This is a genomic window from Psychroserpens citreus (genome assembly GCF_055686305.1).
Genome location: NZ_CM145999.1, coordinates 32,501 through 90,171, shown reverse-complemented (window position 1 = coordinate 90,171; position 57,671 = coordinate 32,501). Strand labels below are relative to the sequence as shown.

Here is a 57,671-nt window from a genome sequence, read left to right as displayed (position 1 = left end):
AGCAATAAGCGATGTTAAACTCTTGTCTCCAGCAATAACAGTGGGTGTAGCAAAAGTTAAACGCGGATTTTCCATACCGCCAAAAGGGAAACTTGGAGGCAAAACAATAACATCAAATTGATCCCAATCATAAGCGCCATATAAGTTTTCTGCAGCAACAACCATTTTTTCCATGTCGATAAATTCAGCTTGTGCTTTGTCTATCATCGACTTTTCTGCATAAACTCCAGTACGATTACTAATAGCTTTATATTCAAGATCCCCAACAGCAAGTGCCATCAAATAAGGAGAAATAGGTTGCTTCATCTTAAAATGATATACACCATCATCGGTTTTAGATTTCGGGTTCTCTGCGCTCATAACAGCCAATAACTCAGAAGGTACTTTTACCTTAGCATCGTAGGTAATTCTAATTTGTGGGCTATCTTGAATAGGAATCCAACTTCGTGTCAAAATTGCCTGGCCTTGCGTAAATAAAAACGGATGTGTTTTGTCTGCCGTTTGTTGTGGGTTTAACCATTGCAAAGCTTCAGTTTTGTCTGTAGTCTTATAAAATATAGTTATGGTTTTAGTGTCTTCGGAAATATCAACTGTTAGCGATTGCCCTAAAGCCTCATCAAAAGCACCGAGTGTAAACGTTGTTGGCTTGCCATCAGCTTCTGCGCGTTCAATTTCTAAAAATTTAGAATCTAAAATGATTTTTGAAGCTTTATTGTTGTTGTTAATGGTATAGTTGGCAGATCCACTGATGATTTTTTGATTAAAATCAACATTTATATTTAAGTCTAAATGATTGATTGAAGCATCGTTAGGTTGAGCATATGAATGTGTTTCTTCAACATAAGGTGTAGGCGAGGGTTGGTCTAGAGAGCTCGTTTTTTTGTCGTCTTTGCAAGCAAAAGTTAAGACCAATAAAGCGCATAATAAACTTAGTTTTTTCATAGTGTTTTTTTATTCTGTATAAAGTTGTCCGCGATGTGGTTTTAATGCATCACGTATGGGTTTCATTTCGTCATCGGTTACCACCATATAAGCAATGCTATGCATAGCATTAAGCTGCTCAAATCCTGTAATGTTGAGATTAGTATGTTGAATAGCAATGTATTCTTTGAGATGTTTGTCATGGTGTTCAGCAATTTTCAAAGCATCAGGACCACGAAAATCCCAAATCAATTTCAGTTTACGCATTGGCGACAGATGTTCCGTTTTCGGCGAAATTTTTAAAATCCTTCATATATTTTAAGGATTGCTTTTTAAATGCACTAGGCATCAAAAAGAGCATAATTCGCATCACCAAATTTAATGGTAAAAATTCACTTTCGGAAGTCCATTTAGTAAATCCTTCATTTGTTTTTTCAAAATAGTTATGCTGTACATTGTGCATGCTTTTGGTGGTGTAGTTAGCATGAAACTCATCAGGGAAATTACGTTTGGTTATGGTTTCAATTAATTCCATCTTGCGTTTACCAAACAGATAACATAATTTCATCTTGGCTCCTAATTCGCCTGGATCACCAGAAATGTGCTCTGCAGATACCAATCCTCGTTGCCAATGTTTTAAGTTTTCAACGTTGTCCATTTTTTTAATGAACTCATCTAAAGGCACATTTACCTTTATTTCTGTAGTATATTTCATTTTGAATATAGAGGGATAATTCTTGTTAAAGATATACAGTTTTAAGCAATAACAATAGATTTTGAGGTTAAGCGCAATAATTTTAGATGAGTGGTAGTTTTCCTAAGATTATTAATTGTGTAATATGGAAGTATTAATACTAAATTTTGCTTGCAAAACGTTTAGAGAAAAGCAACTTGTTTTATAGGTGAATTGTGTTATTTTTGCTGAAATTTGTGACCATAATTCAACGTAGAATTGTTATAAAATCTTACGATGCGTTTTGGCATAAAGAATGTAATACAAGCATTAAAATGAATATAAAAAGTTATATGAAACTATTAACAACAGCACTTTGTCTTTGTATTGCCTTAATAACTCAGGCACAAGTAAAAGATACTGATGTGCTATTTACAGTAGATGGAGAACCTGTTAAGGCTACAGAGTTTATAAGGGTATACAATAAAAACCTCGAATTGGTTAAAGACGAATCTCAAAAAGATATTGATGCTTATCTCGACCTTTTTGTGAATTATCAACTTAAAGTGAAAGAGGCACGTCGTTTAGAACTCGATAAAGATGAAAAATATTTAAGAGAGTTTAATAACTATAAAAACCAACTTACCAAAAATTATATGTCTGATAATAAAGTAACAGACGCCTTGGTAAAAGAAGCTTACGAACGTACAACAAACGATGTAAAGGCGTCGCATATATTGGTGAGAATAGATCAAACTGAAACAGATACACTTGCGGTTTATAATCAGTTATTAGGTTTGCGCGAGCGTATTTTGAATGAAGGGTTTGAGACGGTACAAAAAGAGGTTCATAATGGACAAACTATATTTGCTGAAGACTTAGGTTATTTTGGAGGCTTTAAAATGGTATATCCATTTGAAACAGCTGCCTTTAATACTCCTGTTGGAGAAGTGTCAATGCCGTTTAGAACGCGTTTTGGCTATCATGTGGTTAAAGTACAAGACAAGCGTAAAGCACTTGGCGAAGTTACAGTAGCACATATTATGGTGTCTAATAAACAAAAAGATAGTACTGTTGTACCAGAAGATCGTATCAAACAAATTTATAAAAAGATACAAGAAGGTGAAAAGTTTGAGTCTCTAGCAAAGCAATTTTCAGATGATAAAAGCTCGTCTAATAAAGGTGGTGTGTTGTCTCCGTTTAAAGGTGGACAATTAAGTTCAAAAGCATTTGAAGATGTGGCATTTTCTTTAGAACATCCAAATGATATTTCCGAGCCGTTTAAAACCGATTTTGGTTGGCACATCGTAAAATTGATTCGCAAGAAAGGTATCCAACCATTTGAAGAGGTTAAAGTAGCACTTCAAAATAAAGTAAAGCGTGATACAAGGTCTAAGTTGATTAATTCGGCTATGGTTAAAAAATTGATGACTCAATATAATGTTAAGGAAAATGCAGAAAGTTTAACATATTTTGAGAGTATTTTAAATGATGATTATTTTAACCAAGCCTGGAAGGCTCCCGAGAATTTTCAAGCAGAAAATATACTGATTACAATTGATGGTAATACAACTTATTCCAACAAAGACTTTTTAGATTACCTTATGGCTAATCAGCGTAAATATTACAGAAGAAAAGCAAGTGCTAAAGCTGTAGTTAATACTGAGTATCAAAACTTTTTAGAAACAAAAGTGTTGAAGTATCGTGAAGATAATTTGGAGTTTGAAAATGAAGATTTTGCTTTTGTATTAAAGGAATATAGAGACGGATTATTATTATTCGATCTTATGGAAAAAGAAGTTTGGAATGCAGCATCTAAAGATTCTGTTGGATTAGAAAACTACTATAACAATCATCAATCAAGCTATGTGTGGAATGATCGTATCGATGCTGTTATATTGTCATCGGCATCAAAATCGGCCATCGAAAAAGCAAAGCAAGAATTGATTAATGGCACTTCTGAAGAGAATATCCTAAAAAGCTTAAATGCAACAGATGGACTTAATGTGATTACTACTCCTGATATTTTTGAAAAAGGAGATCCTTCTTTACCTGAAGGCTTAGAATTTAAAACAGGGATTTCTAAAATATATCAGTACAATGACGCATATCACGTTATAAAAGTAAACAATGTATTACCAGCGGCTAACAAAACGCTAGACGAAGCAAGGGGTAAAGTGGTGAGTGACTATCAAAATTATATTGAAGAGAATTGGGTTAAAGATCTTAATGAACGGTTTGAGGTTAAGGTTGATAATAAGGTCTTGAAGCGCGTGAAGAAACAAATTTTAAAATAGGATTGAAAAAGCTTTCGGTAATCATATTAGGGCTGTGTTGCATGTGTTCTTGCGATGTCTTTAAAGAGACAGACGATAGAGTTCCTGTGGCTAGAGTTGGAGACGTATATTTGTACGAAGAAGACATTAAAGAACTAGTTATTGAAGGGACTCCTAAAGAAGACAGCACACAAATCGTAACGAGTTATATCAATCGTTGGGCAACGCAACAACTCTTGTTAGATGGTGCCGAACGTAATTTGCCACAAGGCAAGCAAGCCGATTTCAATAAGCTGGTTAATCAGTATAAAAATGATTTATATACCAAAGCTTACTTAGAGGCTTTAGTAAACAAAAGTATTGATACTGTTGTAAATCTCGAAGACGCTCAAAGTGTATATGAAGCCAATCAAGAAACCTTCAAGCTTAATGAAGAACTGGTTAAATTTAGATACATAACTATCCCTCAAAATGCTATAAATGAAGATGAAATTAAAGAACGTTTCAGGCGTTTCGATAATCAGGATAAGCGATATTTAGATTCAATCTCTGTACAATTTAAAACCTATTCGCTTAATGATTCTATGTGGGTTAAGGCGTCGCAAATTACAGAGAAGATTAGTGTGCTTAATTCAGAAAACAAAAAAGAACTGTTAAAAAAATCTAATTTTGTACAACTCAAAGATTCATTAGACCTATATTTGATGCAAATTAAAGACGTATTGAATCAGAATGATTTAGCGCCTTTAGAATACGTAAAACCTACGATTAAACAGATTGTAATTAATAAAAGAAAATTGGAGTTGATTAAACAACTTGAAAAAGATATTACCAAAGATGCAATTAAAAACAAACAATTTGAAATCTACAATTAAAACACTAATCGCAACTATTGTGTTGTGTGTATTTACTGTGCAAATGTCTGCTGGACAAGAGATTATCGATGATGTCGTTGATACTACAAAAAAAACAATGGATTCTACCCAAAATTCTGCTCGTAAAAAAGTAGATGGTGTTGCCGCAGTAATTGGAGATTATGTAGTCTTAGATTCTGATATTGATAAAGAATATATTCAGCTTCAAGCAAGAGGTGTATCTATTGCAAATATCACGAGATGTGAATTATTTGGGAAGCTTTTAGAAGATAAATTGTACGCACATCATGCAATTCAAGATAGTATTACTGTGAATGAGCTTGAAATTCGATCTAATATAGAACAGCAGATGAGCAGATTCTTAGAGCAAAAGGGGTCTATGCAAGAATTATTAGAATTCTATAATAAAGATAGTGAGCAAAGTTTACGAGAAGAAATGTTCGAAATCAACAAGAACGCAAAGTTGGCTTCAGATATGCAACGTAAAATTATTGAAGATGTTGAGGTTACTCCAGAAGAAGTAAGAGAGTACTTTAATAGTATTCCTAAAGATTCTTTACCTGAGTTTGGTACCGAGCTTGAAGTCGCTCAGATTGTAGTTATTCCTGAAATCACTGAAGCCTCTAAGCAAGCTGTTATTGATAGATTAAAAGAATTTAAAGCCGATGTTATCGAAAACGGAGCAAGCTTTACGACTAAAGCTGTATTTTATTCTGATGATGTTGCTGCAAAGAAGAAAGGTGGAATGTATACCTTAAATAGAAAGCGTCCGCAAATGGTTAAAGAGTTTAGAGATGTCGCTTTTTCTTTGCAAGAAGGTGAAATTTCTGAACCGTTTGAGACCGATTTTGGATACCACATTATCTTACTGGAAAAAATTAGAGGTCAGGAATATGATGTTCGTCACATTTTATTGCGTCCTGAAATTACAGAAGAATCTATTACAGCAGCGCGTGAAGAGATTACTAAAGTGAGAGAGCAAATTATTGCTGGAGATTTAACTTTTGCTGATGCAGCGAGAGAGTTTAGTGACGAAGAAGAAACAAAATTTGAAGGCGGTAAGTTAATTAACCCTTACACGCAAGATTCTAAATTGGAATTAACTAAAATGGATCCTGAGCTATATGGTCAAATTCAGGACTTAAAAGATGATGAGATTAGTTTGGTATTAGAAGATCAGGACAGAATTAATCCAATCAAATTTAAGATTCTAACAGTTACTGATAGAATTGATGAGCATAAAGCTGATTTTGCTAGAGATTATTTAAAGATCAAAAATTTAGCCTTACAAGAAAAGCAATATAAGGAAATTAAGAAATGGCAGGAGGAAAAGATTTATGATACTTATGTGAAGATTAATGATGATTACAAAGGGTGTGATTTTAAAAGTAACTGGTTAAAAACTGAAAAAGAATAATATGTCTGACGTCGCTGCAATAGAACAGTTTGTAAAAAAATATCAAGCCCTAAAAACCGAAGTTGCCAAAGTAATTGTAGGGCAAGATGATGTGGTAAATCAAATTTTGATTTCTATTTTTTCAGGCGGTCACTCTTTATTAATAGGTGTTCCAGGTTTGGCAAAAACCTTAATGGTGAATACCATTGCTCAAGCTTTAGGTTTAGATTTTAAACGTATTCAATTTACTCCAGATTTAATGCCTAGCGATATTTTAGGTAGTGAAATATTAGACGAGAATAGACAGTTTAAATTTATTAAAGGGCCAATATTTGCTAATATCATATTAGCCGATGAAATCAATCGTACACCTCCAAAAACTCAGGCTGCACTATTAGAAGCCATGCAAGAACGTGCCGTGACAGTGTCTGGACATCATTATAAGTTAAGCTTGCCATATTTTGTTTTAGCAACACAAAACCCAATTGAACAGGAAGGAACCTATCCTTTGCCTGAAGCACAATTAGACCGTTTTATGTTTGCGATAAACTTAGAATACCCAACGTTTGAAGAAGAAGTTCAAGTGGTGAAAGCAACTACTACAGATGTACAAACACAAGTTAATGCTTTATTTACTGCTCAGGAAATCATAGACTTTCAGAATGTTATTCGCCGAATTCCAGTTGCTGACAATGTGATTGAGTATGCTGTTAGTATGGTAAGTAAAACAAGACCAAAGGCGTCTACAGCTTCAGAATTGGTGGCTGAGTTTGTAGATTGGGGAGCAGGGCCTAGGGCTTCTCAAAATTTAATTCTAGCGGCAAAAACACATGCGGCAATTCATGGTAAGTTTTCGCCAGATATTGAAAACATACAAGCGGTTGCTCCTGGAATTCTTCGACATAGAATTATTAAAAATTATAAAGCCGAAGCCGAAGGGATTTCAGATAAGCAAATTATTGAAAGCTTATTCTAAAAAACTATTAGTATTTTAGTCTTCTAAATCAACAACTTAAATATTTATGAAGATTAAATTATTTGCCCTAGCGTTTATTACACTTACAATTTTATCATGCAGTAGTGATGACAATTCCTCAGACGGAGGAGGTGAAGCATCATTTACAGTTATAAGAGATGGTGTTACTTATCAAGGTGAAAATATTAATAACACGCTCATTATTACATCACAAAATAATCAAGGAGTAAGACGTATGGATTTGCGCTGTGATTTTGATGGAGGAACATTTGTTCTTTCAATTTCTAATTGGGAATTTCAGAATCCGCCAGAAGATGGTGTTGTTGAAAAGTCATATAATACGAATACTGAAATGGGACCAGATACCGATTGTGAAACCATTGATGGTATTACATTTTGCGATGAGGCCTTAGTAACATATATACTTGGTCAAGAGTATTTTGTTTCTGAATTGAATGAAGAAGGTACAGATATTGGTCATATTACCATTAGCAATAACAATTCAGGAAACTTAACAGTGTCTGGGACGTTTGATGTATTGATGAGAAACTTTAATGACCCAAATGGAGAAAATATTGAATACACAGGAAGTTTCAATAACTTAAGTTATACTGTATTTCAATAAATTGATATATAATAAATTAATGAAAGCGATTACTAGTTTTTAGTAGTCGCTTTTTTATTGACTTAATAAATGCTCAATATCTTGTTTTAAAAGCGCAACTTCTTCCACTTTCAGAATATCATAAAATCCTCGTATAAATTGCTTTTTGTCAATTAAAGCCACATAGCTTGAATGGTAGAAGTCTGTACCATCTTCATTGGGCTTAAAATTGGTCTTTAAAAGTGTAGCCATTTCCTCCAATTCTGCTTCAGAAGAAGCACGAAGTAAGTGCCATTGCGCTGAGTTAATACCATGTAGTTTTGAATAATACTGTAACTGCTCTATACTATCTCTTTTAAAATCGATAGAAATAGAATACTGTTTAAAACTATCTTCGCCTGAAAATGTCTCCATGATATCTTGCTGTTTGAGACGCATTGGCGGACAAATAGAAGGACAGGTCGTAAAGAAAAAGTTTATGGTGTGTACTTTGCCTTTGGTAGATTCGCCAGTAATGGTGTCTCCATCCTGATTGATAAATTTAAAGGTGTCAATTGTATAAGGAACTTTTTTTCCATCTAAATAATTGTAACTTAAAACAGGAAGTTCGGTATTTTGCTTTTTACAAGCAGCTACTAACAGAAATAAAAGTATGAGAGATTTAAATTTCAATACACTAGAGTTTAAGAACCTTTATCTTATCATACATTTCTGGATCATAATAAAAGATAGCCATACTTGCCATCATTTCTTGATCTTTGTCTGTAACATTATCAATATCAAGAAGCATTTCATAGATGTGGTCTTCATACATCCAAATTCCTTTTTGACTAGAAAATGAAGGTGTGTTTTTTAATCCTATTTTGTTTTTAAAATTTTCACTCTTACAATCATAAATCACTTCACCAGTAGTTTTGTCTCTCAACTGAAAACGATTTGCAAAAGGATGTAAATGCGAGGTGATTTGGTGCAAACGAATGCTGTCTTTGATTTGTAATTGTTGAGAAGCATCATAGGCATAACTATGCGTTCCGGATGAAATAATCCAATGTCCTGACAAGGCATTGCCTTGGTTGTCTAAATAGGAGTGATTTTTAGTTTCTACAGGAATACAAGCATTTGGTAGTTGCTCTGTAGGGCCTTTAAAGGGATCATTAGGATCGTATGGAAACATCATAAATACCGTTTTCGGTTGTAACGGAATTAATGGTTTCTTACTATGCTTTTGGTATTCTATTTCAATTTTATGTTTAATATTAAACGTAGAATCGGTTATGTTATGATTAAGAGCTTGTGCGTTAATAAATAAACGTTCATTGGAAAAAACAGGAAAACCAAACCCATCTGGTAATTTAAACTGTTCAACACCATTGCTAATTGATGTAATTCTTGGGTATTGAGAATTGATGCGATTAGTCATATTCCATCTGTTGTAATGCTCGGCATCGCGATACTCAAAGTTGGTGTGACATACAAAGTCATTAGACATTTTTCGTGTCTCATCAGAAGACACAGCATTGGTTTTAAAACCTGTAAGATAGAGCAGCTCCTCCTTGCTATCATCAATGACAACATATTGGTCTGATTTTGGACCTTCCATCGATTTATAAATATTGCTAATCACAAATGTTGGAGACGTAAAAACGGCTTTATCGTCGCTTAGTTCTTTTTTCCATTCAGAATCTACCAGATTTAACGTATAGTAAATTTTTGATTTTATAAGTTCTTGGTGTCGTGTTTTTAAAGACTTATAATAAATAAAGCCTCCTACGAGAACTATTACCAGAAAAATTAGTATAAATTTAAACCTCTTGTGCATAATGTATTGTGTATAATCAAATGTAATGAAACACTCAGTATAAAAAAAATGCTGATCTTAGCATCGGCTTGATATTATAAATGAAAATAGATTACAACAAACGAATTTTTGGATTAGATCTCATGCGAGCAATGGCTATACTTTTGGTAGTTGCTTCGCATGCCGTTTGGATATTTCCTCGAACAAAAAATACACTTACTGATCTCTTAAGTATTGCTGGTGTATTGGGTGTCGAAATCTTTTTTGTACTTAGTGGTTTTTTAATTGGACGACTCATTTTTCAGTTGTTTACAGCTCCAGAATTTAGCTTTAAAAAGCTAGTATATTTTTGGGTGAGACGTTGGTTTAGAACACTGCCTAATTACTATCTTATTTTAATTTTTAATATTCTATTAGCCTTATATTTAGGAATAACTTTACCCGAACAATTATGGCAATATGCTTTTTTTATGCAAAATTTTGCTTGGGAAATGCCATTATTCTTTGGAGAATCTTGGAGTTTGCCTATTGAAGAGTTTGGCTATATCATTGGCCCATTGTTGTTGTATTTAGTACTATTTTTAAAACTAAAGATTAGCAAATCTCATTTATTCTTGGGGATTACTATTTTAATCATTTTATGTTTTGGAATAACCAAGATATGGTATAACTCAAACCAGCCAGATACTAATATGATGTTCTGGAATATAAATTTGAAAGCAGTCACCTTATATAGGATAGATGCAATCTATTATGGGGTTTTAGCTGCATATATTGCGATGACTAAAATGGTGTCATGGAAACGTTATCGATATCTATGTTTGTGTATTGGAGTGGTGCTTTTTTTGGGATTAAACATCGTTGTGCCTATCCAACGTATATTTATAGAAACACATCCTTTGTTTTGGAATGTCTTGTATTTACCAGTAAATAGTATTGCTATAGCATTATTTTTACCACTATTATCTGAGATGAAATCATCGCCTAAAGCCTTTTTGATTCCAATTACAATGATCAGCTTAATATCGTATTCGATGTATTTAATTCATTATTCGGTAGTCTTGCAGTTAATGAAGCATGTATTTCCAACAGAAGAGTTGTCAACAACAGCATTAATGATCTATTTAATAGCGTATGTTGCACTTACCTTTGTCTTGTCATATCTTTTATATCGTCTTTTCGAAAGACCTATGACAAATCTTCGAGACCACAATAAAATTAAGAATCATTTTAAATAAAGCGAAATTGTTAATTTAATAAATATCATATAATTTATTTGCTAATTTTCTATTTAAAGTCAGATATTGTTATGGTTTATTGATTTATATTCAATGTTTTTAGCATTTTATTACATATTTTTTAATGTGTATTAAAATTTGTAATTTTGCAAGACTTTTAATCGATAATTAACCTTTAAATAAGATATATGGCTTTTGATATAGACATGATAAAGAAGGTTTATGCAAACATGTCGGAACGCGTTGATGCAGCTCGTGACATTGTTGGTAAACCATTGACACTTTCAGAGAAAATTTTATATTCACATCTTTGGGATGGACAACCTACCAAAGCGTTTACTCGAGGTAAAGATTATGTAGATTTTGCACCAGATAGAGTCGCATGTCAAGATGCAACAGCTCAAATGGCTTTATTACAGTTTATGCAAGCAGGGAAGCACAAAGTGGCAGTTCCTACAACGGTACATTGTGATCATTTGATTCAAGCAAAAAATGGAGCATCTACAGATTTGCAACATGCAATTAATACGAGTAATGAAGTATTTAATTTCTTAGAATCTGTATCAAATAAATATGGAATTGGTTTTTGGAAACCAGGAGCAGGAATTATTCATCAAGTAGTACTTGAAAATTATGCTTTTCCAGGGGGAATGATGATTGGAACTGATTCTCATACAGTGAATGCTGGAGGTTTAGGAATGGTAGCCATTGGTGTTGGTGGAGCTGATGCTGTGGATGTCATGGCTGGTATGGCTTGGGAGTTGAAATTTCCGAAGTTAATAGGTGTAAGATTAACAGGTAAATTATCGGGTTGGACGGCACCTAAAGACGTTATTTTAAAAGTAGCAGATATCTTAACTGTAAAAGGAGGAACAGGTGCTATTGTAGAATATTTCGGGCCAGGAGCAACAGGAATGTCGTGCACAGGAAAAGGAACCATTTGTAATATGGGAGCCGAAATAGGAGCAACCACATCTACATTTGGATATGACGAGGCTATGGAGCGTTACTTACGTGCTACTGATAGACCAGATGTAGCAGATGCTGCTAATGCTGTTAAAGAGTATCTAACAGGTGATGCAGAGGTGTACGCAAATCCTGAGCAATACTTTGATCAAGTTATTGATATCAACTTATCTGAATTAAATCCGTTATTAAATGGGCCTTTTACGCCAGATTTATCAACAGCTGTTGGGTCAACAATGACTGAAAAAGCGAAAGCTAATGATTGGCCGTTGAAAGTAGAATGGGGATTAATTGGATCATGTACCAACTCTTCTTATGAAGATTTGTCGCGTGCCTCATCTGTAGCTCAGCAAGCCTTAGATAAAGGATTAAAAACTAAAGCAGAGTTTGGTATTAATCCAGGTTCTGAAATGGTAAGATATACAACTGAAAGAGATGGTATTTTAGAAATCTTTGAAAAATTAGATGCTAAAATCTTTACTAATGCTTGTGGACCATGTATTGGTCAGTGGGCACGTTATGAAGATCCTAAGAACGCACCTAAAAACAGTATCGTACACTCGTTCAATAGAAACTTTGCAAAGCGTGCTGACGGAAACCCTAATACACATGCCTTTGTAGCTTCTCCAGAATTAACTGCTGCCATTGCTATTGCTGGTCGTTTAGATTTTAATCCAATGACAGATAAATTAATCAATGAGAATGGAGAAGAAGTGATGCTTGATGAGCCAACAGGATGGGAATTACCTCCTAAAGGGTTTGATGTTGATGATAATGGATATTTAGCACCTATGGCAGATGGTAGTGGTGTTGAAGTAAATGTGGCTTCAAATTCAGAAAGATTACAATTATTAACACCTTTTGTGCCATTAGGTGATTCTATAACAGGAGCTAAATTGTTAATTAAAGCTTTTGGAAAATGTACAACCGACCATATTTCAATGGCAGGACCTTGGTTGCGTTTCCGTGGGCATTTAGATAATATTGCCAATAACACTTTAATTGGTGCGGTGAATGCCTTTGGTAAGAAAACTAACTTTGTTAAAAACCAATTAACTGGGGAGTATGGTGGTGTTCCAGATACGGCTAGAGCTTATAAAGCTGCAGGAGTTAAATCTGTGGTGATTGGAGATCATAACTATGGAGAAGGTTCATCACGTGAGCATGCAGCGATGCAACCACGTCATTTAGGTGTTGCAGCTGTGATTGTAAAATCGTTTGCACGTATCCACGAAACAAACCTTAAAAAGCAAGGAATGTTGGGCTTAACTTTTGCAAATGAAAATGATTACGATTTAATTCAAGAGGATGATACCTTTAACTTTGTGGATTTAAATGAGTTTGCACCAGACAAGCAATTAACAATCGAAGTTGTGCATGCAGATGGAAGCACAGATACAATTAAAGTAAATCATACCTATAACCAGTCTCAAATTGATTGGTATAATGAAGGTTCTGCTTTAAACTTAATCAAGAAAGAAAACGCCGCTTAAGTCGTTTTTGAATATAAAACGAAAAGCTCTTGACATGTCAAGGGCTTTTTTTTTGCTTTGGTGTAAGTATTAAGATCTTATAACGACCACAGCTATATCTAACAAAAAAATACTCCAAATGCAGTCAATGTGGTTCTTTGACGATGTTAACCTATTCAAGGTACTTTGTCCTCATAAATTTAAGGCATACAAAAGCGACCATGATTTTGATGCCTACAAGAAAAAAGACTATATCTATTTTGAAGAAGATTCAGCTAACAAAGTGTATCTTATTGAAAAAGGAAAAGTAAAGATTGGTTATTATAATGAAAATGGAGACGAAATTGTAAAAGCAATTCTTTCTCGAGGTGAACTATTTGGTGAAAAAGCAATTCTTGGAGATAATAAGAGAGATGAGTTTGCACAATCAATTGATAACTCCACATCAATTTGTCCAATTGGAGTTACAACGATGCACGAATTAATGCGAGATAATCAAACCTTTAGTTTTAAGGTGTATAAGTTTATCGGATTTAAATTCAAAAAACTAGAGCGTCGTCTTCAATTGCTTTTATTTAAAGATACCAAAACAAGACTTGTAGAATTTTTAGATGAGCTTTGTACCGATTATGGTTATGATTGCCCTAAAACAGGAGATCATGTTATCAAACATCCTTATACACAAAAAGATATAGCATCTCTCATTGGTACTTCAAGACCTACACTCAATATTCTTCTTAATGAACTTAAAGAAGAAAACTATCTTAATTTCAACAGAAAGGAGATTAGAATCTTAAAACATTCGGCTTAAATATTTATTTTTTTCACTTGTGTTAGCTAGCTAACATTTTATGAGCATAACGAGTTATAATTTTGAAGTATGAATTTTAAAATTATAAAGTGATGATTAAAAAAATGTTTTTAGCAGTTTTGGCACTAGGTATTTTTGCCTCTTCCTGCAGTAGTGATGACGATAGTAGTGGTCCTACAAATTCTGATTTAGTACTTAATCTTAGTGGTTTAGAAGCGCTAGGAGATGATTTCGTCTATGAAGGTTGGATTATTGTTAATGGATCTCCAGTGTCTACTGGAACATTCTCAAGCGTGACATTTCCACAGACCTTCTCAATTAATACAGCACAGTTGAATAGTGCAACTGCTTTTGTGCTTTCAATTGAACCAGCTATTGATCCAGATCCAGCTCCAGCAGCAACAAAAATATTGCAAGGAGAATTTACGAATAATTCAGCAACAGTGAATACTGGTCTTATAGGTGATTTTAGTTCTGCTTCTGGAATGTTTTTTTTAAGAACACCAACGGATGAGACTGGAACAAATAACGGAAATGATGAGTATGGTGTTTGGTTTGGAACACCAGGAATGCCACCAACACCAAATTTTGATTTGCCTGTATTGCCAGAAGGTTGGGCTTATGAAGGATGGGTTGTAGGTGATTCAGGTCCTTTAACTACAGGAACTTTTACAGCATTTGATATGGCTGATGCATCAGCACCATTTAGCGAAACCTCTCAGCCAGGGCCTCCTGTACCAGGAGAAGATTTCTTTTTAAATGCTCCTACAGGTGAAACATTCCCGTTAGATGTAAGAGGACGTATGGTTGTTATTTCAGTAGAACCTGTGCCAGATAATTCACCAGCTCCTTTTACAATTAAGCCTTTAGTTGGAACAGCTGGGAGTGATACTGCTCCTGCAACACATAGTTTTGGACAGAATTTAGGGTCGTTACCTACAGGTACGGTAACAAGAAATTAATTAGTCTCGTATCATTATGATACAAACCAAACAACATTTAGAGTTTTTGTTGTTAGATTTGAAGCGCATTATCGACTACGATAGTGCGTTTCTTATTAATATGATGATGACAAAACCAAAAAGATCGAAAATCTATAACCTTATTTTTATCGCAATCATTGTATTGCTTTTAATACCGCAAACAAGAACACCTATTCAGGTTTTTGTAAATAAGGGCATCGCATTAATTGTAAAGCCTTCCGTTATTGATGTTTCAGAGCGTCAGTCTTTATTAAGCTACGATTGGAAATTGCAAGACACTAATGGAAACGATTTTGATTTTCATACTGCAGAAGGAAAAGTCATCGTCATTAATTTTTGGGCAACTTGGTGTCCACCATGTATTGCAGAAATGTCAAGTCTTGATGTATTATATAAGCGTTATAAATCTAACGATAATATTGTGTTTTTATTTGTGTCGAATGAGGACAAAGACGTGTTGAATAAATTTATGACTCGCAAGAATTACAGTTTTGAAGTATATCAATCTGTATCTGCGTATCCTTCAGAATTTAATGTAACTTCAATTCCAAGAACATTTATAATTGATACAAAAGGAGGCATCGTTATAGATAAATCTGGAGCTGCAGATTGGAATAGTGATACTGTGAAAAGAACTATTGATGAGCTATTAAAAAATAATTAATGTTGGTCACCTTGAGCACAGTTACAAGGTCTTAAAAAAAGCTTTTATAAACGACCAAGAAAACAAGGAAGACATTATTTTTAGTTCTTCTAAAAATGATGATTCTTCATCTAAAAACCGAAACATGGTTTGTGTAGAATTCTTTTTGTAAAACTGCTCAAATATCCATTCGCCTTTATGATTATCATCTTTTAAAACTTTTAAAAATACTTTATCGTAAAACTTGTATTTTCTTTTAAATAAACCGTGAGACGGCTGGCGATTCGATTTTAAATTGTCAATAATTTGTGCAACTTTCTTTTCAGTATGTTTGAATGAATACCCTGTAGATGCTTTTACCCAGCCACCACCTGTTCCAATTTTTGTTACTTTTTTTGAATTAAACTTTCCGAAGTTATAATTAGTCATCGGGATATGTCCCATTTCTGTTTCAATAATGGTATAATTATCAATCTTTAAATATGTTTTAATATAGGTCTTAATGAACGAATCATAGATGGCCTCATCAACAATGCTATTGGTGAAATACGTGAATTCTATCAAGGCTTCAGTTTCTGAGAAGGGGAGTACATAGGTGAAAGTTGTTTGCTCTCCATCTTTCATACGATAATCCATCATTGTGACCATTTTTGTGTCAAAGACTGGCGCATCTGTTCTAATTACCCAACCTTTAAAATGTTGAATTATTGAAATGTGATTATTGGATTCGGAAGAAAATGTTTCAGGAATCCTACTATCAAAGATATGAGATGCGGAATAGGATTTTTCTTTAGTAAATACTTTGATTTGATCGTCTTCAGATATTGAAGTTACTTGATCAAGAATAAAATGGATGTGATCGTGTTTAAGAAGTCTTTTTTTAGCCTCAGTATAAAAATCAATGGCACGTATGGTGTGATAGCGATAAGGCGCGAGGTTTAAATTAATAGTATTCTTAGAGGTTTTGATAGATGCTTTAGTCCAAGATTTATAAATAATATTATGCCATTTTGAATTTCCCGTTTCCCAAAAACTCCAAGTTTTATCATTAGTATTTTTTTCTGAAGGATCTATCAGTGCAATTTGTTTGTTATTAAAATGCGTGTCATCTGCTAACTTCAAAGCTAGTTGTAATCCAGCTAATCCATTTCCTATGATGATATAATCGAAATGGGGTGAGGTAGTCATAAACGTGTTGAAATACTATTTTTTAAAGTATTTGAAAGGTACAAAAAGCATTCCGAAGCATTCTCCTTTATCTTTGCCTAAATGCTTATGGTGAATTTTGTGAGCTCGACGTACACCTTTTGCATACCAATTATTGGCGTTACGAAATAATTTAAATCGTTGATGTATAAAAATATCATGAACTAAGAAGTAGGCAGCTCCATAAGCCATAATTCCTAAACCTATAGGAAGACAATACCACACATCTTCATAACTCCATAAGTAGAAGCAAGTCATGCTTATTACTGCATAGAAAATAAAAAATGCGTCATTACGTTCAAACCAACTATCGTGATCTTTGTGGTGATGGTCTTTGTGTAAACTCCATAAAAAGCCATGCATAACATATTTATGGGTAAACCACGCCATAAATTCCATAGTACAGAATACACCTAAAAATATAAGAAACCAAAAAACCGTTTGCATATGATTACATTAAATTAAGTTGATATTTTACATAACTTCTAGTAAGGAGCTCAAGCTTTTTATAATTTGGTACTCTTATTCTGGTCGATTTGATCTCTAAAGCAGGTGTTTTTTTTAGTTTTTTTAATAATTGACTATAATACCTATAAGCCATGAATACACCAAATTTGGCTTCTATAGGCAATTTCTTAATGCCTTTAAGACCTTTAGCGAAATCACTTTGAATATCGGTAATAATGGCTTGTTTGGAGGCCTCATCTAAATGATTTAAATCTGTATTTGGGAAATAAGTCCGACTTAAATCTTCAAAATCTGCTTTTAGATCTCTTAAAAAATTCACTTTTTGAAATGCCGAACCTAAACTCATTGCCGAGCCTTTTAAGGCATCGTATTTTTCTTGATTACCTTTAACAAATACCTTTAAACACATGAGTCCAACAACATCAGCAGATCCATAAATATATGCTTTGTATTCTTCATTGGTTAGGTAGTCTTGTTTATGCAAGTCTAATCGCATACTACTCATAAACGCATCAACCAAATGTTTGTCAATATTGTATTTATGGAAAGTTTCTTGAAAAGAATTTAAAATAGGATTCAAGCTAATTTTATGTTCAAGAGCCAATTCTAAATCTGTAGTGAAATTATTAAATAATAATTCCTTGTCATAATCATGAAAGGAGTCTACAATCTCATCGGCAAAGCGAACAAAGCCATAAATATTATAGATATCTTGACGAATGGCATTAGATAGCATTTTAGTAGCTAATGAAAACGATGTGCTGTAAGATGTTGTAACGGCCTTACTACATTGGTTTGAAACGGTATCAAAAATAGCTTTCATAATTAATTAGAATGGTGTTTTTTAATGAGTTCTGCCACTAATTTTCCTGAAATTAATGATGGAGGAACTCCTGGTCCTGGAACCGTTAATTGTCCTGTGAAATATAAATTAGTTACTTTTTTACTTTTCAATTTGGGCCTCAAAAATGCAGTTTGTAAGAGCGTATTGGCCATTCCGTAGGCATTACCTTTATAAGAATTGTAATCATTTATAAAATCATTGACACAAAAAGACTCTTTAAATATAATATTTTTTTTGACGCTCTGGGAGGTTAAATCTTCAAAGCGGGAGATAATTTTTTCGAAATATTCATTTCTAAGAGCTTCAGTATCTTCTAATCCTGGAGCCAAAGGAATTAAAAAAATACCAGCCTCCTGTCCTTGGGGAGCAGAATTACTATCTGTAATTGATGGGAAGCTAGCATAAAACAAAGGATGATCTGGCCATTTTGGTGTATCATAAATTGCTTTAGCATGAACATCAAAATCAACATCAAAAAATAAGGTGTGATGGTTTACATTTTTAAGCTTCTTATCAAAGCCTACATAGAATAGAAGGGATGAAGGAGCAAAGGTTTTTTTCTCCCAATAGCCTTGAGAATATTGAACATATTTTGAATCTAAAAGAGTTTCAGTATGATGATAGTCGGCTCCGCTCAATACAATGTCACTTTTATGTGTTTCACCATTGGCCACAATAGAAATAGCTTTGCCATTGTCAACAATGATTTTATCTATTGCGTGATTTGTTTTTATGTTTACGCCTAAGCTTTTTGCCAATGATTCCATAGCTAATATAACTTGGTACATACCGCCTTTTGGATGAAATGTGCCAATTCCGAAATCGGCATAATTCATAAAGCTGTAAAATGAAGGTGTATTATCGGGCTTCGCACCAAGGAAAAGAACAGGAAACTCTAGTATCATTGCTAGCCTATCATTTTTGAACTCTTTTCTAACGTCTTTTTTTATGGTACTAAAAAACTGTCCGATTTTTTTCATTGTAACTGGAGTTACTAATTCAAAAGGAGAAACGCCTGGCCTGTACACTAAATCTTTTATAGCTACTTCATAATTATTTTGGGCATTCTTAATAAATTGTAACAGTTTTGCTGAGCTTCCTTGTTCTTCCATTTCAAAAGCTTTGCATATTTTGTCAAGAGTATCTTCAATTGTAATAAAATCATCTTTCCCAAAGTAGACGCTATAGGCTGGATTTAGTTTGTCTAAAGTGTAAAAGGATTCGGGAGTTGCATTGAAGTCAGCAAAAAAGCGTTCAAATACGTCTGGCATCCAATACCACGTTGGACCAATATCGAAAGTAAATCCTTGCTTTTTAAGTTGCCTTGCTCTTCCGCCTATAGTATCATTTTTTTCAAATATGGTAACATTATGACCATCTCGAGCAAGATAACATGATGCGGCAAGTGCAGAAAACCCAGAGCCAATTATAGAAACGTCTTTATTCATTGTTTAACAAATTTAAACAAAAATTAAACAAAATTGATTTAGCTATTAAAATTTTAGAGATTTTTAACTAAGTCTTGAATACTATTGAATGTTGTTATTTGTCCTGGAAGTGTTTTAAGATCTATATGCTCAAGCATACGTCCGAGCATCCATAACTTTGTGTTTTTCTTTTGAAGTATTTTATTAGTAAAGTCTTCGATGTATTTATCAATATGATTCTTTTCAGGTTTAACTGTAAAGTAGGATACAAAAGTGATATCATCATAATAATTAAGTATATCCTTTAGGCTTGCAGTTGGAACACTTTGTCCTAAATAGATAGATTGATAGCCTTTTGCGATAATTTCATAATTAATCATCATCAAACCTAATTCATGAACTTCATTATCTGGCAAGTACAAAACAAATACCTTGTCTGATTTAATTTGATTTTGTGATTGAAGGTTTTCAGTATTGATTAAGAGTTTTTGCCGAATTAAAGTTGTTGCAAAATGCTCATGCGCCGGAGTAATAGTATCTGTTTGCCATAGCATTCCAATTTCGGTAAGTAAAGGAATAAAATCTTCATAGAAAATTGCTGTGAACGACTTTTCTTTTTCTAAAGAACTATAGGTTTCATAAAATAGTTTTTGATCAAAATTAATCATGGCGAGTTTAAATGTGCTTAAGACATGATTATTAGTTTGATCACTCAGAGCAACATCTCTAACCAATTCTGGAATTTTTGAACTTTCTATAGCAGCGAGCTTGGAAATTTTATAACCATTATTATTTAAATAACTTATGTTAAGTAATTTTTGAAGATTACTTAAGCTGTAATACCTAATATTAGTATCTGTTCGCTCTGGTTCTAGTAAGTTGTATCTTTTTTCCCAAATTCTGATTGTATGTGCCTTTATACCAGTGAGATTTTCAAGATCCTTGATACTAAATGTACTTTTAATATTGTTCATTTTTAGTTTAAGAAGGTTAAACAAAAATAAGCTTTTTTAAATACAGTTGACAATTTTATGTTTTTTTTAATACACAAATAGTGGTTTTATACCTGTTCATATTGAAAGAAATCTGTAAAAGTTCTTAGAATTTTAGTTCATTTTTAATTATACATATTACTGTAAAAATAAAACCTGATTAGATAAGTTGATCTAGTCTAATTTATATATTCAATTGTAATACTTTCTGTTAAAGGAATACTTTGACAACTCAATATTAACCCTTGATCTACTTCTTTATCTGTGAGTGCAAGGTTATTTTTCATGTGCACTTTACCAGAGGTCAACTTACAAACACATGTCGAACAAACACCACCTTCACAAGAATAAGGAGGTTCTTTTCCGGCATCGATTAGTGTTCGCAAAATAGTTTTCCCTTTAGTAATTGTTGCTTGTATAGTTTCACCATCTAGAGATGCTGTTAATTTAGCATTTTCAAAAGCTTCAGTTGTATCTGTAGAATCACCTCCTCCAAAACTTTCTATAAATATTCGTTCATCAGGGACATCAATGCTTTTTAAAGATTTTTTTGTGTTTTCTATCATGGTGCCAGGACCACAAATATAATATTCGGCATTCTGTGCATATGGTGGGTATTCATTGATAAACCATTCCACAGCTTCAGTATCTACACGTCCTTTCCTAAAATTCTTATCTTTTTTATTAGTTGACCATAAATCACTCCAACTACTTTTTGGCCTACTCAAAGTATGTACTAATATAAATCGGTCAGCATAGTCTTCTTGAAGTTGTTCTAATTCAGTATTAAACATAATAGACTCTTGGCTTCTGTTACCATAAATCATGTGCACATAACTGCGTTCTTCGGTCATAAGTACTGTACGCAAAATTGAAAGAATAGGTGTAATACCACTACCGGCAGAGAATAAAAAATACGTTTTATAATTATCTTTTTTTACATCAGCAAAAAAACGACCGTCTGGTGGCATAACCTCTACAGTATCACCAACTTTTATATTGTCATTAATGTGATTAGAGACCAAGCCATTCTTAACACGTTTTACACCAACACGTAATGGTTCTTCTAACGCAGGTGAGCTGCATAAAGAATATGAACGACGAACTTCTTCACCGTTTAAGTTAAATTTTAATGTAAGGTATTGACCTGGCTTGTAATTAAAGGTGTCATATAATTCATGAGGAACATCAAATGCTACTGATGTTGAATCGTCTGTTTCTTTATTTACTTCAAGTACTCTTAATGGGTGAAATTTACTCATCTTTTAATGATTTTATGATTAGTAAAATAAAAGTGACAAATATTATTACTGGTGAAATGTAATAACCAATGGCGCCCAATATGAAGCCTAAACCTTCTAGTTTCATTGATGGATTATATACATGCAATAAAACAGGTAAGCTCAAAAGGGTTATTAAAACGTATAGTATCGTTTTTTTATTCATTATTTAATTTATGAATTTTTTTGGCTAAAATTTGAGTAGGGAAACTATCTATATAATCACCTTCTACTTTTACTTGATCGTCTACTTTTAAATGGATGTAATTATCTCCAAGATTAGGAATACTTACAACCATATTATAGGCTTTTTTATCTTTGTCTACAAGATGAAGTGTTTCTCCATCTTTTCCTGGAATTACTTTAGTAACCGTAAGTAATGGCAAATTCTTAATTGTTACACTCTCTATTACTTTTAGTTTTTTAGCAAAGATTCGTATTGGATCACTTTCTGCATAGTCTCCAGCAATTTTTACTTTATCTCCAATGTTTAAACGCACATAATTATCTTCAAGATTTGGAATACTGATTGTACATACATACAATCCATCTTTGTCATCTTTTAAAGTTGCTGTATATCCATCTTTTCCGTTTTCAATTTTTGTAACAGTTAAAGTGTCATAATTAGACATCATCTTATCTGAAATAGGTTGTTCCTTCTTAATCACTTTTATGAGTTTGTAAACGATTGATGATGCATCTTGTGGTGGATCTTTTAATTCTATTTTTTGTACTTGCAGGTTGTATACAAATCCAGGCTTAAATTCAAATCCTTTAATACCATCGTACTCCAATTGCCATTCTTTATCAATACCTAACTCTTTAATTTCTAAACAACGTTGTTTACCATGAGCACCATCACATTCTACTTCTTGGGCATTAACTTTTAAAACAACAATTTCTTTACTTTTAATATGGTCTTCAGGTATATCGTCTGAAGCAGAATTAGTATTGTTTTTAGTAGATTGACACGCAGTCATTAAAATCATAAAAAGACTAATTATAAATAGTTTCATTTTTTAAATGTTTTATTACTTTGATTCAAAAATTAAACCAAAATAGTTTAGTTATTATTAAATGCACCATTAGTCTCCATCCATTTCTTTACTTCTTCCTGAAAACGTTGTACGGCATATTCACCTCTTTCAGCGCGAGCTCCAATACTAAACATTGGGGAACTAATCGATTTTTGTTGCTGCTCACAAGCGTAAACATCTTCAGCCATAAAATCGCCAGATGCCATAGGATCCGTTTCTGGATCACCCTCATATTTTCCTGTATTGCCATAATGTTGCCAAACCTTACTCATTGCGCTTTTAGCATATTGCTTTGAATATTCCCAATCGCTAGCATTTTCCATTTTACTTCTAATTACGACTAAGGTTTTGTCTGGTGCAAGTGGTAAAACATGAAATGTACTCCATGCAGATTCATTTTCACCTAGTCCTAAATTTGGAAATAACCATGGTACATAAGCGCCAATTTTCTCTCTAGGAACACTTTTAATTAAGGGTTGAGGTGCTGCATTATCAACATCAGCCAAATAATCGGGTTGTAGTGGTTCATAAAACCAATAGTGAGGACCAGACCATCCGAACTCTGCGTTGGAATGATCATACATATTTAAAGTGCCTTCATGTAAATGTGCTAAATGATAATGATCAATATAATTTTCAACGATGATTTTCCAGTTGGCATTTATCTCTTTGGTGTAAAACGGTTCGTTTTCATTTTCTGAATACTCTACTAATTCTTCAACAATATGAGGGCCTAAATAAGGTTCTACTTCACCAAAAAAGTCAATAATGCTTGGTGCGTTTTTATCTGGATGCACAAACAACATGCCTTTAAAAATATCTACTGAAGCTTCATGTAGGTTAAGTCCGCATTCATGTAAAGGCTGATCGCTAAGTTTCGGAAATTCTTGCTCTTTCTTTGGAATGCTTATAAGTTTTCCTTCTAAATCATAAGTCCAATCGTGGTAAGGGCAAGTAATGGCTTTTTTGCCTTTACCAACAGCTCTTAATAGCTGTGTACCTCGATGACGACACATGTTGTGAAATGCACGCAAACGATTATCTCTACCTTTAACTATAAAGATGTTATTTAATCCTGCCTGTACAGAAATATAATCCCCTTGATTGGCAACATCTTCAATAAAACCAGCAAATTGCCATGTAGTACTAAAAATGGTTTTCATTTCTTTGTCAAACCACTCTTTTGATGTATACGCTTCAGCAGGTAAAGCATGCATCATATTTTTTTGATTACTCATAATTTTTATTTTTTAATGTGCGCCACTCAAATTTAAACCAATAATGCCTAAGATGATAAGAGCAATTGAAATTACTTTTGCTGTTGTGAAATTGTCTTTAAAGACAAAATAACCAATAATTGCCAAAATGGTAATGCCAATGCCAGACCATATAGCGTATACAGTACCAAGTTCAAAATATTTCATGGCATATTGTAATAGTCCAAAACATATTATATAAGAGACCCAAAGCGTTACAGTCCAGAGCGTAGTATTTTTGCCACCTTGAGACGCCATTTTCATTGCCGTGGTTCCTAATACTTCAAAAGCTATAGAACCAAATAAATATATCCATTTCATGATTTTACTTTAATGAGTTATTTCTTGTCCAATTTTCTTTATAAGGTTCATTTTCAACAGTCATTAACACTTCTAATGTGTTTTCATCTTTTAGAGTGAAAATTACATTATAAAAGCTGCCGTTAGGTAAATACATCTTTCCATTAATGTATTTATCGTCTTCTAATTCTACATCGGTTAAAAAATAATCTTCCTTTTTATTATCTCCTTTGTATTCAGTCTCTCCGTCATTATAGTAATGCACCTTTCCGTAAAATTTACCTTTATATTCAACTATTTCATAGATGGCTTGATAATAATCGTTCTTTACATCCCAAACACCAATAATTTTGTCGTTACTTTGAGCGCAAGAGGTTAAACTTAATAGTAAAATTATAAATGTGATTTGCAAGGTTTTCATCTTATGTTTTATACAAATATCTAAAGATTAAATAATTAATATTTTGATTTAAGTCAAATTACAATATTCCAAAGTAATTATACCAAGAACATATTTCAATTATTGTAATAAGGATGGCTAATACAGTATAATCTTTCCAAGAAAAAGGGTTGCTATAAGTCAAATAATCAATAATTGCCCAAATTATAATTAATGCAATCCAAATCATCCAAGATGTAAGATCATAATAAGCCATCCCGAAATAAGCAAAAACTGAGATCACTAGTGTTAGTAATAGTTTCATTATCTTATTTATTTTTTCAATGTTGTTTTAAAAGCCCATACTGGAACTTTACGAATGATTTTATGGTTAACAAACTCCTCCATTCCGTAGCTACCCAACTCACGACCAAATCCAGAGTTTTTTATTCCTCCAAAAGGCAAGTCTGGTTCGGTAATACTAATTGTATTTTTAAAAACCATTCCCGAGTCTAATTGATTAGCAATGTTATCTATACGTTTATCATTTTTACCAACAATTACAGATGATAATCCGTAAGCAGAATTGTTGGCTAAAGCAATAGCTTTGTCATCATTTTTTACCTTATAAACTACTGCTACAGGGCCAAAAAGTTCTTTGTGAAAAATGTCCATGTCTTCGGAAACGTTACTGATAATAGTTGGTTCTAACCAAGCACCATCAAGGTTTTCAATACGTTTTCCACCTAATTCTATTTTTGCGCCTTTTGAAACCGCATCTTCAATTAAGTCAATTAAATTGTCAACTTCTTTTTGACTACTCATAGGTGCAAAATTAGTTGATGCGTTCAAAGGGTTTCCTGCTTTTAAATCCGTTGTTTTGGCAATAAATTTCTCGAGAAAATCATTGTATATGCTTTGATGAATAATAAATCGTTTACTTGCAATACAAGTTTGCCCTGAATTAAAAAAGCGTCCCATTACAGCCAAATCGGTTGCATAATCAATATCTGCATCATCTAGTAGAATAAAGGGGTCACTTCCGCCAAGTTCTAAAACGACTTTCTTTAGATGTTTTCCTGCTAATTCGGCTACTTTTGAACCCGCAGATTCACTTCCTGTTAGCGAAATTCCTTTAATTCGATTATCGCTTATGATTTGCGATGTATTTCGTCCAGAAACTAACACATTAGTATATACACCTTCTGGAAATCCTGCTTTTTTAAATAAGTTTTCAATAGCAATAGCGCATTTTGGCACATTAGAAGCATGTTTTATAATCACCGTGTTTCCTGCCATAATGTTAGGTATAGCAAAACGCAGCACTTGATAAAAAGGATAGTTCCATGGCATAATACCAAAAAGTACTCCTAAAGGTTCTTTTTGTATCACAGTAGAACCCGAAAGCATTGATGATTTTATGGTGTTAGGTTTCATAAATTTTTCAGCATTTTTAGCATAAAAAACAGCTATATCAGCACAATTTGGAAGTTCCCAACCAATGGTTTCAGATAATAATCGTCCCATTTCAAGTGTTGGCAATTCGGTAATCTCCTTTGGTGCATTATATAATAACTCACTTAGTTGAAGCATTAATTTTTTTCGCTCAGTAAAAGAAGTGTTTTTCCAAGTAGAAAATGTTGTATTGGCATTTTTTATTAATGCATCAATTTTTTCTGAAGAAAATTCTTCAAAGGTATTTTCAACTTTATTAGTATAAGGGTTTCGAGATTGTATTGGCATTTTTATCAATTATAAATTATTAATCAAAACTCTCAACAAGGTTTAGCTCAGCTACTTTAACATTTGGATGTTTTTGAAATATCTTAATGTACTCTTGTTCTTGACCTATTGAAACTATGAAATGGGCTATTTTTGCATCTTTCATCTCAGATAATATTGAAATTAATTCAACGTTCTTATAAGCTTTAAGTGTTTCTATAGTTCTCTTAAAATCTTCTTTGTCAGAAAATAAAACGATTAGTTCTCCTTTTATATAATCATCTTTCTGAATACTATGTTCAATAGTATATTTACTCTTTTCGATGCTTGCTTTTTTTTGTGAATTGCAGCTTAATAATGTAACTATAAGTCCGATTATAAGTAAAAATTTCATAGTTTTTAATGTTGATAATAACACAAAAATATATTACTTAAAGCATATTATGTTTGACATAAATCAAAATCGTTATTGTAGATACATTATAATATTTGCAAATGAAAAAAAAGCCCAAACACCTACCATAATCCAATATAGTGTAGGGCTTTCTCTTTTTTTAATATTCTCTACAAAATGAATTTCTTCAGTAAATAATACATTTATTAAGCCAAGTAGTATAAATAATGCCCAAAACCAATTCCATTTAAAATAGATAGCTAAAGCCATTAAAATAAGTGCTACAATAGTTTTCCAATGTTTCATTTTATATGGTTTTTAACCGCGAACTAATTTCGCGTAAGCGAATAACTTGTTGGAATATTATCGGTAGCATAAATACGCCTCCAGAAAACTCCATAACATAGGTTAGTACTGAAAATATGCTGCCAGCTGTAGCCTCGGTCGCGCTAGCTGAAGCATACAATGCAAAAATGGCTAGGCCGAAAAGCAAAACTTCAATTATTGAAAAGTTAATTGTTTCTAAATCACTCATTTTAACCAACCACTTTGCAATGTTTTTGAAGTGGTTAAAAATACCTGTTTGTTCCCTCTTCTCTAGAACATTAATGCGATGTTCTAACTCATCATTAAGGCCTATATTATAGTTGTAGATACGTTTCGTGCTAAACCTGTATATTAAAATGATAACGAGGATAGTAATAAGACAGCCACCAAAAATCCACCAATCAAAAAGCGCTAACATTATTAAAGCACCAATGACGCTTATGGTTGATGTAAATGCTTGGGTGATATCATGTTCAAAAAAGTCAACCAATTCTTTAACCAAAGCACTTCGGGCAGCAATTGATGACACTTCTACATCTTTTTCGTTTTGAATTTCTGCAATCTCAGAGGCAACATTTGTATAAATAGAGGTATACGCTCTTGTGTCATAATAACGACGAATTGTTCCTATGATAAATCCTACAATATAAAGAATGCAGAATAGCCAAAGCCCATCATTTTTACTATTGATAAGGTCGTTGATAGCAATACCTAAAACCAAGGGTTGCAATACTTTGGTTACATTTTCTAAAATAAGAAGTAGGAAGGTTAAAGAAATCTTCCATTTGTACCTTTTAAAGATGGATTTTATTGAAAAGTCTTTCATAATTAATAGCCTAAATTATTATAATCTATAAAAAGAGTGGAAAGAGAAAGTAATGATAATAGAATCCATGTGATAACAATTACCCAATATAGCAAAGGATTTATTGAGCGTTCCACTGGTTCAATGAAGTAGGTGATACCATTTTTTAAATCTGGAATTACCCATATTAAGAATAAAATTCCCCAGGCCCATTGCCAATTCATTACTGTCATTAGTATCACAAACAAAATACCTGTCCAAACACGCCATTGTTTGTTTCTCTTAGAAGAATCTTTGTTGCTTTTTACTCTTTTATTAAGGTTGCGTAAATGTTCAGAATTATTCATTAGTCTATTTTTTAGGTAATATATTAAATTTTAATTCCAAAACGGTTTAGCATTTTCTTTTCCATAGCCCAGAAAAATTGAAACTGCCCAAAGAGCCATCCAAATAAGACTAAGAACATTTGATAGAATATAAAACTTAAAATTATAAAAAGCGGATAATAAATAAATGCATTTAGATTATCTAACGTAATTCCAATCATTTTAAGAAGCGGTCTTCCAATAGCTATTGATGAAGAACCAGTAATTGAAAACACAATAAATATGACAACTAGTTGCCATGGCTTTTCAATATTCCAACGTGTCATTAATTTTTTCATTTTCCAAACTATTTTATCTCTACAAAACTATAATTATGCTTTTAGTTATCATTTGACCTATGTCAAAAAACTAATACGTATTAATTGTATTCGATTTTGACCTATGTCAAAAAAAAGAAATTCCATTGATTCTAAATTTGCCCAGAACATTATTTAAATGAAAAATAGAGTCTTATTATTTATTCTACTTGTTGCTTTTTCCTGTGCTGAAAAAGAGAATCCTTTATTAGGTAAATGGGAAGTAGATAGCAAATATTATAGAGCAATTTACAATATTATTAAAAGTAACGATTCTGTTAAAGGGAAGGTATTGTACTACAATGATGATACAACTATAATTAGAGAATCGGACGGAAAAGACTATTACATTTTTATGGATTTAAAAGAAGATGAAGGCATCTATGTTGATGCCATATCTGGAGCTACAAAATCCAATGATATAAAACCTAACATTGAACTTAATTTAATACATCTTGACACATTGGATGTTACTACTTATATAAGAAATAAACCATTAAAAGAAATTTGGATAAGAGTTAAAGAATAAAATGACTATGAAAAAAACAATTCAACTTTTAAGTATTAGTGCAATATTGTCAATACTAATTATAGGCTGTTCAACCGATGATATAAGAAACATTGCAGGCCCCACCGATCCTGATGGAGGACTTCCTGGGCAAGTTACTGAGGTAAATCCAGTAGATATTACTCTTGATGGGTTTGATTTTTTGGAAAAAATGCAAGGACATTGGGTTGGCAATAATTTAGTAATTAATCTGGAGTTTCCTTGGTTCGCATGGGATTATAGGCCAATCTCTCCTTCACATACTTTTGGAATCCATGAAGGTGGATCGGCTGGTAACTTATTAACCTCATTTTTTGTTACAAATTATAAAGGGAAACGAACCATTATGGCACGTAATGGAGGCTTGTTAAATGGAATCTATCGATCAAGTTACTTTGTTATGGACAAAGTAGAAGATAGAGATAATGGACGCTATTATAGATTAGTAGATGCTAAAGGTGGTGATGGTATAATGTATATGGAGCTGCGTTTTCCAAATAATACAGATAGTCTTTATTTTAATTCCTACACAAGTAATTTAGGAGGGCGTGTTCCTAACAGACATATGACTTTTAAGGGTAAAAAAATGCATGCAGAATTAGCACAAGATTCTGCTGTTGCTACAAATTACCCTCAAAATAGTGTAGATGCTGGGTTGGATTTTTCGAATGGATTTATGGAAGACTATTTGTATATAAGAGATGGAATTACAGAAGCTAATTCTGCTACATTTTTAGCCTTACAGGAAACGAACAATATTTTTGAACTCGCTCCTCAATCTGGTGACCCTTATATCATTACTGACCATCCTAGATTGGGTTATATTCAGATTGATGTAGATAGAGGAGATATTCCACAAGATCAAGCTTTACTGGTTTATCTCTCAAGAGATCCACTTACGGATGAATTCGGCTATTTCACATCTGATTTTGATGCCTATGATACCATATTACATTTCCCAATTTTATCCGAAGGTGAAGATGAATTTTTAATGACTTATATGCATCCAGGGACGTATTATGTTACAGTAGTAGCTGATGTAAACGGAGATTTTTCAATTTCTGAAGGTGATATAACACATGCACAACGCATGGTAACAGTAACACCTTTAGGTCAGGAGCAAATAACAATAGATAATATTAACGTTCAAAATTAATAACTATATAATGAAAATATCTATAAAATTTACAATAGGAATAGCACTATTAATTATAGGACAGAGCTGCACAACAGCAATAATTGATGAAGGAGATAAAAATTCTCTTCCGCCATTAACGAGAGAAGTAACTTATCAATCAGATATACAATCTATAATGACAAACAATTGTATAACATGCCATGCAGGTCCAGCACCAAATGCTGGTTTAGATTTGTCTAATTACCAAAACACTAGATTTTCAGCAGAACAAGGAAGCTTGGTATCACGTATGAATAATGCTCTTAATCCAATGCCTCCAAGTGGCAAACTGTCACCACAAGTACTGCAAATTATTGACAAATGGGTTGCAGATAATTTCCCTGAAAATTAAGATAATTTCGAATATCAAAGTTTAATAAAACCTCTCAGTATGAGAGAAAACTAAAAAAGAAAGAATGAAAAAAATAGTTATAATATTAATTGGGTTGATGAGTATGAATGTAACCGCACAAAAGTACTTTACAAAAACTGGAACAACAGAATTTAAAGCTTCGGTTGAAGCATTTGAACCCGTGGAAGCTAAAAATAAAAGTACAACAGTCATTTTAAATATTGAGAATGGGCAAATTGCTGGTTTACTATTCGTAAAAGCTTTTCATTTTGAAATTGCTTTAATGCAAGAGCATTTTAATGAAAATTATATGGATTCAGATAAGTATCCTAAGGCAACGTTTAGAGGTCAATTAGAAGAGTTTGATTTAAATAATTTATCTAATGAAAGCCAAGAATTTAAATTGAAAGGCACCTTAATAGTACGTGGAAAAGAAAAAAAAATAGATGCCATTGCACTGTTGAAAAAAGAAGGTGATAAAATACTGTTTACTTCAGCTTTTAATGTTAAACCTCAAGAGTTTAATATTAAAATTCCAAGTATTGTACGAGAGAAAATAGCTAGTTCCATTAACCTAACACTTAACTATGAGCTTGTCAAAAAGAACTAAAATTGCCCTTTTTATTTTAGCAACAGCTTTAACAGGAGCTTATATAGCTTATAAATATGCTTATAAGGCTCATAAAACTATTGATGAGTTGGAGATAAAATTTTCTGGAACCGCTGAGGCATTTTCTAACAAAGTTCAACAGGATGCTTTAATCTGGCAAGATGTAGTTGTGGAATTAGAGGGTGACGTAACATCTATTGATGAAAAAGGCTTTACACTAAATAACAATATATATTGTCAGCTTAATGAAAGTTTTTCTACTTCAGATATAACAGAAAAGCAGATCATAAAAATAAAAGGAAGGATGATCGGTTATGATGATCTTTTAGAAGAATTAAAAATAGACCAAGTAAAAATTATAAAATAATGAATTATAGTAAAAACTCTTTAAGGTGGAGTTTTGAAGAGATAATAAATACACAATGAAAAAATATTTTGCATTAATAATAGTTGCGCTTCTTAGTTTTAATACAATTAATGCCCAAGAAGATTTATTAAACGAATTGGAAGAAGAAACTCAAGAAGAAGTATACGAGCAGCCAGCTTTTAAAGCTATGAAAATTGGAAATCTTCAATCTACAAAAGTTGCGGCAAAAGGTGATTTATATATGTATGTCTCTCATAGATTTGGAACTTTAAAAGATGGTCTAACTACATTTTTTGGTTTTGATAATGCTAATACTAAAATACAATTAGTGTATGGAGTGTACGAAGGTGTTCAGGTAGGTTTAGCTAGAGAGTCAATTAGACAAACGTACTCGGCTCATGTTAAAGCAAAACTAAAGGGACAATCTAAAGATTTTCCTGTTAATATTACAGGTTATGCTACTGCCAATATAAGAACAGATATACGTAAAGAGCAATTTCCTTTATTAGAGTTTGGAGATCGTATGAGTTACGCAACTCAACTATTAATATCAAGACGTTTTAGTAACAAATTTTCCTTTGAAATTGCGCCTACATTTGTTCGTCAAAATCTTGTTTTAGAACCTTTTCAAAAGCATAATCAAATTGCTTTGGGGCTAGGTGGACGAATCAAAGTAAGTAAGCGTATGAGTATTAATGCTGATTATGTATATAACTTTAGTAGACACAAAAACTCAATTTATAATAACCCTTTAACTTTTGGTTTAGACATTGAAACTGGGGGCCATGTATTTCAGTTATTATTTTCTAATGCGCAATCTACAAATGAACCTGGATTTATTAGTAACGCTGAAGGCAAGTGGTTTGAAGATGTATTTTTTGGTTTTAATATTGTTAGAGTATTCTAAGTAATACTATATATAGATAGAAGGAATTTATAATTTTTATGGATTCCTTTTTATTTTCCCCTAATCCTACTTAATGTTTCTTGAGACACTCCCAACATAGAGGCTATATGACCAAGGTTTGCTCTTTGTAAAATACTAGGATAAGCATTAATAAGGCGTTCGTATTTCTCACTAGCTGATAGAAAATAATAGCCTTTAAAAAAATCATCTATAAGAGATATTTGTTCTTCTAAAATAAGTCTACCGAAACGTTCTAATTTAACATGTTTTAAATACAATTCTTGCCATTGATTATAAGTTAATGAAACTAAAGTAGAATCTTCTGTAGTTTCAATATATTCAGAGGATGGTTTTCTTAAAATATAGCTGTGCCAAGAAGTGATCATTGTATTTTCAGGATATATCCAATAGGTTATATCTTTTCCGTTTAAATAGTGATACGTTCTAAGAGTTCCATTTACTATGAAGTACATACGTTCACAAGTTTTACCTTCTTTCAGTAAGATATGACCTTTAGGAACTTCTTCAATTAAAGCTAAATTAATAATTTCTTCTTCTGCGTCTTTAGAGAGATTAACGTATTGATTTATGTAGTTTATAAATTGATCCACAAATTAATAATATGAAAGTCTAGTCAAGAAAAATAAATTTTGTGCGCACGAGAAGACTCGAACTTCCACGGACTAATGTCCACCAACCCCTCAAGCTGGCGCGTCTACCAATTCCGCCACGTGCGCATTCTTTAGTAAAGATAAAAAAAAAGTTAAGCGAATGCTTAACTAAATTTTTTGTGACCAGTCTGGGGCTCGAACCCAGGACCCTCTCCTTAAAAGGGAGATGCTCTACCAACTGAGCTAACTGGTCAATAAGTTTCTCTAACGAGGGTGCAAATATAAAACGTTTAATTAATAATCCAAACGTATTATTAGATAATTTTTTGTTTTTTTGTAATTAAATATCTTATGTTTTTAATTATCAATTTATAACAGTGAAATGACATTATTTTTAGTTGGGTATATGGGGTCGGGAAAATCTGTAATTGGAAAGCAATTAGCAGACATTCTACACTATAATTATATTGATTTTGATGATTATATTCAAGATAAGGAAGGTATGAGTATCACCTCCATTTTTGAAACTAAAGGTGAAATCTATTTTAGAAAAGCAGAAAGTAAGTATCTTAAAGATCTTACAAGTTTATCTGAAACTGTCGTGTCTCTTGGAGGAGGTACACCTTGCTATGGTTTGAATATGGAGACCATTACATCAGCCGAGCAATCCAAGAGTATATATCTTAAAGCAACGATTTCTACATTAGTTAACCGACTCTTTGATGAAAAATCTAAACGACCATTAATTGCACATGTAGAAACAAAGGATATGCTAAGTGAATTTATTGGAAAACATATTTTTGAGCGTGCGCCTTTTTATGAACAATCTCTAATAAGTATTAAAACAGATAATCAAACGGTTTCTGAAATTGTCGAAGCTATTTTACTTCATTTATTTTAAATAGGCCTCAAATTGTTTTCCTGAAAGTATGATTTCTACATGTTCATTTAAGGATGTCGATAAGGATATACCCTTAAAATCTGCTTTTACTGGAAATTTCTTATGATTTCGATTTACCAATACAGCTGTTTTAAACTGTTTTAACGGCACGTCTAAGAAATGTTTAACACCATAAATTAAAGTACTTCCAGAGTTGAGTACATCATCAATTAATACTATAGATTTGTTGCTATACTCTTCTTTGCTTAGAGATGTTTGTATTTCTGATAACGGATTTTTCTTATCAATAGTTACTTTGCAGAGTACAGGTTTTAAATCTGAAATCTTCTCAAGGTTTTGCTTGAGTTTCTTTGCAAGTATATATCCATTAGATTCAATTCCAGCCAAAATAATATCTTCTTCATAAACATTGCTTTCATAAATTTGATATGCTATACGTCTAATTTTGTGCTGTATTTCTTGATGATTAAGAATCGCATGTTTTGTAATACTCATAAGGGTGTTTGTTTATTCAAAGATAAAAAAGAGTTTTTGTAATTAATATCAAAAAATTAGTTATTGTCTTCAGGCTCATCATAAAAATCGTCAATATCTCTACGGTCTTTTTTCGTTGGCCTTCCTGAGCCTTTTTTTCTATAATAATCTTTAGAATACTTTAATAATTCTTTAGCCTCAAAAGCTTCTTTAGGCGTAACGTCAGTTCTATAAATATCTACAAGCTTAGCACCTAATCTACTTTCGGGTAAATCATTAACGATAATTTGATAATTGATTTGATCTTTTCTAAACTCAATTTTATCTGTAGGATAGACCTCTCTGCTGGGTTTTACAACCTGACCATTAATTTTGACATGCCCTTTTTTGCATGCATTCGTAGCAATGCTTCTTGTTTTGCAATATCTTATGCACCAAAGGTATTTATCTATTCGCATATTAAAACTGTGAAATTGACGTTAATAGTATTGCACAAAAGTATTATATTATTGTATCTTGCGCCATAAAAATAAGCAATATTGAACGATTCAAATTTTGATTTGAATTAAAGAAAATTTTAGACTATGAATTTAAAAAACAGCCTAGTTGGTTTATTGGTTTTAGTGATTGCCTTTACAGCGTGTAAGCCTGACGATCCTACGTTTATTCCTGTGCCAGATAGAGATAGAACAGAGCAACAAGTTGTAGACAGAGATTCTCTAATTGGATATTTAGAAACACACTATTATAATTCTGCGGCTTTAAGTACATCTGGAGTAGATTATACAATTGACGATATTGTAATTACTGAGTTACCTCAGGATGCAGAAGGAAATTATTTGGATTTACCTAATCCTGATGATAATACATTATTGATTGATGCTGTAACTACATATACAAGAACGTATTTTGATGTTGAATACGAATACTATGTACTTCAAATCAATGAAGGTGGTGATGTGAATCCAAATTTTACAGATTTAGTAGAATTGGTATACTCCGGAAATTTGCTAGATGAAGAGGTGTTTGATAGTGCAATTAACCCTAATGCACCATTTGATATGGTAAACTTGATTGAAGGTTGGAGAAATGTTATTCCTAAATTTAAAACAGCCTCATCTTTTGAAATTAACCCTGATGGAACAGTCGAATATAACGATTATGGAATAGGAGTGATGTTTTTACCTTCTGGTTTAGCTTATTTTGCTAACCCTCCTTTTGGTATTCCTGTGTATTCGAATTTAATATTCAAATTTGAATTGTATAGATCTCAGGAAAATGATCATGATGGTGACGGTGTATTGTCGCATTTAGAAGATTTAAATGGAAACCAAAATATAGATGATGATGATACCGATGGTGATGAGATCCCTAACTATTTTGATGCTGATGATGATGGAGATGGTGTGTTCTCTATTTTTGAAGATTTAGATGAAGATGGCGATCCTTCTAACGATGATTCTGATGGTGATGGGATTCCTAATTATTTAGATGAAGACTCAACAGAATCAAATCAGGATAATAGTTAAACCAGTAGTTATAAAACAATAAAAAAGACGCTTATTTAAGCGTCTTTTTTATTTATACTCTTTTATTTTATTTAAAGTGCTATTGATAAGCTTAAGATCAATTGATCTGGTCTTGTGTCAAGCCTACTTAAAGTACTCTCCCCCAAATTATTTCCAATAAAAGTAGCTTCGTTATCGGTAAAACCTCTTTCGTATCTTAAATCGACACCTATTTTATTGAGATTAAATCCAATTCCGAAATTTAAACCTACTGAAAAGTCATTCTCAATATTATCAATATCAATACCGTCAAACTCGGTATCTAAGATATATTGTAATGAAGGTCCAGCAAAAACACTCAATGGACCAATAACTTTAATTCCTACCAATAGTGGAGCGTCAATTTTTTTCATATTAAAATCATCACTATTGTAATCACTCTTTGTACTTGTGTACATTAATTCTGGTCTAAAATAGAGATCGTTACCTATTTTTCCAAAAAGACCAATGTGATAGCCGACATTTCGGTCTGGGTTTTGAGCATTGTCTCCAATAGATTCAAAATAATCGCCATTGGCATTGTAGTTTAGTCCACCTTTAATTCCAAATGAACTTCCTTTTTGTGCTTGAGCACTAAAACAAAATAACGTTAATAAAAACGTGCTAATAACCAAATTTCTCATAATATTCGCTTTTTGTGATTTTGATGTATAGTATCAAAAACGTTGCCAAACGAAAATTATTTCTTTCAATTCAGTATTATACTCAATATATAAAATCTCCAATTAGTACTGTAAAGCACCTTAAAATTAAATATGATGTAATTATTTTCTTTTGATTACAGTTTCAGTAGCTTTTATAATAGCATTTGCGTTTAAACCGTATTTTTCCATAAGTTGGGCAGGTGTTCCAGACTCACCAAATGTATCATTAGTTGCAACAAACTCTTGAGGTGTTGGATTGTGTTTCGCTAATACTCTAGCAACACTTTCTCCTAAGCCACCTAGGTAATTATGTTCTTCAGCTGTAACAATACAACCCGTTTTCGATACAGAATCTAATATTGCTTTGTCATCTAGTGGTTTAATTGTATGAATGTTGATGACTTCTGCAGAAATTCCTTTATCATGTAATGTTTTTGCAGCTTCAAGAGCTTCCCAAACTAAATGACCTGTCGCAACAATAGTGACATCATTTCCTTCTGTTAATTGTACAGCTTTACCTATTTCAAATGTTTGGTCTTCTGGGGTGAAGTTTGCAACCTTTGGTCTTCCGAAACGTAAATATACTGGTCCATGATGCTCTGCAATAGCTATAGTTGCTGCTTTGGTTTGATTAAAATCACAAGTATTAATAACAGTCATTCCTGGCAACATTTTCATTAATCCGATATCTTCTAAAATCTGGTGAGTAGCACCATCTTCTCCAAGGGTTAACCCTGCATGAGAGGCACAGATTTTTACATTTTTATCAGAATAGGCTACACTTTGTCTAATTTGATCATAAACACGACCAGTTGAAAAGTTAGCAAAGGTTCCTGTAAATGGAATTTTACCACCAATAGTCATCCCAGCAGCCAATCCAATCATATTGGCTTCTGCAATTCCTACTTGAAAAAAACGTTCTGGATGATTGGCCTTAAAGTCATCCATTTTTAGTGAACCAATTAAATCGGCACAAAGTGCCACAACATTTTCGTTTGTTTTTCCTAATTCTGTTAACCCAGCTCCAAAACCAGAGCGCGTATCTTTATTACCTGTATTTGTATATGTTTTCATGATGTCTTTTAAGATTGATAGTTAGTAGTCTCCTAGGGTTTCAGCATTTTGAGCTAATCCAATAGCTAGTTGTTCATCATTTGGTGCTTTACCATGCCATGCGTGTGTATGCATCATAAAGTCAACGCCATTACCCATAACCGTTTTCAGTAAAACACAAACAGGTTTTCCATTACCAGTTAATGATTTTGCGTTAGTCATACCTTCTAAAATAGCATCTATGTCGTTTCCATTTTCAATATCTACAACAATCCAACCAAAGGCTTCAAATTTTGCTCTAATACTTCCCATTGGCAAAACATCATCTGTTGACCCATCAATTTGCTGACCATTTAAATCGATAGTAGAGATAATATTGTCTACATTATTTGCAGCAGCGTACATAATTCCTTCCCAGTTTTGACCTTCCTGCAATTCACCATCGCCATGTAAACTATATACGAGATGAGAATCATTATTAAGTTTTTTTGTTTCAGCAGCACCTAATGCGACACTAAAACCTTGACCCAAAGAGCCAGAAGCAACTCTTACACCTGGTAATCCTTCATGAGTTGTTGGATGACCTTGAAGTCTAGAATCAATAAGTCTAAAAGTGTTAAGTTCATCTACTGGAAAATATCCTGATCTTGCTAGTACGCTGTAGAATACAGGTGAAATATGACCATTGGATAAGAAAAATAAATCCTCATCAATTCCATCCATATCAAAGGAATCTTTTCTGTCCATAATGTCTTGATAGAGCGCAACAAAAAATTCGGCGCAGCCTAATGAGCCTCCAGGATGACCAGAGTTTACTTTGTGTACCATTCGTAAAATATCTCTACGAACTTGAGTTGTTAAGTCTTGTAATTGTTGTGTGTTTGGCATATAAAAAGTCTGAATATTTTCAGCACCAAAAATAAAGTTTTCATGATGCTAATCAAAAATAGAAACCTCTCACTTATTAACGATTTTAACCACTTGCTAACAATTTAAATGGTATTAAAAAAAATGAACTCCTATTTTATGGTTTTGAAAGGATAAATTTATTAAATGTTTAAGACCATAATACGTCTATATAATTATCTTTGCCAACTGATGAGCTTTCTTAAGAAGAATATATTTGGATTATTAGCTATTCTAGTTGGTATATATCTTCTCATTAATTCGATTTCTAATATTAATGAAATTCTGAATTATGAAGAATTTTATGCTATTGGAGAATATGTAGCTGTAAAACAAAATATGGAACCAAATTTGATGAGCGGAGTCATAAAAATGAGTCTTGTATTCTTACTTTTTTTATTGATTCCTGTGGTTCTTTCAGTTCTTCACAAAAGAAGAAAAGCGAATAATAAAATATTGTATATAGCTATAGTTTTTATTGTTGCCAATTTTTTGGTTTTTCCTTATTTACTAACCCTATTTTACAATACAACTAAGAGTATTTAATGAATTTTGATTTAAAAGCAAGTGATTCTCAAAGTAAAGCCAGAGCTGGACTTATTACGACAGATCATGGTACGATTGAGACACCTATATTTATGCCTGTAGGTACTGTAGCTTCTGTTAAAGGAGTGCATCAACGGGAACTTAAAGATGATATTAATCCTGATATAATTTTAGGGAATACGTATCATTTATATTTAAGACCTCAAACTCCAATTTTAGAAAAGGCTGGAGGTTTGCATAAGTTCATGAATTGGGATAGAAACATTCTAACAGATTCAGGTGGTTATCAGGTATATTCTTTATCTGCCAACAGAAAGATTAAAGAAGAAGGTGTAAAATTTAAATCACATATTGATGGTAGTTACCATGTGTTTACACCAGAGAATGTCATGGAAATTCAAAGAAGTATAGGAGCAGATATTATAATGGCTTTTGATGAATGTACACCATACCCTTGTGATTATAATTATGCTAAGCGATCTATGCATATGACGCATCGTTGGTTGGAACGTTGCTTAACACATTTAAACAAGACACCTTTTACATATGATTATGAGCAAACTTTTTTTCCGATAGTTCAAGGGAGTACATACAAAGATCTGCGTCAACAATCTGCAGAATACATTGCTAATGCAGGAGCTCAAGGTAATGCTATTGGTGGTTTGTCTGTAGGTGAACCTGCAGAAGAAATGTATGCTATGACCGATGTTGTTTGTGAGATTCTTCCGTGGGACAAACCTCGCTATCTCATGGGGGTTGGGACACCAATTAATATTTTAGAGAATATTGCACTAGGCGTAGATATGTTTGATTGTGTGATGCCTACTCGTAATGCAAGAAATGGAATGCTTTTTACAGCTCATGGTACTATTAATATTAAAAATTTAAAATGGGCAGATGATTTTTCTCCAATTGACGAAATGGGAATAACATTTGTTGATACCGAATATAGTAAAGCCTACCTTAGACATTTATTTACTGTGAATGAATTACTAGGTAAACAAATTGCTACAATTCATAATCTCGGGTTTTACTTGTGGTTGGTGAGAGAAGCCAGAAAGCATATATTAGCAGGAGATTTCAGAGCTTGGAAAGATAAAATGGTTAAACAAATGGATAAGCGCTTATAATTTGAAAATACTAGATTGGTACATATTAAAACGTTATCTGTTTACATTTTTAATGATGTTACTGTTGTTCATCCCTATTGGGATTACAGTAAATCTCGCAGAGAAGATTGGTAAAATACTAGAAAAAGAAGTGCCTTTTGGAGCTGTTGCAAAGTATTATTTAGACTTTACAATTTATTTTGCACATTTATTATTTCCTATATTTTTATTCCTTTCCGTAATCTGGTTTACATCCAAACTTGCTAATAATACTGAAATTGTAGCTTTTTTAAGTTCGGGAGTGTCCTTTTGGAGATTCTTAAGACCATATATGATTGGGGCAACGATTATTGCTTCTTTCGCAATTATCATGGGCTTATATCTTGCGCCTCAAGCTAGTAAAGGGTTTAATGAATTCAAGTATAAATATTTAAAGAATAGGTCTAAAGTTATTCAAACTTCAAATATCTATAGGCAGATAAATGATAATGATTATATCTATGTGAGTAATTTTACGCCAAGTACTAAGACTGGTCGAAATTTTAGTCTAGAACATTTCGAAGGAAATGTCTTGAAATATAAGATTACAGCCAATTCTATTAAAGATAATGATTCTTCATATCGATTAATTAATTATACTAAGCGTACGTTTGGCGCTCATGAAGATATTATTGAAACTTCCAGACGAAAAGATACTATTTTACCCTTCGAAGCTGAAGATCTCACCCCAGAAGAGTACATTGCAGAAACACTCCAGTATGGTGATCTTATTAAATTTATTGAAAAAGAAAAAAGGAGAGGCTCTTCTAATATTGGACGTTATTTAGTTGTAAAATATAAAAAATGGAGCCTACCTGTATCTGTGTTTATTCTGACTATTATTGCAGTAGCAGTGTCCTCAATTAAACGTCGAGGCGGTATGGGTGTAAATCTTGCCTTTGGGATTACTATTGCCATGATTTACGTCTTTTTTGATAAAGTTTTTGGTGTTATGGCTGAACAATCTAGCTTTAACCCTTTGTTTGCCGTATGGTTTCCTAATATCGTTTTTGGTATCTTAGCAGCTTATCTGTTATATAATGCCAAACGCTAAACTAAAAAATTACCTCCATTTACACATCTTAGTTTTTATTGCAGGTTTTACGGCAATTTTGGGGGAATTAATTTCTATTGGATCTACAGCTTTAGTTTGGTATCGCATGTTTATAGCAGGTATTTTAATGTTGTTCTATATTAAAATAATCAAATTAAAAATTAGGGTTTCAAACAAGACTAAACTGAAATTTTTTGGAGCTGGAATCATAATCGCATTACATTGGGTAACCTTCTTTGAGTCGATTAATCAAGCCAATGTATCAATTGCTTTAGCTATGTTTTCAACTGGAGCATTTTTTGCGTCATTGATAGAGCCTTTAATTTATAAGCGTAAAATTATATGGTATGAAATACTATTTGGAATTATTGTCATTATAGGCGTATCTCTTATTATGGAGAGTGAAATCAAATATATTAATGGGATCATTCTTGGAATATCTTCAGCTTTTTTTTCTTCTCTATTTGCGGTTATTAATGGACGATTTATAGAAGAGCATCGCGCTACAGTTATTTCTTTTTATGAGTTTGTTAGTGGTGTTGTGTTTTTAACCATATTTATATTGGTATTTCAAAATGGTTTTTCTCTTGAGTTCTTTGTTTTATCTAGTGAAGATTGGATTTACATTACTATTCTAGCCTCTGTATGCACTGCTTATGCTTTTATTGGTGCTGTGCAGGTGATGCGTTATCTTAGCCCTTACACTGTAGTACTTACTTATAACTTAGAACCTTTGTATGGGATTGCATTGGCGTTTTTGTTTTTTCCTGAAAAAGAAACTATGAGCATTCAATTTTATTATGGTGCAATTTTATTAATAGCAACAGTTTTAGCTAATGGTATACTTAAAAATAGAAAGAGCTTTAAAAAGCGTAAAGGCATAGCAAGCAAACCCAATTAAAGTTTTTATATTTGCACTAACTAATAACTAACTAATTAAGAATTAAATCAAAATTTCAATGGAATATTTAGATTTTGAACTACCCATAAAAGAACTTCAAGATCAACTTGCTAAATGTCAATTAATAGGAGAGGAAAGCGATGTTGATGTAACTCAAACTTGTAAAAAGATTGAAAAAAAGTTGCTAGAAACTAAAAAAGAGATTTATAAAAATCTAACGGCTTGGCAACGTGTTCAATTATCAAGACATCCTGATAGACCTTATACATTAGATCATATAAAAGCCCTTTGTGGAGATTCATTTTTAGAATTGCACGGAGACCGAAATGTAAAGGATGATAAAGCCATGATTGGTGGTTTAGGAAAAATAGGTGATCAAACCTACATGTTTATCGGTCAGCAAAAAGGATTTAATACAAAAACACGCCAGTATAGAAATTTTGGAATGTCTAACCCTGAAGGATATAGAAAGGCATTGCGATTAATGAAATCTGCCGAAAAATTTGGAATCCCTGTAGTCACGTTTATAGACACACCTGGAGCTTACCCAGGCTTAGAAGCTGAAGAACGTGGACAAGGAGAAGCTATTGCTAGAAATATTTTAGAAATGACTCGTCTTAAAGTACCAATAATTACAGTAATTATTGGAGAAGGTGCTTCAGGAGGAGCTTTAGGTATAGGTGTTGGTGATAAAGTACTTATGTTAGAAAATACGTGGTACTCCGTGATTTCTCCGGAATCTTGCTCGTCAATTCTTTGGCGAAGTTGGGAGTATAAAGAAATAGCGGCTGAAGCCTTAAAATTGACAGCTCCTGATATGAAAAAGCTTAAATTGGTTGATACAATTATTAAAGAACCATTAGGAGGAGCACATTCTGATAGACAAGCTACATTTTTAGCTGTACAGACTGCTATTGAAAATAATTATGAGGAACTTAAAAACTTATCACCAAAAGATTTAGTGAACCAACGTATGGATAAATACTTGGCAATGGGAGTTTTTAAAGGTTAATCCTTATAGAATAACGGATTAAAAAAACTGAAACTTAGAGTTTCGGTTTTTTTTAGCGCTATTAACAATATAATCAAGTTATTAACAGTTAAAATGTTGATGACTTGTTAAGATTGAAAATTTTAAAAATTCAATTTTAGCTAACAATTTATTTACATTCGCATTTATGAAGCAACCCAATCAAATAAAAGGCTATCAAGTCGATAAAAGCACAATAATCAGTTTAGAGAAAGGAAAAATACCTCCTCAAGCAATTGATTTAGAGGAAGTTGTGCTTGGGGCGATGATGATTGATAAAAAAGGTGTGGATGAAGTCATCGATATCTTAAGTGCTGAAGCTTTTTATAAGGAAGCTCATAAACACATCTTTGAAGCTATTTTCAAATTATTTGAAAATAGTGAACCTGTGGATTTATTAACCGTTTCTAGTCAGCTTAAAAAGGATGCTAAGCTAGATGTCATAGGTGGTGATTTTTATCTAATTTCACTCACACAACGTGTCTCTTCTTCGGCACATATCGAATTTCATGCACGTATCATTCTTCAAAAATATATACAACGTAGTTTGATTAAAATTTCCAACGAAATTATTGAAGAAGCTTACGATGAAACTAAAGATGTATTTGATTTGTTAGACAATGCCGAGGCCAAACTTTACGAAGTGACTCAAGGCAATGTTAAAAAATCTACTGAAACGGCTCAGAGTTTGGTGATTCAGGCTAAGAAAAAGATTGAAGAGATTTCTAATAAAGAAGGACTAAGTGGTATCCCAACTGGATTTACCAAATTAGATAAACTTACATCAGGATGGCAGCCTAGTGATTTAATTATTGTCGCTGCGCGTCCAGGTATGGGTAAAACAGCTTTAACCTTAACCATGGCCAGAAACATTGCAGTTGATAGCAATATTCCAGTAGCGTTTTTCTCTCTAGAGATGTCATCTGTACAATTGATTACGCGTTTAATTTCTTCGGAAACTGGACTCTCTTCGGAAAAGTTAAGAACTGGAAAATTAGAAAAGCACGAATGGGAACAGTTAAATGTTAAGGTGAAAACACTCGAAAAAGCACCATTGTTTATTGATGATACGCCATCATTATCTATTTTCGATTTGAGAGCAAAAGCAAGACGTTTGGCTTCTCAATATGGAATTAAAATGATTATGATAGATTATCTACAATTAATGACTGCTGGTGGAAGCCAGAAAGGAGGTAATCGTGAACAAGAGATTTCTATGATTTCCAGAAACCTTAAAGCCCTTGCCAAAGAATTAAATGTCCCAGTGATTGCTTTGTCTCAATTATCTAGAGCGGTAGAAACTCGTGGTGGAAGTAAACGTCCGCTATTATCTGATTTACGTGAATCTGGAGCCATTGAACAGGATGCCGATATTGTAAGTTTTATCTATAGACCAGAATACTATAAAATTGATGAATGGGATGATGATGAACGCTCTCCTACTGAAGGACAAGGGGAGTTTATTGTGGCTAAGCATAGAAATGGTGGACTAGAAAACATACGATTGAAGTTTATTGGTCACCTTGGTAAGTTTGACAACTTAGATGATTTCGATACTCCATTTGGCGAGTTTCATTCTAAAATGAATGCTGCTGCTAATGACGATACCTTTAAACCAGACAATTTCCCATCAGCTACAGATGCATTTGGTGCCCCTGAAGAAGACGAAAATGATGTGCCATTTTAAGATTTTTTAGGAGTGTATAACGACTTTTTTACCCTAACTTTGTTAATTAAGCTAAGAAAAAGAATTTTGCCTCATGTTAGAACAAAGACGTACTACTAATATCCTACTGCTATTTATTGTTGTGCCGCTTGTATTTTATTTGCTTAAAATCTTGTCGTTTATTTTTATTCCATTAATATCTTCAATGTTTATTGCATTGTTGTTTTTGCCTTTGATGCGTTGGTTAAGTAGACGTAATGTCCCAAGGTTGATAAGTATTATGATAGTAGTAGCACTTATTGGAATAGGTGTATTTATTGGTGTTGAACTCGTGCAATTATCTAGCAAGCAAATACTATCTAACGAGACAGGTTTTTTTGGTAAAGCTGAAGTAAAGATTAATGATTTGATGTTGTATATGCAGGATAAAGTTGGAATGGAATACAATCCAGAGGGGAACTTTTTGGCGCAATTTTTTCAAAAAGAAACTATAGGATCAACCTTCGATTTTGTTAGAAAATTTTTGACCAATATCTTGATGATTACCTTTTTTACGATTCTCTGGTTATCTGAGTCTATCAATATGCATAAGGTATTAAATAATACTATTTTGAAACGTAAGCATACATCTATCAAGGCGTTTATGAAAATAGAGAAAGACCTAATCACTTTTATAAAGGTTAAGTTTTTAGTGAGTTTATTAACAGGAATTTTTACTGGGCTTGCCTGTGTATTTTTTGATGTGAGTTTTCCAATATTTTGGGGCTTATTCGCCTTTTTAATCAATTTTGTACAAATGGTGGGATCTTTTATCTCAGTGATACTGCTTTCTATTTTTGCTTTTGTAGAGCTAGACCCAACAAGTACATTGTTCTTCTTTATTTTAGCTATTACTGGTGTTCAAGTCCTCTTTGGAGCGATTCTCGAACCTATTTTTATGGGTAAGTCCTTCTCTATAAATGTGATTACAGTTTTGATAATGCTGATGCTTTGGGGCTTTATTTGGGGAATTCCTGGGTTAATTATGGCAATACCAATAACTGTTTTTATCAAAATTATTTTGGAGCAGTTTCCATCTACTAAAGTCATTGCTTCATTGTTGTCTGGTCCAGAACGCAGTATTACACCTTTAAAGAAATAAGACGGTTTTTCAGATTTTAGTGCATTTCAACTAAAAAATGTATAAAACTATATTAAAGCGATGAGCTTAGGAATAATTTTTGAGTATATTTCAATGGTAAAATTGAAAAGTGACTTATGAAAAAGGCAATTGTGTTAATCGTTTTATGTTTTATGACTGTACAAGCTTATGCTTCGTATATATTGATTCCTATGGATTCAGAAAGTCAAAATAATCACTTGAAAGCCTATGGAGTTACTTATTGGACTCTAGAGAAACAACTTAAAGTAAAATGGTTACTCAATTATAAAGGCGGATCCTTTTTGTTGCCAGACTCTGAAGAGATTCAAAGAGAGTGCCAAATTAGAGGTGTAAGTTTTGAAGTGATTTCAAATTCTAAAGCAGAAGAAATTCTTGAAATGATTGCTAGTCCATCGCAAAATATGGAAGCTGTAGTCCTCGAAAAAGCCCCAAAAATTGCAGTATACACTCCAAAAGGACTGCAACCCTGGGATGATGCCGTAACTATGGTATTAACCTATGCAGAAATTCCGTATGAAACTGTCTATGATGATGAAGTACTCAATGATGCATTATTATTATACGACTGGTTGCATTTGCACCATGAGGATTTTACCGGACAATATGGAAAGTTTTACAGAGCTTATAGATCTGCATCCTGGTATATTCAAGAAAAGAAGGAAGCCGAAGAATTGGCAGCTCGTTTGGGATATTCTAAAGTTTCCGAAGAAAAACTAGGAGTTGCCAAGAAAATAAGAGAATATGTTATTGGTGGTGGCTTTATGTTTGCCATGTGCAGTGCCACCGATAGTTTTGATATTGCTCTTTCTGCCGATGGGGTGGATATTTGTGAACCAATGTTTGATGGTGATGGAAGTGACGCTGGCTATCAAAATAAAATTGATTATAGTAAAACTTTTGCTTTCAAAGATTTTTTGCTAGAACGAAGCCCAAATGTATATGAGTTTTCTTCTATTGATATGACCAGAAAACGTAGAATCCCTATGACTACAGATTATTTTACACTTATGGACTTTTCTGCTAAATGGGATCCAATTCCATCCATGTTATGCCAAAATCATACCGCTTTAGTTAAAGGTTTTATGGGGCAGACAACCTCCTTTACCCGAGAAGAAATCAAATCGAATGTGTTAGTAATGGGAGAAAACAAAACCAATGGTGAAGCTAAATATATTCATGGTATTAAAGGAAAAGGTTTTTTTACTTTTTATGGAGGTCATGACCCTGAAGATTATACGCATAAAGTTGGTGATCCAAAAACTGAACTTGATTTGCATCCTACTTCACCAGGTTATCGTTTAATTCTTAATAATGTGCTGTTTCCAGCTGCAAAAAAGAAGAAACAAAAAACATAATAAGTTTTTGCTATAAAACTGTATATTTATCCAATTAACTTAAAATAGTATTATGAAAAAATTTATGATTGCATTGTGTTGTGTTGCATTGGTATTTACATCTTGTAACAGTAGTGACGATGATGGAGGAGGAGATGATGATGGTCTAACCTGTTCTGAGGCAACCCAAAACACATTGATGGCTTTAGCAAGTCTTAATAATGGTGATGAGAACGATTATGAAGCATTATGTAATGCGTATAAGATTACTTTAGAGCAACAAATTGAAGCATGTGGTGATCCTAATGGTACAATCCAAGGCGTAATTGATGATCTTGATGATTGTGAGGTTTCAAATAATCAAAGTAATAATTAAATTACTACAATTGTAATAACCCATTAAGGCCATTTAAATTTTAAATGGCTTTTTTTAGTTACATTTAGTATTATAAATTTATAATATCATGGCAAAAAGAAAATTCTCAAGAAATACAAATCGTTATAACAAATCATTTTAATACTCCAGAAGATGCTTTTAATTTTTTTGATAAAGGAGGAGATGGCAAACTCAAAAAAGAAGAAATTTCTGCACTCTTGAAACAGGCTGAAATTAGCGGATTTATTAGAGGCATAGTGTCTAATAAGCTAATTGAAGGTTATGATAAGGATGGTGATGGATTGGTTAGCTGGAAAGAATTTAAGTTTGCTGTTGACGAGATTTCTAAAAAATAAGAGATACTACTAAAACATATCGAATTTGACATTCAATTTTATAAAGTTTATTAAACTTCTGACGCTTACCGTCACGTTTTGGATTTCTGCCGCAACGTTATTTATTCTTGTTAGGTTTTATGCTTATGGAGAGGAAGAAGGACTAAAGTATGTCAATCCAAAAAACATAGTTCCTTTTACTGAATGGTTAGATTTTGGAGTGATATTAGGAGTTATAATTGGTGTTTTTTATGCTATTATAGAATTCGTGTTTGAAAGATATATTTCACAAAAACTCAATTTAATTTTTATAATTTTTCTTAAAACGATTATCTACATATTACTTATGATAATCTCTCTAAGTTATATAACGTTTTTAGCAGAAGCTCGTATGGATATCGACCTGAATAATGATATTGGATGGTGGAGAACAAATGCGCTATTTTGGCTATGTACAATTTATTTTTTATTGATGACCTTGGTCTATTCTTTTATTAAAATAGCAAATGATAAGTTAGGATCTGGTGTCTTTTTAAAAACGCTCGTTGGGACGTATAGAAAACCAAAAGAAGAAAAACGAATTTTGATGTTTCTAGATTTAAAAGATTCTACTTCAATTGCTGAGAAGCTAGGTCATAGAACCTATAGCCAATGTATTCAAGATTGCTTTTCTGATTTAAATAAAGTGTTAGTAAAGTACGACGCAGAAATCTATCAATATGTAGGTGATGAGGCTGTAATTAGTTGGAACTATAACAAAGGTGTTAAAAAGAACAGGTGCGTACATTTGTATTTCGCTTTTAAAGAAGAACTTGAGAAGCGTTCAGACTTTTATCAAAGGCATTATGACATTGAACCCTTTTTTAAAGCAGGTCTGCATGGTGGTGATATTATGGTGGCTGAAGTTGGTACCATAAAAAAAGAAATAGCCTATCACGGTGATGTGATTAATACAACCTCTAGAATCCAAAGTGAATGTAACACTTATAACGAAAATTTATTAATTTCAAATCAACTTTTAGAGCAATTAAATTTAGAATCTATTTATAGATCTGTAGCATTAGGTCAAATACAACTCAAAGGAAAACAAGAAATCATAAATATTTCTTCAATACGTAAAGCATAAAAAAGCCGATTCAATTTTGAATCGGCTTTTAATATTAGTGAGATCCTACATGACACCCACAACTAGTTCTTGTGAAACTTTGCGATGCTTCATGCCAAGGAAAGGCTTCGTTATATTTTGAATTCTCCCAATAAAATTTAGAACGCTCTTTTGGATTATTTCCAATTTCATTCATGGTTTCAGTGTCATACAAACGACCATTAATCATAGTATAAATAATGCTTTCAGAATGCCTAATATCTTCTAAAGGGTTTTTATCCATAACAATGAGGTCTGCTAGTTTTCCTTTCTTTAAAGATCCAATATCATTTCCAGCTCCAATATAATTTGCACCATTTATGGTTGCAGCTTTTAAAGCATCATGATTAGACATTCCTCCTTGCTGCAATAACCATAATTCCCAATGGGCTCCTAATCCTTGTAATTGGCCATGAGCTCCAAGATTCACTTTAACTCCTGAATCGCTCAGCGCTTTACAAGTTTTAGAAACTAGAATGTGTCCGTTATCGTATTCTTCATCTGGGACCATTGTACGATGTCTTGAGCGAGAGTCTATAATTGCTCTAGGTGTATACTTTAATAGTTTTTCATTTTCCCAAACATTGGTGTTTTGATACCAGTAGTATTCTCCATTCATTCCACCATAATTAACAATAAGCGTTGGTGTATAACCCACATTACTATTTCCCCAGAGTTCTAAAACATCTTTATAAACTGGAGCTACTGGGATATTGTGCTCGACACCAGTATGACCATCCATAACCATAGTGATATTGTGGTAGAAAGTAGATCCACCTTCAGGCACTACAAATATGCCTTCCTCACGAGCTGCCTGTAATACTTGCTGTCTTTGCTCTCGTCGTGGTTGATTATAGCTTTTTACCGATAAAGCACCAAATGCTTTAGTTCGTCTTATTGAAGAGCGAGCGTCTTCAAGGTTATTGATGACCGCTTTAAAATCTCCATCGGCTCCATAAAGAATAAACCCAGTAGAGTAGAGACGTGGTCCAACGAGCGTTCCGTTTTTTTGTAATTCTGAAAGTGCAAAAACTGTTTCAGAATGAGCTGAAGGATCATGCGCAGTTGTTACACCATATGCCAAGTTTGCATAAAATTGCCAATGTTTTTGAGTCGTTAAGCCGTAACGAAAACCACCAATATGAGCATGAGCATCAACTATCCCTGGCATAATTGTTTTTCCAGTAACATCATAGACTTTTGCGTCAGAAGGAATTGAAATATCCGATGAGTTTCCAATAGCTTCAATGATATTGTTATTAATGACGATTGTACCATTCTCAATAATTTGATCGCCTTCCATTGTAATAATTCTAGCACCTTTTAAAGCAATTTTACCTCGAGGTTTGTCAGTTTCCACCTCTAAGTTAATTTTAATGCCTTTCTCAACAAGTGACATATCTTCAGAAACAGCTGCCGAAAAGTATTGATTTCCAAGTGTCCAATGAATGGTTTTACTGTCGTTGGACCAATGCAAATTAATTCCAGCATCTTTTGAAAGTTTAGTGATTGGAACATATTTACTTTTGTCTGTTAAATCTAAAGTTTTTCCAGCTTTAGGCATTGGAGCCATATAAACTTTATGAAGATGAACAAAAGCAATCCAATTACCATCTGGACTTGGAACTAGTATATTTCCATGTTTAGATTTTACATGGATGCGCTCGTCAAAACCATTTAAATCTACACTCTTTAATTCTTTAGTTAAAGCTCCAAAAAATTGTCCACCTTTTTGATAAATGATGCGTTTATTATCCTTACTAAACATAGGAAAATCACCTTCTTTACTCACTTGTTTAACATTCGATCCATTAGCATCCATCACGTAAAGCCCTGTCTTTTTTGTAAATGTTCGACCTTGGTCGTTATTACCACCTTCTTTGCGATAAACAATTTGTGTCCCATTATGATCATAAGCTGGGTTTCTGTAAATTCCTTTTTCCGAAGATAATTTTGTGCCAGTTCCACCAGCTGTAGAAACAGAATAAATAGCGCCTAAATGTTCATCATTCCATGTGACGTAAGTAATGGTATTACCATCTGGTGAAAAGCTAGGCTCAAATTCAAAATCGGTTCCATTCGTTAAGCGTCTAGCTTTTCCGTTGGGTAGTTTTTGAGTGTATAAATAGCCTAGAGCATTAAATACAATTGTTTTTCCGTCAGGTGAAGTCACTGCATGACGGATAACTTTAGCATCAAATGTGTCTGGTGATACTGGTGTGTCAAATTCAATAGCTTTTGCAATTTTAATAGTAGTATCTACTTGGAAAGGTATTTCAGTTATTTTAAGTGAGTTAATATTAATTCTATTTATTTTTCCTCCAGACCATATAATAATATCTTCATTATTAGGCATCCAATTAAAGTTGGTATACACTCCAAAAATAGCCCAAGCTTCTTGTTGATCTTTGTTTAATTGATCGTAAACTGGCCATTCTTCTCCAGTAGTTATGTCGTGAATGTAGAGAACCGATTTTGTTCTTACACGCTTAATAAAAGCAAGTTTTTTACCGTCTTTAGAAATTTGTGGACGAGCAGCACCACCTGGCCCTCCAGTAATTCTTTCGGTTTTCCCAGTCTCCATATCATAACGATTAATCACATAGATTTGCTTATTAGGATCTTTATTATACTGAAAAAAGCCTCCTGGATACATGTCTTCACTATAATACAAATACTTTCCATCTGAGGATAGTGAAGGCTCATTTACATCTTGTTGATCATTTTTCTTTTTTGTAAGTTGAACACCACTACCTCCAGATTTATGATACATCCATAGTTCACCAGCTCCAAGAGATCGACCAGAAGTAAAATGTTTTCTTGCAATGAGGAAATTACTGTCTGGTGTCCAAATAGCATTATTTAATAACCTGAAACTTTCTTTGGTAACTTGTTTAGCATTTGAACCATCTGTATTCATAATCCAAATATTGTCACCGCCTCCAGCATCACTAGTAAATGAGATATGTTTTCCGTCTGGACTAAAACGAGGTTGAATTTCAAAAGGTAAGCCTTCTCTTAAAATTTTTGCTTGACCACCATTAATATCAATACTGTAAATATCCCCTAGGAGATCAAACACTATAGTTTTGCCATTTGGGCTTACATCAAGGTTCATCCAAGTACCTTCATTAGTTGAAAGTTTTAATTCTTTAAAGTCCCAATTGCCTTCGGGGTTAGCAACATTCCAAGCATTTTCTTTTTCTTTGTCTTGACCAAAAACGTTGCACGTAATAAATACCGTTAGGATTGTGATGAGTCGTATGTGTTTCATTTGATTAGTTTTAATTGACACGTAAGTTACTTAAAAAATGGAAGTTTTTGTGTTAATTACAGTCAATGAAATGAACTTTTTTTTAAGTAAAACAATAAAAAAAACCGATTCAATTTTGAATCGGTTTTATAAGCGAATTGTTATTATTATTTCGGCAAATGCCTTACTTAACTTTGTTTACTATTGCTTCAAAAGCTTCTGGGTTATTCATCGCTAAATCTGCAAGAACCTTACGGTTCAATTCGATGTTGTTAGCTTTAAGTTTTCCCATAAACTTAGAATAGCTCATTCCATGTTGTCTGGCTCCTGCGTTTATACGCATAATCCATAATGAACGGAATGTTCTTTTTTTGTTTCTACGGTCTCTATACGAATATTGCATCGCTTTATCAACCGCATTTTTTGCTACTGTCCAGACATTTTTACGTCTTCCAAAGTAACCTTTTGCTTGCTTAAGAACCTTTTTTCTTCTGGCTCTCTTCGCTACTGAATTTACTGATCTTGGCATGTTTAAATTGTTTTTTGTAGTAGGCGGTCAATGTTTGACACTTGCTAAATACTTTTGCCTAACTCCAGGGTTTATAATTTGTTTTAACCGATTAAAATGTTATTACTTTAAACGTAATAACGTTTTAATATTGTCCTCGTCTGATTTATGTACTAAACCGTCATGAGTTAATTTAAGCTTACGCTTTTTAGATTTTTTTGTCAGGATATGACTCTTAAAAGCATGCTTTCTTTTAATCTTACCAGTGCCAGTTAGTTTAAAACGTTTCTTAGCACTTGATTTGGTTTTCATTTTAGGCATTTTCCTATTTGTATTTACGTTTCGCTTATTATCTTTAATTGGATACTGAACTCCTCAGTTACCATTTACTATTTTGGTTTTTTAGGCGCAATAAACATAGTCATACGCTTACCTTCTAATCGAGGCATTTGTTCAACTTTACCTAATTCTTCAAGATCTTGAGCTAACCTCAATAATAAAATTTGACCTTGTTCTTTAAATATAATCGAACGTCCTTTGAAAAACACAAAGGCTTTCAATTTTGCTCCATCTTTTAAAAACTTCTCAGCGTGCTTCTTTTTAAATTCGTAATCATGGTCATCAGTTTGAGGACCAAAACGAATCTCTTTAATTGTCACTTTCGATGCTTTTGCTTTTAGAGCTTTTTCACGTTTCTTTTGTTCATAAAGAAACTTCTTGTAATCCATCACTTTACACACAGGAGGATCAGCCTTTGGGGAGATTTCAACAAGATCTAACCCTTGATCATCTGCGATGGATAAGGCTTCTCTGGTTGAATAAATCCCTACTTCTACATTATCGCCAACAAGTCTTACCTTCTCAGCTCTAATTTTAGAGTTAATGTTGTGTTGATCTTCTTTTACTACTCGTCTCGAGTTGTGTCTTCTACGTATTGCTATGGCTTATCTATTTTAATTAAACTTATTTAAATGTTTTTAATGTCTTATTGATTTCTATTTCAATAATTTTTGAAAATTCATCTACACTAATCATGCCTAAATCTTCACCTCCATGTTTACGAACAGAAATTTTGTTGTCTTTCTCTTCATTCTCACCTATAATAATCATGAAAGGTATTTTATTCATTTCCGCTTCACGGATTTTCTTACCTATCGTCTCATTTCTATTATCAGCGAGGGCGCGAATTTCGTGATTTTCTAGCAAATTTAAAACTTTTTCAGCGTATTTTTCATATTTCTCACTTAATGATAGTACAATAACCTGGTCAGGCATGAGCCATAAAGGGAAGTTACCACCCGTATGTTCTAGTAAAATAGCTATGAACCGCTCCATACTTCCAAAAGGTGCACGATGAATCATAACTGGTCTGTGTAACTCATTATCGCTGCCTTTGTAAGTTAAATCAAAACGCTCTGGTAGATTGTAATCTACTTGTATAGTTCCAAGTTGCCAATTTCTACCCAAGGCATCTTTTACCATAAAATCTAATTTAGGGCCATAAAATGCTGCCTCACCTGTTTCGACTACATAATCCAAACCTTTATCAATCGCAGCATTTAAAATGGCAGCTTCAGCTTTTTTCCAATTGTCATCGCTACCTATATACTTATCTGGGTTTTCAGGATCTCTGAGTGAAACTTGAGCTTTAAAGTTTTCAAAGCCAAGTGAGCCAAATACATATAGCACTAAATCAATTACTTCTTTAAATTCTGTATCTAATTGATCTGGTGTACAAAATATATGGGCATCATCTTGAGTAAATCCACGTACTCTTGTTAAGCCGTGTAATTCACCACTTTGCTCATATCTATAAACTGTACCGAATTCGGCATATCGCTTTGGTAATTCTTTATATGAAAAAGGTCTTGTATTGTAAATTTCACAATGATGCGGACAATTCATTGGTTTTAATAAGAATTCTTCTCCGTCTGCTGGCGTATTAATTGGTTGAAAACTGTCTTCTCCATATTTTGCAAAATGACCTGAAGTGACATATAATTCTTTCTGGCCAATATGAGGAGTGACTACCATTTCATATCCAGCTTTCTTTTGGGCACTTTTCAAGAAATTTTCAAGACGCTCTCTTAGCGCAGCTCCTTTTGGAAGCCATAAAGGAAGCCCTTGTCCAACTTTTTTAGAAAAAGTGAATAATTCAAGCTCTTTTCCTAACTTTCTATGGTCACGCTTTTTTGCTTCTTCTAATAAATGTAAATATTCAGTTAACTCTTTTTGCTTCGGAAACGAGATACCATATACTCTAGTGAGTTGTTTGTTATTTTCGTCTCCTCTCCAATATGCTCCAGCTACTGATAGTAACTTAACAGCTTTAATAAGTCCTGTATTTGGAATATGTCCTCCACGACATAAGTCTGTAAATGTAGAATGATCACAAAATGTAATTGTACCATCTTCCAGATTTTCTATAAGCTCAACCTTGTATTCATTATTTTGAGACTTATATAATGATAACGCTTCTTCTTTTGTTGCAGAACGCATTTTGAAGTCATGCTTTTCTCTTGCAATTTCAATCATCTTATTTTCGATTGTCTTGAAGTCTTTTTCAGACATAGCGTATTCTCCAAAGTCTACATCATAATAGAAGCCGTTTTCTATGGCTGGGCCAATTGATAGTTTTATGCCTGGGTATAACTCTTCAAGTGCTTGTGCTAATACATGAGATGTTGAATGCCAAAAGGCTTTTTTTCCTTCATCATTTTTCCATGTATATAATACTAGTGAACCATTAGTATTTAATGGAGTAGAAGTTTCTATGGTTTCATTATTGAAATTTGCAGAAATTACATTTCTGGCAAAACCTTCACTAATGCTCTTTGCAACCTCCATTGGTGTTGTTCCTTCTTCAAATGTTTTAATGGTACCGTCTGGTAAAGTAATATCTATCATAAATAATGATCTAGTATTTAAGGAGGCAAAGATAGTATCTTAAATTCTCACATACAATATATATGTATTACATAATTACTTAATAATGATAATTTAAAATTTTGAATGTAATTTTTAATTTTATAGATAGCTTAATAGTCTGATATGAAGCGTTTTGAGTGTTGTTTAAAAAATAAATTAAAAAAAGATTGCAAAAGTTTTGGATTGAAGAAAATAGTGGTTGTATATTTGCACCCGCTAACGAGATAAGTTGGTTAAGTTCTGAGACAATATTTGGTATAAAAAAAGGGGTTATAAAAATAATTCAAAAAAAAGATCGAATAGTATTGTGGGAATAAAAAAAGGGTTTTATATTTGCACCCGCTTAAGGCATAAAAGTTTTAAGAGAAGAAAAGAAACAAGTTCATTAACATATTGAATTGACAGCGTAAGTGAGATATTGGAAACGATATTTCACAGACAAAGAATAGACCATTTTGAGTACTGAAATTAAACAATTTCGATTAGTTGTTAATAATATAGTGGAAACACTTAAAAATTTAACGATGAAGAGTTTGATCCTGGCTCAGGATGAACGCTAGCGGCAGGCCTAACACATGCAAGTCGAACGGTAACATAAGAGAGCTTGCTCTTTTGATGACGAGTGGCGCACGGGTGCGTAACGCGTATACAATCTACCTTTTACAGGAGGATAGCCTTTAGAAATGAAGATTAATACTCCATAGTATATATTAATGGCATCATTATTATATTAAAGTTTCGGCGGTAAAAGATGAGTATGCGTTCTATTAGCTAGATGGTGTGGTAACGGCATACCATGGCAACGATAGATAGGGGCCCTGAGAGGGGGATCCCCCACACTGGTACTGAGACACGGACCAGACTCCTACGGGAGGCAGCAGTGAGGAATATTGGACAATGGAGGCAACTCTGATCCAGCCATGCCGCGTGCAGGAAGACTGCCCTATGGGTTGTAAACTGCTTTTATACAGGAAGAAACCACTCTACGTGTAGAGTTCTGACGGTACTGTAAGAATAAGGATCGGCTAACTCCGTGCCAGCAGCCGCGGTAATACGGAGGATCCAAGCGTTATCCGGAATCATTGGGTTTAAAGGGTCCGTAGGTGGATAATTAAGTCAGAGGTGAAAGTCTGCAGCTCAACTGTAGAATTGCCTTTGATACTGGTTATCTTGAGTCATTATGAAGTAGTTAGAATATGTAGTGTAGCGGTGAAATGCATAGATATTACATAGAATACCAATTGCGAAGGCAGATTACTAATAATGTACTGACACTGATGGACGAAAGCGTGGGGAGCGAACAGGATTAGATACCCTGGTAGTCCACGCCGTAAACGATGGTTACTAGCTGTTCGGACTTCGGTCTGAGTGGCTAAGCGAAAGTGATAAGTAACCCACCTGGGGAGTACGTTCGCAAG

At 33.1% G+C, this 57,671-nt stretch carries 62 protein-coding genes, 2 tRNA genes and 1 rRNA gene (2 of these 65 running past the window's edge); 30 read left to right on the top strand and 35 right to left on the bottom strand.

The genetic code is table 11. The features are described from left to right. The 3 genes in view from ACTU6T_RS00475 to ACTU6T_RS00465 are tightly spaced (at most 9 nt apart) and all read right to left on the bottom strand, a layout consistent with a single transcriptional unit that may run on beyond the window. Positions 1-942, bottom strand: the 5' portion of a protein-coding gene (locus ACTU6T_RS00475) for a M1 family metallopeptidase (RefSeq protein WP_460219299.1). Its footprint begins 927 nt before the window's first position; the window shows 942 of its 1,869 coding nt (coding positions 1-942); its start codon is at positions 940-942; the stop codon falls past the left edge of the window. Between the two features lie 9 nt (positions 943-951). Beyond that, entirely contained in the window at positions 952-1,188 is a 237-nt protein-coding gene (locus ACTU6T_RS00470) for a hypothetical protein (RefSeq protein WP_460219298.1), read from the bottom strand. Continuing rightward, entirely contained in the window at positions 1,181-1,636 is a 456-nt protein-coding gene (locus ACTU6T_RS00465) for an SRPBCC family protein (RefSeq protein ID WP_460219297.1), read from the bottom strand. The genes ACTU6T_RS00470 and ACTU6T_RS00465 overlap by 8 nt, the downstream gene beginning before the upstream one ends. Before the next feature lie 311 nt (positions 1,637-1,947). Between ACTU6T_RS00465 and ACTU6T_RS00460 the strand changes: the two genes are divergently transcribed. The 5 genes from ACTU6T_RS00460 to ACTU6T_RS00440 are packed head-to-tail and all read left to right on the top strand — an operon-like array spanning position 1,948 to position 7,742. Beyond that, complete coding sequence (locus ACTU6T_RS00460; protein WP_460219296.1) at positions 1,948-3,891, top strand: peptidylprolyl isomerase; 1,944 nt, start codon at positions 1,948-1,950, stop codon at positions 3,889-3,891. 2 nt (positions 3,892-3,893) lie between these two features. Next, positions 3,894-4,745, top strand: a complete 852-nt coding sequence (locus ACTU6T_RS00455; RefSeq protein WP_460219295.1) for a peptidyl-prolyl cis-trans isomerase — start codon at positions 3,894-3,896, stop codon at positions 4,743-4,745. Next, positions 4,729-6,162 carry a peptidylprolyl isomerase gene (locus ACTU6T_RS00450; RefSeq protein WP_460219294.1) on the top strand — a complete coding sequence of 478 codons (1,434 nt, stop codon included), beginning with the start codon at positions 4,729-4,731 and terminating at the stop codon, positions 6,160-6,162. Before ACTU6T_RS00455 ends, ACTU6T_RS00450 begins: the two co-directional genes overlap by 17 nt. Position 6,163: 1 nt before the next feature. Next, on the top strand, positions 6,164-7,117 hold the full coding sequence (locus tag ACTU6T_RS00445; protein WP_460219293.1) for an AAA family ATPase: 954 nt from the start codon (positions 6,164-6,166) through the stop codon (positions 7,115-7,117). Positions 7,118-7,163: 46 nt separating this feature from the next. Next, positions 7,164-7,742: a hypothetical protein gene (locus ACTU6T_RS00440; protein WP_460219292.1), complete on the top strand. Its 579-nt coding sequence runs from the start codon at positions 7,164-7,166 to the stop codon at positions 7,740-7,742. A 54-nt stretch (positions 7,743-7,796) separates the two neighbouring features. On the opposite strand, the gene ACTU6T_RS00435 is transcribed toward ACTU6T_RS00440, so the two are convergent. Continuing rightward, complete coding sequence (locus tag ACTU6T_RS00435; protein ID WP_460219291.1) at positions 7,797-8,393, bottom strand: SCO family protein; 597 nt, start codon at positions 8,391-8,393, stop codon at positions 7,797-7,799. A 4-nt stretch (positions 8,394-8,397) separates the two neighbouring features. Next, on the bottom strand, positions 8,398-9,540 hold the full coding sequence (locus ACTU6T_RS00430; RefSeq protein ID WP_460219290.1) for a hypothetical protein: 1,143 nt from the start codon (positions 9,538-9,540) through the stop codon (positions 8,398-8,400). Positions 9,541-9,620: 80 nt separating this feature from the next. Between ACTU6T_RS00430 and ACTU6T_RS00425 the strand changes: the two genes are divergently transcribed. From ACTU6T_RS00425 to ACTU6T_RS00405, 5 genes are all read left to right on the top strand, one after another. Beyond that, positions 9,621-10,757 (top strand): acyltransferase family protein, encoded by a 1,137-nt coding sequence (locus ACTU6T_RS00425; protein ID WP_460219289.1) that lies wholly within the window; start codon positions 9,621-9,623, stop codon positions 10,755-10,757. Between the two features lie 188 nt (positions 10,758-10,945). After that, on the top strand, positions 10,946-13,216 hold the full coding sequence (locus ACTU6T_RS00420; RefSeq protein WP_460219288.1) for an aconitate hydratase: 2,271 nt from the start codon (positions 10,946-10,948) through the stop codon (positions 13,214-13,216). 118 nt (positions 13,217-13,334) lie between these two features. Continuing rightward, entirely contained in the window at positions 13,335-14,006 is a 672-nt protein-coding gene (locus tag ACTU6T_RS00415; protein ID WP_460219287.1) for a Crp/Fnr family transcriptional regulator, read from the top strand. 92 nt (positions 14,007-14,098) lie between these two features. Further along, positions 14,099-14,968, top strand: coding sequence for an anti-sigma factor (locus ACTU6T_RS00410; protein WP_460219286.1), 870 nt, complete (start codon positions 14,099-14,101; stop codon positions 14,966-14,968). Between the two features lie 16 nt (positions 14,969-14,984). Further along, positions 14,985-15,653, top strand: a complete 669-nt coding sequence (locus ACTU6T_RS00405) for a TlpA family protein disulfide reductase (protein ID WP_460219285.1) — start codon at positions 14,985-14,987, stop codon at positions 15,651-15,653. 21 nt (positions 15,654-15,674) lie between these two features. Here ACTU6T_RS00405 and ACTU6T_RS00400 read toward each other — a convergent pair whose 3' ends face one another. The 17 genes from ACTU6T_RS00400 to ACTU6T_RS00320 all read right to left on the bottom strand — a co-directional run bounded on the left by ACTU6T_RS00400 (position 15,675) and on the right by ACTU6T_RS00320 (position 28,733). Next, positions 15,675-16,820 (bottom strand): lycopene cyclase family protein, encoded by a 1,146-nt coding sequence (locus ACTU6T_RS00400; protein ID WP_460219284.1) that lies wholly within the window; start codon positions 16,818-16,820, stop codon positions 15,675-15,677. A 15-nt stretch (positions 16,821-16,835) separates the two neighbouring features. Further along, a complete protein-coding gene (locus ACTU6T_RS00395) occupies positions 16,836-17,285 on the bottom strand; it encodes a sterol desaturase family protein (protein ID WP_460219283.1) in 450 nt (149 codons plus the stop codon). 4 nt (positions 17,286-17,289) lie between these two features. Beyond that, positions 17,290-18,129 (bottom strand): phytoene/squalene synthase family protein, encoded by an 840-nt coding sequence (locus ACTU6T_RS00390; RefSeq protein ID WP_460219282.1) that lies wholly within the window; start codon positions 18,127-18,129, stop codon positions 17,290-17,292. A 2-nt stretch (positions 18,130-18,131) separates the two neighbouring features. Next, on the bottom strand, positions 18,132-19,598 hold the full coding sequence (locus tag ACTU6T_RS00385) for a phytoene desaturase family protein (RefSeq protein ID WP_460219281.1): 1,467 nt from the start codon (positions 19,596-19,598) through the stop codon (positions 18,132-18,134). 53 nt (positions 19,599-19,651) lie between these two features. After that, positions 19,652-20,551 (bottom strand): MerR family transcriptional regulator, encoded by a 900-nt coding sequence (locus ACTU6T_RS00380; RefSeq protein WP_460219280.1) that lies wholly within the window; start codon positions 20,549-20,551, stop codon positions 19,652-19,654. Between the two features lie 197 nt (positions 20,552-20,748). Further along, on the bottom strand, positions 20,749-21,831 hold the full coding sequence (locus tag ACTU6T_RS00375) for a 2Fe-2S iron-sulfur cluster-binding protein (RefSeq protein WP_460219279.1): 1,083 nt from the start codon (positions 21,829-21,831) through the stop codon (positions 20,749-20,751). 176 nt (positions 21,832-22,007) lie between these two features. Next, positions 22,008-22,865 (bottom strand): DUF4377 domain-containing protein, encoded by an 858-nt coding sequence (locus tag ACTU6T_RS00370; protein WP_460219278.1) that lies wholly within the window; start codon positions 22,863-22,865, stop codon positions 22,008-22,010. A gap of 47 nt (positions 22,866-22,912) precedes the next feature. Further along, positions 22,913-24,124: an aromatic ring-hydroxylating oxygenase subunit alpha gene (locus ACTU6T_RS00365; RefSeq protein WP_460219277.1), complete on the bottom strand. Its 1,212-nt coding sequence runs from the start codon at positions 24,122-24,124 to the stop codon at positions 22,913-22,915. A 12-nt stretch (positions 24,125-24,136) separates the two neighbouring features. After that, positions 24,137-24,463 carry a DMT family transporter gene (locus tag ACTU6T_RS00360; RefSeq protein ID WP_460219276.1) on the bottom strand — a complete coding sequence of 109 codons (327 nt, stop codon included), beginning with the start codon at positions 24,461-24,463 and terminating at the stop codon, positions 24,137-24,139. Positions 24,464-24,467: 4 nt separating this feature from the next. Continuing rightward, the gene (locus tag ACTU6T_RS00355; protein WP_460219275.1) at positions 24,468-24,863 is read right to left on the bottom strand and encodes a DUF2147 domain-containing protein; all 396 of its coding nucleotides are present in this window, start codon (positions 24,861-24,863) and stop codon (positions 24,468-24,470) included. 58 nt (positions 24,864-24,921) lie between these two features. Beyond that, positions 24,922-25,146: a hypothetical protein gene (locus ACTU6T_RS00350; RefSeq protein WP_460219274.1), complete on the bottom strand. Its 225-nt coding sequence runs from the start codon at positions 25,144-25,146 to the stop codon at positions 24,922-24,924. Positions 25,147-25,154: 8 nt separating this feature from the next. Next, entirely contained in the window at positions 25,155-26,564 is a 1,410-nt protein-coding gene (locus ACTU6T_RS00345) for an NAD-dependent succinate-semialdehyde dehydrogenase (protein ID WP_460219273.1), read from the bottom strand. Positions 26,565-26,583: 19 nt separating this feature from the next. Beyond that, the gene (locus ACTU6T_RS00340) at positions 26,584-26,937 is read right to left on the bottom strand and encodes a S8 family serine peptidase (protein WP_460219272.1); all 354 of its coding nucleotides are present in this window, start codon (positions 26,935-26,937) and stop codon (positions 26,584-26,586) included. A gap of 72 nt (positions 26,938-27,009) precedes the next feature. Beyond that, positions 27,010-27,243 (bottom strand): hypothetical protein, encoded by a 234-nt coding sequence (locus ACTU6T_RS00335; protein ID WP_460219271.1) that lies wholly within the window; start codon positions 27,241-27,243, stop codon positions 27,010-27,012. A 1-nt stretch (position 27,244) separates the two neighbouring features. Continuing rightward, complete coding sequence (locus ACTU6T_RS00330) at positions 27,245-28,090, bottom strand: ABC transporter six-transmembrane domain-containing protein (protein WP_460219270.1); 846 nt, start codon at positions 28,088-28,090, stop codon at positions 27,245-27,247. 2 nt (positions 28,091-28,092) lie between these two features. Then, entirely contained in the window at positions 28,093-28,416 is a 324-nt protein-coding gene (locus tag ACTU6T_RS00325) for a hypothetical protein (RefSeq protein WP_460219269.1), read from the bottom strand. Between the two features lie 23 nt (positions 28,417-28,439). Next, complete coding sequence (locus tag ACTU6T_RS00320) at positions 28,440-28,733, bottom strand: DUF6787 family protein (RefSeq protein ID WP_460219268.1); 294 nt, start codon at positions 28,731-28,733, stop codon at positions 28,440-28,442. Between the two features lie 157 nt (positions 28,734-28,890). On the opposite strand from ACTU6T_RS00320, the gene ACTU6T_RS00315 reads away from it, so the two are divergent. From ACTU6T_RS00315 to ACTU6T_RS00290, 6 genes are all read left to right on the top strand, one after another. Continuing rightward, positions 28,891-29,280 (top strand): hypothetical protein, encoded by a 390-nt coding sequence (locus ACTU6T_RS00315; RefSeq protein ID WP_460219267.1) that lies wholly within the window; start codon positions 28,891-28,893, stop codon positions 29,278-29,280. Between the two features lie 7 nt (positions 29,281-29,287). Further along, on the top strand, positions 29,288-30,454 hold the full coding sequence (locus ACTU6T_RS00310) for a hypothetical protein (RefSeq protein ID WP_460219266.1): 1,167 nt from the start codon (positions 29,288-29,290) through the stop codon (positions 30,452-30,454). A gap of 10 nt (positions 30,455-30,464) precedes the next feature. Then, positions 30,465-30,827 carry a cytochrome c family protein gene (locus ACTU6T_RS00305; protein WP_460219265.1) on the top strand — a complete coding sequence of 121 codons (363 nt, stop codon included), beginning with the start codon at positions 30,465-30,467 and terminating at the stop codon, positions 30,825-30,827. 64 nt (positions 30,828-30,891) lie between these two features. Then, complete coding sequence (locus ACTU6T_RS00300) at positions 30,892-31,437, top strand: YceI family protein (RefSeq protein ID WP_460219264.1); 546 nt, start codon at positions 30,892-30,894, stop codon at positions 31,435-31,437. Beyond that, positions 31,415-31,804, top strand: coding sequence for a hypothetical protein (locus ACTU6T_RS00295; RefSeq protein WP_460219263.1), 390 nt, complete (start codon positions 31,415-31,417; stop codon positions 31,802-31,804). The genes ACTU6T_RS00300 and ACTU6T_RS00295 overlap by 23 nt, the downstream gene beginning before the upstream one ends. 55 nt (positions 31,805-31,859) lie before the next feature. Continuing rightward, on the top strand, positions 31,860-32,711 hold the full coding sequence (locus ACTU6T_RS00290) for a DUF5777 family beta-barrel protein (protein WP_460219262.1): 852 nt from the start codon (positions 31,860-31,862) through the stop codon (positions 32,709-32,711). A gap of 50 nt (positions 32,712-32,761) precedes the next feature. On the opposite strand, the gene ACTU6T_RS00285 is transcribed toward ACTU6T_RS00290, so the two are convergent. From ACTU6T_RS00285 to ACTU6T_RS00275, 3 genes are all read right to left on the bottom strand, one after another. Further along, positions 32,762-33,322 (bottom strand): Crp/Fnr family transcriptional regulator, encoded by a 561-nt coding sequence (locus tag ACTU6T_RS00285; protein WP_460219261.1) that lies wholly within the window; start codon positions 33,320-33,322, stop codon positions 32,762-32,764. A gap of 42 nt (positions 33,323-33,364) precedes the next feature. After that, positions 33,365-33,448: transfer RNA gene (locus tag ACTU6T_RS00280), tRNA-Leu, on the bottom strand. 54 nt (positions 33,449-33,502) lie between these two features. Next, positions 33,503-33,575 (bottom strand) — tRNA-Lys (locus tag ACTU6T_RS00275). Positions 33,576-33,704: 129 nt separating this feature from the next. On the opposite strand from ACTU6T_RS00275, the gene ACTU6T_RS00270 reads away from it, so the two are divergent. Further along, a complete protein-coding gene (locus tag ACTU6T_RS00270) occupies positions 33,705-34,223 on the top strand; it encodes a shikimate kinase (protein WP_460219260.1) in 519 nt (172 codons plus the stop codon). On the opposite strand, the gene ACTU6T_RS00265 is transcribed toward ACTU6T_RS00270, so the two are convergent. Further along, complete coding sequence (locus ACTU6T_RS00265; RefSeq protein ID WP_460219259.1) at positions 34,215-34,718, bottom strand: phosphoribosyltransferase family protein; 504 nt, start codon at positions 34,716-34,718, stop codon at positions 34,215-34,217. The genes ACTU6T_RS00270 and ACTU6T_RS00265 overlap by 9 nt on opposite strands. 56 nt (positions 34,719-34,774) lie before the next feature. Next, a complete protein-coding gene (locus ACTU6T_RS00260) occupies positions 34,775-35,155 on the bottom strand; it encodes an RNA-binding S4 domain-containing protein (RefSeq protein WP_460219258.1) in 381 nt (126 codons plus the stop codon). A 126-nt stretch (positions 35,156-35,281) separates the two neighbouring features. On the opposite strand from ACTU6T_RS00260, the gene ACTU6T_RS00255 reads away from it, so the two are divergent. Then, the gene (locus tag ACTU6T_RS00255; protein ID WP_460219257.1) at positions 35,282-36,226 is read left to right on the top strand and encodes an FKBP-type peptidyl-prolyl cis-trans isomerase; all 945 of its coding nucleotides are present in this window, start codon (positions 35,282-35,284) and stop codon (positions 36,224-36,226) included. Positions 36,227-36,297: 71 nt separating this feature from the next. Here the strand turns inward: ACTU6T_RS00255 and ACTU6T_RS00250 are convergent, their stop codons facing one another. From ACTU6T_RS00250 to ACTU6T_RS00240, 3 genes are all read right to left on the bottom strand, one after another. Further along, positions 36,298-36,888 carry an outer membrane beta-barrel protein gene (locus ACTU6T_RS00250; protein ID WP_460219256.1) on the bottom strand — a complete coding sequence of 197 codons (591 nt, stop codon included), beginning with the start codon at positions 36,886-36,888 and terminating at the stop codon, positions 36,298-36,300. Between the two features lie 141 nt (positions 36,889-37,029). After that, complete coding sequence (locus ACTU6T_RS00245; protein ID WP_460219255.1) at positions 37,030-37,983, bottom strand: transketolase family protein; 954 nt, start codon at positions 37,981-37,983, stop codon at positions 37,030-37,032. A gap of 21 nt (positions 37,984-38,004) precedes the next feature. Beyond that, positions 38,005-38,850, bottom strand: coding sequence for a transketolase (locus ACTU6T_RS00240; protein WP_460219254.1), 846 nt, complete (start codon positions 38,848-38,850; stop codon positions 38,005-38,007). A 210-nt stretch (positions 38,851-39,060) separates the two neighbouring features. Between ACTU6T_RS00240 and ACTU6T_RS00235 the strand changes: the two genes are divergently transcribed. From ACTU6T_RS00235 to ACTU6T_RS00185, 11 genes are all read left to right on the top strand, one after another. Next, positions 39,061-39,414, top strand: a complete 354-nt coding sequence (locus tag ACTU6T_RS00235; protein WP_460219253.1) for a hypothetical protein — start codon at positions 39,061-39,063, stop codon at positions 39,412-39,414. Further along, positions 39,414-40,544: a tRNA guanosine(34) transglycosylase Tgt gene (gene tgt, locus ACTU6T_RS00230; protein WP_460219252.1), complete on the top strand. Its 1,131-nt coding sequence runs from the start codon at positions 39,414-39,416 to the stop codon at positions 40,542-40,544. Before ACTU6T_RS00235 ends, tgt begins: the two co-directional genes overlap by 1 nt. Position 40,545: 1 nt before the next feature. Further along, entirely contained in the window at positions 40,546-41,616 is a 1,071-nt protein-coding gene (locus ACTU6T_RS00225) for an LptF/LptG family permease (RefSeq protein ID WP_460219251.1), read from the top strand. Further along, on the top strand, positions 41,603-42,517 hold the full coding sequence (locus ACTU6T_RS00220) for a DMT family transporter (RefSeq protein ID WP_460219250.1): 915 nt from the start codon (positions 41,603-41,605) through the stop codon (positions 42,515-42,517). Before ACTU6T_RS00225 ends, ACTU6T_RS00220 begins: the two co-directional genes overlap by 14 nt. A 58-nt stretch (positions 42,518-42,575) precedes the next feature. Then, positions 42,576-43,529: an acetyl-CoA carboxylase carboxyltransferase subunit alpha gene (locus ACTU6T_RS00215; protein ID WP_460219249.1), complete on the top strand. Its 954-nt coding sequence runs from the start codon at positions 42,576-42,578 to the stop codon at positions 43,527-43,529. Between the two features lie 166 nt (positions 43,530-43,695). Further along, entirely contained in the window at positions 43,696-45,234 is a 1,539-nt protein-coding gene (gene dnaB / locus ACTU6T_RS00210) for a replicative DNA helicase (protein WP_460219248.1), read from the top strand. Positions 45,235-45,307: 73 nt separating this feature from the next. Further along, positions 45,308-46,354, top strand: a complete 1,047-nt coding sequence (locus ACTU6T_RS00205; protein WP_460219247.1) for an AI-2E family transporter — start codon at positions 45,308-45,310, stop codon at positions 46,352-46,354. A 191-nt stretch (positions 46,355-46,545) separates the two neighbouring features. Continuing rightward, positions 46,546-47,730: an asparagine synthetase B gene (locus ACTU6T_RS00200; protein ID WP_460220731.1), complete on the top strand. Its 1,185-nt coding sequence runs from the start codon at positions 46,546-46,548 to the stop codon at positions 47,728-47,730. A gap of 52 nt (positions 47,731-47,782) precedes the next feature. Beyond that, complete coding sequence (locus ACTU6T_RS00195; RefSeq protein ID WP_460219246.1) at positions 47,783-48,085, top strand: hypothetical protein; 303 nt, start codon at positions 47,783-47,785, stop codon at positions 48,083-48,085. An 80-nt stretch (positions 48,086-48,165) separates the two neighbouring features. Further along, positions 48,166-48,441, top strand: a complete 276-nt coding sequence (locus tag ACTU6T_RS00190) for an EF-hand domain-containing protein (protein WP_460220730.1) — start codon at positions 48,166-48,168, stop codon at positions 48,439-48,441. 25 nt (positions 48,442-48,466) lie between these two features. After that, the gene (locus tag ACTU6T_RS00185) at positions 48,467-49,546 is read left to right on the top strand and encodes an adenylate/guanylate cyclase domain-containing protein (RefSeq protein WP_460219245.1); all 1,080 of its coding nucleotides are present in this window, start codon (positions 48,467-48,469) and stop codon (positions 49,544-49,546) included. Between the two features lie 34 nt (positions 49,547-49,580). Here the strand turns inward: ACTU6T_RS00185 and ACTU6T_RS00180 are convergent, their stop codons facing one another. From ACTU6T_RS00180 to thrS, 5 genes are all read right to left on the bottom strand, one after another. Then, complete coding sequence (locus tag ACTU6T_RS00180; protein ID WP_460219244.1) at positions 49,581-52,838, bottom strand: amidohydrolase family protein; 3,258 nt, start codon at positions 52,836-52,838, stop codon at positions 49,581-49,583. Between the two features lie 163 nt (positions 52,839-53,001). Next, positions 53,002-53,346, bottom strand: coding sequence for a 50S ribosomal protein L20 (gene rplT / locus ACTU6T_RS00175; protein ID WP_204347045.1), 345 nt, complete (start codon positions 53,344-53,346; stop codon positions 53,002-53,004). A gap of 102 nt (positions 53,347-53,448) precedes the next feature. After that, on the bottom strand, positions 53,449-53,646 hold the full coding sequence (gene rpmI, locus ACTU6T_RS00170) for a 50S ribosomal protein L35 (protein ID WP_143380915.1): 198 nt from the start codon (positions 53,644-53,646) through the stop codon (positions 53,449-53,451). A 68-nt stretch (positions 53,647-53,714) separates the two neighbouring features. After that, the gene (infC, locus tag ACTU6T_RS00165) at positions 53,715-54,266 is read right to left on the bottom strand and encodes a translation initiation factor IF-3 (protein WP_460220729.1); all 552 of its coding nucleotides are present in this window, start codon (positions 54,264-54,266) and stop codon (positions 53,715-53,717) included. 22 nt (positions 54,267-54,288) lie between these two features. Then, positions 54,289-56,232 carry a threonine--tRNA ligase gene (thrS, locus tag ACTU6T_RS00160; RefSeq protein ID WP_460219243.1) on the bottom strand — a complete coding sequence of 648 codons (1,944 nt, stop codon included), beginning with the start codon at positions 56,230-56,232 and terminating at the stop codon, positions 54,289-54,291. A gap of 542 nt (positions 56,233-56,774) precedes the next feature. Here thrS and ACTU6T_RS00155 point away from each other — a divergent pair. Beyond that, a 16S ribosomal RNA gene (locus ACTU6T_RS00155) occupies positions 56,775-57,671 on the top strand (it continues 629 nt past the right edge of the window).

Coding starts and splice junctions, on each gene's coding strand:
- ACTU6T_RS00470 (WP_460219298.1), bottom strand. CDS start 1,188: ATGCGTAAACTGAAATTGATTTGGGATTTTCGTGGTCCTGATGCTTTG.
- ACTU6T_RS00465 (WP_460219297.1), bottom strand. CDS start 1,636: ATGAAATATACTACAGAAATAAAGGTAAATGTGCCTTTAGATGAGTTC.
- ACTU6T_RS00460 (WP_460219296.1), top strand. CDS start 1,948: ATGAAACTATTAACAACAGCACTTTGTCTTTGTATTGCCTTAATAACT.
- ACTU6T_RS00445 (WP_460219293.1), top strand. CDS start 6,164: ATGTCTGACGTCGCTGCAATAGAACAGTTTGTAAAAAAATATCAAGCC.
- ACTU6T_RS00440 (WP_460219292.1), top strand. CDS start 7,164: ATGAAGATTAAATTATTTGCCCTAGCGTTTATTACACTTACAATTTTA.
- ACTU6T_RS00430 (WP_460219290.1), bottom strand. CDS start 9,540: ATGCACAAGAGGTTTAAATTTATACTAATTTTTCTGGTAATAGTTCTC.
- ACTU6T_RS00425 (WP_460219289.1), top strand. CDS start 9,621: ATGAAAATAGATTACAACAAACGAATTTTTGGATTAGATCTCATGCGA.
- ACTU6T_RS00420 (WP_460219288.1), top strand. CDS start 10,946: ATGGCTTTTGATATAGACATGATAAAGAAGGTTTATGCAAACATGTCG.
- ACTU6T_RS00415 (WP_460219287.1), top strand. CDS start 13,335: ATGCAGTCAATGTGGTTCTTTGACGATGTTAACCTATTCAAGGTACTT.
- ACTU6T_RS00410 (WP_460219286.1), top strand. CDS start 14,099: ATGATTAAAAAAATGTTTTTAGCAGTTTTGGCACTAGGTATTTTTGCC.
- ACTU6T_RS00405 (WP_460219285.1), top strand. CDS start 14,985: ATGATACAAACCAAACAACATTTAGAGTTTTTGTTGTTAGATTTGAAG.
- ACTU6T_RS00400 (WP_460219284.1), bottom strand. CDS start 16,820: ATGACTACCTCACCCCATTTCGATTATATCATCATAGGAAATGGATTA.
- ACTU6T_RS00395 (WP_460219283.1), bottom strand. CDS start 17,285: ATGCAAACGGTTTTTTGGTTTCTTATATTTTTAGGTGTATTCTGTACT.
- ACTU6T_RS00390 (WP_460219282.1), bottom strand. CDS start 18,129: ATGAAAGCTATTTTTGATACCGTTTCAAACCAATGTAGTAAGGCCGTT.
- ACTU6T_RS00385 (WP_460219281.1), bottom strand. CDS start 19,598: ATGAATAAAGACGTTTCTATAATTGGCTCTGGGTTTTCTGCACTTGCC.
- ACTU6T_RS00380 (WP_460219280.1), bottom strand. CDS start 20,551: ATGAACAATATTAAAAGTACATTTAGTATCAAGGATCTTGAAAATCTC.
- ACTU6T_RS00375 (WP_460219279.1), bottom strand. CDS start 21,831: ATGAGTAAATTTCACCCATTAAGAGTACTTGAAGTAAATAAAGAAACA.
- ACTU6T_RS00370 (WP_460219278.1), bottom strand. CDS start 22,865: ATGAAACTATTTATAATTAGTCTTTTTATGATTTTAATGACTGCGTGT.
- ACTU6T_RS00365 (WP_460219277.1), bottom strand. CDS start 24,124: ATGAGTAATCAAAAAAATATGATGCATGCTTTACCTGCTGAAGCGTAT.
- ACTU6T_RS00360 (WP_460219276.1), bottom strand. CDS start 24,463: ATGAAATGGATATATTTATTTGGTTCTATAGCTTTTGAAGTATTAGGA.
- ACTU6T_RS00355 (WP_460219275.1), bottom strand. CDS start 24,863: ATGAAAACCTTGCAAATCACATTTATAATTTTACTATTAAGTTTAACC.
- ACTU6T_RS00350 (WP_460219274.1), bottom strand. CDS start 25,146: ATGAAACTATTACTAACACTAGTGATCTCAGTTTTTGCTTATTTCGGG.
- ACTU6T_RS00345 (WP_460219273.1), bottom strand. CDS start 26,564: ATGCCAATACAATCTCGAAACCCTTATACTAATAAAGTTGAAAATACC.
- ACTU6T_RS00340 (WP_460219272.1), bottom strand. CDS start 26,937: ATGAAATTTTTACTTATAATCGGACTTATAGTTACATTATTAAGCTGC.
- ACTU6T_RS00335 (WP_460219271.1), bottom strand. CDS start 27,243: ATGAAACATTGGAAAACTATTGTAGCACTTATTTTAATGGCTTTAGCT.
- ACTU6T_RS00330 (WP_460219270.1), bottom strand. CDS start 28,090: ATGAAAGACTTTTCAATAAAATCCATCTTTAAAAGGTACAAATGGAAG.
- ACTU6T_RS00325 (WP_460219269.1), bottom strand. CDS start 28,416: ATGAATAATTCTGAACATTTACGCAACCTTAATAAAAGAGTAAAAAGC.
- ACTU6T_RS00320 (WP_460219268.1), bottom strand. CDS start 28,733: ATGAAAAAATTAATGACACGTTGGAATATTGAAAAGCCATGGCAACTA.
- ACTU6T_RS00315 (WP_460219267.1), top strand. CDS start 28,891: ATGAAAAATAGAGTCTTATTATTTATTCTACTTGTTGCTTTTTCCTGT.
- ACTU6T_RS00310 (WP_460219266.1), top strand. CDS start 29,288: ATGAAAAAAACAATTCAACTTTTAAGTATTAGTGCAATATTGTCAATA.
- ACTU6T_RS00305 (WP_460219265.1), top strand. CDS start 30,465: ATGAAAATATCTATAAAATTTACAATAGGAATAGCACTATTAATTATA.
- ACTU6T_RS00300 (WP_460219264.1), top strand. CDS start 30,892: ATGAAAAAAATAGTTATAATATTAATTGGGTTGATGAGTATGAATGTA.
- ACTU6T_RS00295 (WP_460219263.1), top strand. CDS start 31,415: ATGAGCTTGTCAAAAAGAACTAAAATTGCCCTTTTTATTTTAGCAACA.
- ACTU6T_RS00290 (WP_460219262.1), top strand. CDS start 31,860: ATGAAAAAATATTTTGCATTAATAATAGTTGCGCTTCTTAGTTTTAAT.
- ACTU6T_RS00270 (WP_460219260.1), top strand. CDS start 33,705: ATGACATTATTTTTAGTTGGGTATATGGGGTCGGGAAAATCTGTAATT.
- ACTU6T_RS00265 (WP_460219259.1), bottom strand. CDS start 34,718: ATGAGTATTACAAAACATGCGATTCTTAATCATCAAGAAATACAGCAC.
- ACTU6T_RS00260 (WP_460219258.1), bottom strand. CDS start 35,155: ATGCGAATAGATAAATACCTTTGGTGCATAAGATATTGCAAAACAAGA.
- ACTU6T_RS00255 (WP_460219257.1), top strand. CDS start 35,282: ATGAATTTAAAAAACAGCCTAGTTGGTTTATTGGTTTTAGTGATTGCC.
- ACTU6T_RS00250 (WP_460219256.1), bottom strand. CDS start 36,888: ATGAGAAATTTGGTTATTAGCACGTTTTTATTAACGTTATTTTGTTTT.
- ACTU6T_RS00245 (WP_460219255.1), bottom strand. CDS start 37,983: ATGAAAACATATACAAATACAGGTAATAAAGATACGCGCTCTGGTTTT.
- ACTU6T_RS00240 (WP_460219254.1), bottom strand. CDS start 38,850: ATGCCAAACACACAACAATTACAAGACTTAACAACTCAAGTTCGTAGA.
- ACTU6T_RS00235 (WP_460219253.1), top strand. CDS start 39,061: ATGAGCTTTCTTAAGAAGAATATATTTGGATTATTAGCTATTCTAGTT.
- tgt (WP_460219252.1), top strand. CDS start 39,414: ATGAATTTTGATTTAAAAGCAAGTGATTCTCAAAGTAAAGCCAGAGCT.
- ACTU6T_RS00220 (WP_460219250.1), top strand. CDS start 41,603: ATGCCAAACGCTAAACTAAAAAATTACCTCCATTTACACATCTTAGTT.
- ACTU6T_RS00215 (WP_460219249.1), top strand. CDS start 42,576: ATGGAATATTTAGATTTTGAACTACCCATAAAAGAACTTCAAGATCAA.
- dnaB (WP_460219248.1), top strand. CDS start 43,696: ATGAAGCAACCCAATCAAATAAAAGGCTATCAAGTCGATAAAAGCACA.
- ACTU6T_RS00205 (WP_460219247.1), top strand. CDS start 45,308: ATGTTAGAACAAAGACGTACTACTAATATCCTACTGCTATTTATTGTT.
- ACTU6T_RS00200 (WP_460220731.1), top strand. CDS start 46,546: ATGGATTCAGAAAGTCAAAATAATCACTTGAAAGCCTATGGAGTTACT.
- ACTU6T_RS00195 (WP_460219246.1), top strand. CDS start 47,783: ATGAAAAAATTTATGATTGCATTGTGTTGTGTTGCATTGGTATTTACA.
- ACTU6T_RS00180 (WP_460219244.1), bottom strand. CDS start 52,838: ATGAAACACATACGACTCATCACAATCCTAACGGTATTTATTACGTGC.
- rplT (WP_204347045.1), bottom strand. CDS start 53,346: ATGCCAAGATCAGTAAATTCAGTAGCGAAGAGAGCCAGAAGAAAAAAG.
- rpmI (WP_143380915.1), bottom strand. CDS start 53,646: ATGCCTAAAATGAAAACCAAATCAAGTGCTAAGAAACGTTTTAAACTA.
- thrS (WP_460219243.1), bottom strand. CDS start 56,232: ATGATAGATATTACTTTACCAGACGGTACCATTAAAACATTTGAAGAA.